The sequence below is a fragment of the Methylobacterium sp. 88A genome (assembly GCF_000376345.1).
Classification (GTDB): domain Bacteria; phylum Pseudomonadota; class Alphaproteobacteria; order Rhizobiales; family Beijerinckiaceae; genus Methylobacterium; species Methylobacterium bullatum.
Genome location: NZ_AQVT01000001.1, coordinates 4,162,672 through 4,218,920, shown reverse-complemented (window position 1 = coordinate 4,218,920; position 56,249 = coordinate 4,162,672). Strand labels below are relative to the sequence as shown.

The following is a 56,249-nucleotide window of genomic DNA, read 5'->3' as shown; positions in this document are numbered from 1 at the left end:
GACGAGCCGTGGCTTCATCCGGGCGAAGAAGGTCGCGCTCTCGGTGGCGGGCTCGACATCGCTGCTGGCCTCCATGGCCGATCTTCGCCTGCCCATCGAGAGCCACGTGCTCCAGGCCTTCGTCAGCGAGGGCGTGAAGCCTCTCATCGACACGGTGATGACCTTCGGGGCCGGCCATTTCTACGTCAGCCAGTCGGACAAGGGCGGCCTCGTTTTCGGGGGCGATATCGACGGCTACAATTCCTACGCTCAGCGCGGCAACCTCGCGACGATCGAGGACGTGATGGAGGGCGGCATGGCCCTGTGGCCGGGCCTCGGGCGCCTGCGGCTGCTGCGGCACTGGGGCGGGATCATGGACATGTCCATGGATGGCAGCCCGATCATCGACCGCACTCCGGTCGACGGTCTCTATCTCAATGCGGGCTGGTGTTACGGCGGCTTCAAGGCGACCCCGGCGGCGGGCTTCTGTTTTGCCCATCTCATCGCCCGCGACACGTCCCATGAGGACGCCGCCGCCTACCGGCTCGACCGCTTCGCCACCGGCCATCTCATCGACGAGAAGGGCATGGGCGCCCAGCCGAACCTGCATTGAGCGCGGATCTGGATTGAGGGAACGACGATCATGCGTATCCGATGCCCCCATTGCGGGCCCCGCGACAACGGCGAGTTCAGCTATCTCGGCGACGCCGCGCCGATCCGGCCCGACGGCATGGAGGTGCCGCCCGCCGCCATGCACGACTACGTCTACCTGCGCGACAACCCGGCCGGCCCCCATCGCGAGCTCTGGTATCATGGCGCCGGCTGCCGCTCCTGGCTCGTGGTTGACCGGGATACGCGCACCCATGAGATCACCGGGGTGTCCTCCGCCCGCGACGTCGCGCTGAGCCGCCGGACAGGAGAGGTCGCATGACCACGATCACCCTTCGGGACACCGCCTCCCCAAGCGGCACCTCCCCGGCAACGGCCGTTGGGCAGGGCTTTCGTACGGCGACCGGCGGCATGATCGACCGGCGCCGCCCCCTGGACTTCACCTTCGACGGCCACCGCTACAGCGGGTTCCAGGGCGATACCCTGGCCTCGGCGCTGCTGGCCAACGGCGTGCGGCTCGTCGGCCGATCGTTCAAGTACCACCGCCCGCGCGGCATCCTGACTGCCGGTTCGGAGGAGCCGAACGCCCTGGTCGAGCTGCGTTCGGGCGCGCGCCGCGAGCCGAACACCCGCGCTACCGTGGCCGAACTGTACGAGGGTCTGGAGGCGTCGAGCCAGAATCGTTGGCCGTCGCTGAAATACGACGCCCTCTCGGTCAACGCCCTGGCGGCGCCGGTCTTCGCGGCGGGGTTCTACTACAAGACCTTCATGTGGCCGGCCGCTCTGTGGGAGAAGCTTTACGAGCCGATGATCCGGCGTGCCGCCGGCCTCGGTCGGGCCGCCCATGCGCCCGATCCCGACACCTACGACAAGGCCTTCGCGTTCTGCGACGTGCTGGTGATCGGGGCCGGACCGGCCGGGCTCGCGGCGGCCTTGGCCGCCGGACGTTCGGGCGCGCGTGTCATCCTCGTCGACGAGGATCACCGGACGGGCGGGCGCCTTCTCGCCGACCGGCGCGAGATCGCCGGCCGATCCGGTGCTGATTGGGCGGCGGAGACCCTCGCCGAACTGGCGAGCATGCCGGACGTGCGCATTCTGAGCCGGACCACCCTGTTCGGGGTCTACGATCACGGCGCCTACGGTGCGGTCGAGCGCGTCGGCGATCATCTCGCCACGCCCCCCGCCCATGCGCCGCGCCAGCGCATGTGGCGGATCACGGCAAAGCAGGCCATCCTCGCCGCCGGAGCCATCGAGCGCCCGCATGTCTTCGGCGGCAACGACCGGCCCGGCGTGATGCTGGCCGGCGCGGTGCGGACCTACCTCAACCGATACGGTGTCCTGCCGGGCCGGGCCGTCGCGATCTTCACCTCGGGCGATGATGGCTGGCGCACCGTGGCCGATGTCGCCGCGGCGGGTGGACAGGTGGTGGCGGTGATCGATTCCCGCGCATCGGTGCCGGCCGAGCTGCGCCGGGCGGCCGAGGCCGTCGGCGCGCAGGTGATCTGTGACGGCTACGTCACCGGCACGAAGGGGCATCTCGGCCTCGAGGCGATCGAGGTGGTGGACACCTATGGCAGCCGCCAGACCATCGCCTGCGACTGCCTCGCCATGGCCAATGGCTGGAACCCGATCGTGCATCTCGATTCGCACCTATCGCGACGCCCGGTCTGGGACGAGGCGATCCACGCCTTCGTGCCGGGCGCGCTTCCCTCAGGCATGGTGGCCGTCGGGGCGGCGGGCGGGGCCTTCACCCTGGCCTCCTGCCTGGAGACCGGCGGCCGGGCCGGGGCGGAGGCCGCCTCCGCCTGCGGGTTCGCCGGCGCCGCGCCCGAGACTCCGAAGACCGACCCCGAGAGCATCGCCCATACGCCGCTCTGGCGCGTGCCGGTCTCGAAGGGCAAGGCCTTCGTCGATTTCCAGAACGATGTGGCGGCCTCCGATGTGGAACTCGCCCATCGCGAGGGCTTCCGCGCGGTCGAGCTCCTGAAGCGCTACACCACCCTCGGCATGGCCACCGACCAGGGCAAGACTTCGAACCTCGCCGGGCTCGGCATCATGGCGGAGCTCACCGGTCAGCCGATCGCGAGCGTCGGCACCACGATGTTCCGGCCGCCCTTCACCCCCGTCGCCATCGGCGCCTTCGCCGGGCATCACCGGGGCAAGGATTTTCGGGCGACCCGGCACGTCCCCTCGCATGCCTGGTGCGAGGAGCAGGGGGCGGTCTTCGTGGAGACCGGCCTGTGGCTCCGCCCGGCCTACTTCCCGAAGCCCGGCGAAAGCGACTGGCTGGAAACGGTCAATCGCGAGGTGAACACCGTCCGCGCCCATGTCGGCGTCTGCGACGTGACGACGTTGGGCAAGATCGACATCCAGGGCCGGGACGCCCTCGCTCTCATCGAGCGGGTCTGCGCCAATCCCTTCGGCACGCTGCCCGTGGGCAAAGCGCGCTACGCCGTGCTCCTGCGCGAGGACGGTTTCGTTCTCGACGACGGCACCATCGCGCGGCTGGGCGAGAGCCATTTCGTGATGACGGCCTCCACGGCCAACGCCGCCAAGGTCATGCAGCACCTCGAATTCTGCCACCAATGGCTGTGGCCGGAGCTCGACGTGCAGATGGTCTCGGTGAGCGAGCAATGGGCGCAATACGCCGTGGCCGGACCGCGCGCCCGCGACACGTTGCAGGACATCGTCGATCCCGGTTTCGACCTGTCGAACGAGGCCTTCCCCTTCCTGGCCTGCGCCGACATCACGGTCGGCGGGGGCATCCCCGCGCGTCTGTTCCGCATCTCGTTCTCGGGTGAACTCGCGTATGAACTCGCGGTGCCGGCCGCCTATGGCGACGCCGCCTGGCGGGCGGTCATGGCGGCCGGCTCGGCCCATGGCATCACGGCCTACGGCTCGGAGGCGCTCTCGGTGATGCGCATTGAGAAGGGCCACGCGGCCGGCGCCGAGATCAACGGCCAGACCACGGCGCGCGACATAGGCCTCGGCGGCATGCTCGCCAAAAAGAAGGACTATATCGGTCGCCTGATGAAGGAGCGCCCGGCCCTCGTCGATCCTGACCGGCCGATCCTCGTAGGATTCCGCCCAGTCGACCGCAGCCAGCGCCTGCGCGCGGGGGCACGTTTCCTAGCCATCGGTGCCGCCCCGAGCCTCGCGGCCGATGAGGGCACCATGACGTCCGTGGCCTATTCGCCGAGCCTCGGCCACTGGATCGGGCTCGGCCTGATCCGGCGCGGCCCCGAGCGCCATGGCACACGGGTTCGCGCCTACGATCCGGTGCGCGACGGCGATATCGAGGTCGAGATCTGCTCACCGGTCTTCGTCGACCCGAAAGAGGAGAAGCTGCGTGTCTGACGGCATCGAGACGACATGGCGGCCGAGAAGCGCCTGGACAGGAATCGCACCGGTTGGCCGGCACGGACGTCTGGGCGGCGAGCCCGGCCTCATTCTGACCCTGCGCGAGGACTTCGCGCTCGCCACCCTGATCGCGGTGAAGGGGCGGACCGATGCCCTCCGGCAGGTTCTGGACGAGCGTTTCGGCTGGTCGCTGCCCGATACGGGGACCACCAGCCTGACGGGAGAGCGAGGACTGGTCTGGTCCGGGCCGGATCAATGGCTCGCTCTCTTTGAGACGCGCCGGGAGATGGCGGGCCTCGTCCAGGCCTTGCAGGGGCTCGCTGCGGTCACGGATCAGAGCGACGCCCGCGCGATCGTCCGTGTGTCCGGGCCGGACGCCCGGGCATTCCTCGCCAAGGGCCTCGCCATCGACCTTCATCCCCGTGCCTTCCAGCCGGGGCAGGTCGCCGTCACCGCCCTTGCTCATATGGGCGTGCAGGTCTGGCAGCGGGACGGCTCCCCGACCTACGATCTTGCCGTGGCACGCAGCTTTGCCGGCAGCGTCTGGTCGTGGCTGACCCATGCCGCGGACGAGTTCGACTACGACGTGCGCAATGCAGCGCCGTGAGCGGACCCGGCCGGTTCCCGGCCCGGTGGTTCAGCCGCGCGGGTAGACGATGATGGACAGGTAGGTCATCGGCGTCTTGATCAGTTTGGCAGGCCCGTGGGATGCTGCCGAGTCGAACAGGAGCGAGTCTCCCGGCTGCAGCGTGTAGTCGTGCTTGTCATGGCGATAGATGACTTCGCCAGTCAGCATATAGATGAACTCGGTCCCGGCATGCCGAAACCCGGTATAGGATTCGGCATCATTCTCCAGGGTGATGAGGTAGGGCTCGACGACGATCTCACCGCGCAGGCCCGCCCCGAGAAGCTCGTAGAGATGGCCGGCCTTCGTCCCGCGCCGCTCGATGACGACACCCTGCCCGCGTCTGACGAAGGAGCAGTCGCGGCTCTCCTCGAAGGCCGAGAACAGTACGGTGATGGGCACGTTCAAGGCCTTCGCCACGGCGTTGATGGAGGATAGCGACGGCGAAATCTGCCCGTTCTCCATCTTGGAGATCATGCCGGGCGAGATTCCGGCGGCTGTCCCGAGATCCACCACCGACAGGTCCCGCTCGCGGCGCAGGTGCCGAATCTGGTGGCCCAATGCCCGCTCGAGGCTTCGTTCCTGATCGGTCGGCGCGTTGGAGGCAGTGTTCAGCATCGTATCCAAGTAATCCCATCGCAACGTAGGCCGTTCGAAAGCACGTCTCGTTCCCCGGCAGCGCCGCTGTCATCACGACAGGTCGTCGATCTCCGGCGAGGATCGATCGCCGCCGACCTTTCGCAGGCGGGTCGGCTCTCGCCAAAGAGGGCGCGAGGGCGTGCCGGCGGCGGCCATGTTCTCCGTCGATGAAGTGTAAGTGTTTCTTACAAAACTCCCGCTGCGCCGTCGTGCCGTGACCGAGAACCGACGGTGACCGGGAGTTTTGTGAGGCACTCTAAGACCTCAGGCTGTGCCTGACTATGTGGCATCACAAGCGGTCATAGCGACGCGCAGAGATGCTCATGGCGCGACGGAGCCCCGATCCGTAGCGTTCTCGACCTCCATGCGCTCCCGAACCCAGTGGCCAGCCGCCCTCCGTGTTTCTTTTGAAGAAATAATTGTTCCCAAGATTGACCCCTGCGGGTGATCCATGCGACCAGTCACTTCAAGGGATGGGTCGGCGTGGAGACCAAGTATGTGCGGTATTGTCGGGTTGTTTGTGAAGAATCCTGATCTGGAGCCCCGTCTGGGGGCTTTGCTGTCGACGATGCTCGAGACGATGACGGGGCGTGGTCCGGACAGTGCCGGTTTTGCCGTCTACGGAGCCGACGGGGCCGGGGTGAAGCTGACTCTGCGTGGAGCCGACAGGGCATCGCTCGCTGACGCGGTAGCCCGCCTCGAGAGCCGGCTGGGGCGCGGCGTCGAGGCGGTGGCGCGCGACACCCATACGGTTATCGACGTTCCGGCGGCCTTTGAGGGCGACGTGCGTGGCTTTCTCGTTGCCGAAGCGCCGGGCATCGACGTGGTCAGCGCCGGCCGGCGGATGGAGATCTACAAGGAGGTCGGGCTGCCGGCCGCCGTCGCCGCGCGGTTCGATCTTGCCGGCATGACCGGCACCCATGGCATCGGCCATACCCGCATGGCCACCGAAAGCGCGGTCACCACCAACGGCGCTCACCCGTTCTCCACCGGCATCGACGAATGCCTGGTCCATAACGGCTCGCTCTCGAACCACAACGACATGCGCCGCCGCCTCGAGCGCGAGGGGCTAACCTTCGCCACCAAGAACGACACCGAGGTCGCGGCCGGCTACCTGAGCTGGCGCATGCGCGAGGGTGCCTCTCTCAAGCAGGCCCTGGAGTCGAGCCTGTCGGATCTCGATGGCTTCTTCACCTTCGTGGTCGGCACCGAGACGGGCTTTGCCGTCGTGCGCGATCCCATCGCCTGCAAGCCTGCGGTGATGGCCGAGACCGACGATTACGTGGCGTTCGGCTCCGAGTACCGGGCCCTCGTGGGTCTGCCCGGCATCGCCTACGCCCGCGTCTTCGAACCCGAACCCGCCAAGGTCTACGCCTGGGAGCGTCACTGATGTCGTCCTACGATCTCAACCAGGCGCCCCTGCGCGACCTCAACCGGGCATTGCACGCCCTGCGCCCCGATACCAACGAGACCCACTGGACCATCACCGGTCCGGATGGCCGCCACGCCATCGCGGTGGGCCTGGATGCGCCGATCTCCGTCGAGATCGAGGGGAATGTCGGCTATTACTGTGCCGGCATGAACAAGCTCGCGAGTGTCGTGATCAACGGCAATGCGGGCGTGGGTGTCGCCGAGAACATGATGTCGGGCTTCGTCCATGTGCGCGGCGACGTCAGCCAGTCGGCCGGCGCCACGGCGCATGGCGGCCTCCTCGTGGTCGACGGCAATGCGGGCGCGCGCTGCGGCATCTCGATGAAGGGTATCGACATCGTCGTGAAGGGCTCGATCGGCCACATGTCGGCCTTCATGGCCCAGGCCGGAACTCTCACCGTGCTCGGCGATGCCGGCGAGGCTTTGGGCGATTCCCTCTATGAGGCGCGGCTCTACGTGCGCGGCTCGGTCAAGAGCCTGGGCGCCGATTGCATCGAGAAGGAGATGCGCGACGAGCACCGCGAGCAGCTCTACGCCAAGCTCCAGGCCGCCGGCCTTGCCGGCGAGGTCAGCCCGTCGGAGTTCCGGCGCTACGGCTCCGCCCGCCGCCTCTATCATTTCAACGTCGACAACGCCGGAGCCTACTGATGGCCGAGACTCCCAAGGACCCGACCCTCAAGGATGCGCGTCCCCTGCCGCGCACCAAGCCCCGCTTCTCGGCGACCTTCACCCCCGACGTGATGTCTGAGATCCGCCGCGCCGCCGCCACCGGCATCTACGATATCCGGGGCGCGGGTGCGAAGCGCAAGCTGCCGCATTTCGACGACCTCCTGTTCCTGGGCGCCTCGATCAGCCGATACCCGCTGGAGGGCTACCGTGAGCGCTGCGGCACCGAAGTTGTGCTGGGCGCACGCTTCGCCTCCAAGCCGATCCACCTCAAGACCCCGATCACCATCGCGGGGATGAGCTTCGGCTCGCTCTCGGCCCAGGCCAAGGAAGCGCTCGGGCGCGGGGCGACGCTGGCCGGCACCTCGACCACCACCGGCGACGGCGGCATGACGCAGGAGGAGCGCGGGCATTCGCAGACGCTGGTCTACCAGTACCTGCCCTCGCGCTACGGCATGAACCCCGACGACCTGCGCAAAGCGGACGCGATCGAGATCGTCATCGGCCAGGGCGCCAAGCCCGGCGGCGGCGGCATGCTGCTCGGCCAGAAGATCACCGAGCGTGTCGCCGGCATGCGCTGCCTGCCCCCGGGCGTCGACCAGCGCTCGGCCTGCCGCCATCCGGACTGGACCGGGCCGGACGACCTCGAGATCAAGATCGAGGAACTGCGCGAGATCACCGATGGCGAGAAGCCGATCTACGTGAAGGTCGGCGCCTCGCGGCCCTATTACGACACCGCGCTCGCCGCCAAGTCCGGCGCCGACGTGGTCGTGCTGGACGGCATGCAGGGCGGCACGGCAGCGACGCAGGACGTGTTCATCGAGCATGTCGGCATCCCGATCCTGGCGGCGATCCGCCCCGCGGTGCAGGCGCTGCAGGACCTCGGTCTGCACCGGAAGGTGCAGCTCGTCGTCTCGGGCGGCATCCGCTCGGGAGCCGATGTGGCCAAGGCCCTGGCGCTCGGCGCCGACGCCGTCGCCATCGGCACCGCTGCGCTCATCGCGCTGGGCGACAACGACCCGCGCTGGGAGGCCGACTATCAGGCCCTCGGTACCACCGCCGGAGCCTACGACGATTGGCACGAGGGCAAGGATCCCGCCGGCATCACCACGCAGGACCCGGAACTGGCCAAGCGCCTCGACCCCGTCCTCGCCGGCCGGCGGCTGGCCAACTACCTCGCCGTGATGACCCTGGAGGCGCAGACCATCGCGCGCGCCTGCGGCAAGAGCCACCTGCACAACCTCGAACCCGAGGACCTCGTGGCGCTCACCATCGAGGCCGCCGCCATGGCGCAGGTGCCGATGGCCGGCACGGGCTGGATTCCGGGCAAGACCGGCTTCTGAGCACAACGAAGGGCCGTCCCACGGGGGCGGCCTTTCCCTTCGACAGCACGGCCGAGCGGGCCGCCCGATTCAACGCAGGGTGACGCCATGAACACGGATCTCGAAACCGTCGCGAAAGAGCGCGGCATCAAGTACTTCCTCGTCTCCTACACGGACCTGTTCGGCACGCAGCGCGCCAAGCTCGTCCCGGCCGCCGCCATCGCCAGCACCTGTAGGAACGGCGCCGGGTTCGCAGGCTTCGCCACCTGGCTCGACATGAGCCCGGCCGATGCCGACCTCCTCGCCGTGCCCGATGCCGCCGGCCTGATCCAGCTGCCCTGGAAGCCGGAGGTCGGCTGGCTGCCCGCCGACCTCGTCATGGGCGGCAAGCCGGTGGAGCAGGGGCCGCGCAACATCCTCAAACGCCTGATCGCCGAGGCGGCCCGTGACGGTTTGCAGATGAAGACCGGCGTCGAGTGTGAGTTCTTCCTGATCACGCCGGACGGTTCCGAGCCGGCGGACATGGCCGACCGGCAAATGAAGCCGTGCTACGACCAGTCGGCCCTCATGCGCCGCTACGACGTGATCACCGAGATCTGCGACGCGATGCTGGAACTCGGCTGGAAGCCGTACCAGAACGACCACGAGGACGCGAACGGGCAGTTCGAGATGAACTGGGACTACGACGACGCCCTGATCACTGCCGACCGGCACGCCTTCTTCAAGTACATGACCCGCTCGATCGCCGAGAAGCACGGCCTGCGCGCGACCTTCATGCCCAAGCCCTTCATGGACCTGACCGGCTCTGGCTGCCACGCCCACGTCTCGCTCTGGAGGGGCGACCGCAACGTCTTCGCCGATGCGTCGGACGAGATCGGAATGTCGCGGGAGGGCTACCACTTCATCGGCGGGCTCATCCACTCCGCCGATGCGCTGGCCGCCATCACCAACCCGTGCGTGAATTCCTACAAGCGCATCAATGCCCCGCGCACCACCTCCGGCGCGACCTGGGCTCCCAACACCGTGACCTATACGGGCAACAACCGCACCCACATGATCCGCATCCCCGATGGCGGGCGCTTCGAGTTCCGCCTCGCCGACGGTGCGGCCAATCCCTATCTGCTCCAGGCGGGCCTCCTCGCCGCCGGCCTCGACGGCCTGCGCAACCGGCGCGATCCGGGCCAGCGCCTCGACATCAACATGTACACGGACGGCCATACGGTTGAGGGCGTCAAGTGTCTGCCGCTCAACATGTTGGACGCCATGCGGGCCCTCGAGAAATGCGACGTGCTCAACGAGGCCTTAGGCTCGTTCGTGCCGAGCTATCTCAAGCTCAAGACCGAGGAATGGAACGCCTATTCGCGCCACCTCACCCAGTGGGAGCGCGACACCACGCTCGACTGCTGAAGCCCGGACCACCCGCCGGTCCCGACGGGGAAAGTCGCGCGAGTTGCCCCCGCCCTCGCGCGGAAGGGGTTCCCGGCCGAAGGGATTCCGGCGGGATCATGCTTGATTAGAACCAGACTGAAGGACATATCGCTTCCGGTTGCCGGTCCCGAGATTTGGGTGCATGAACCGGCTGATCTCGGCTTTTCGGTCCGAAACAGACGACGACGGGCGGGAAGAGCTCTGTGGACCACGACGACAGCAGCGCAGGAATCGAGGCCGACCGTCGTGCGGCCCTCGTGCGCTACGGCATCCTCGATACGGAGGCCGAGGCGGATTTCGACGATATCGTGAAGGCCGCGTCGGCGGCCTGCGATATGCCGATTTCCCTGATCTCCCTGCTCGACGGGGACCGCCAATGGTTCAAGGCCGAGACGGGATTCGGTCAGCGGGAGACCCCGATCTCCTCTTCGATCTGCCGCCATGCCGTCCAGGAGCAGGACGCGGTGTTCGTGATCCCCGACACGACCCGCGACGAACGAACCTCCGCGAACCCGTTGGTCACCGGCGACTCGCATGTGCGCTTCTATGCCGGTGTGCCTCTGCAGACGTCGAAAGGCGTCACCCTCGGCACGCTCTGCGTCCTCGACACCAAACCGAACAGCCTGACCGCGGCGCAGAAGCTGATCCTGCAGACGCTGGCTAAGCAGGTGATGGCCCTGCTCGAACTGCGCCGTGCCCTGCAGGACCGGCGCGAGAGCGACCGGCTCAACAAGGCGATCCTGGAGAGCGCCGTCGATTACGGCATCATCTCCATGGATCTGTCCGGCCGGGTGACGAGCTGGAACACCGGCGCGGAACGCGTCATCGGCTGGAGCGAGGCCGAGATGCTCGGCGAGCCCGCCCATGTCTTCTTCACGCCCGAGGATGTCGAGACCGGCGCTCCCGAGCAGGAGATGGGTGCCGCACTGCTGCACGGGCGGGCTAGCGACGAGCGCTGGCACCGGCGCAAGGACGGAACCCTGTTCTGGGGCCTCGGCGAGATGATGCCGCTCAGGAACGAGGACGGACATCCGGAGGGATTCATCAAGATCCTGCGCGACCGCACGGAACAGCGCCTCGCGAACCAGAAGCAGCGCGACGACGCGGAATTCATGCGCAGCGTCCTCGCCTCGTCGGCCGATTGCATCAAGGTGATCGACCTCGACAACCGCCTGACCTTCATGAGTGAGGGCGGGATGCGGGTGATGGAGGTGAGCGACTTCAACGCGATCCAGAACTGTCCCTGGCCGGATTTCTGGCAGAACCAGGGCAATGACGACGCCTATGCGGCCCTTGCTGCCGCCAAGGCCGGGGGAACGGGCCATTTCCAGGGTCAGGCCAACACCATGGCGGGCAATCCCCGCTGGTGGGACGTGCAAGTCACCCCGATCCTCGATGCCGAAGGACGCCCCGAGCGGCTGCTCTCGGTCTCCCGCGACATCACCGTCCAGAAGACCGCCGAGCAGCGGATCAGCGCCAGCGAGGCGCGCTGGCGGGGCCTGTTCACCAGCATGCAGGAAGGGTTCTTCCTCGGCGAACTCGTTCGCGACGGGGCCGGGCGGGCCTGCGATTACCGCTTCCTGGAGATCAACCCGGCCTTCGCCCGGCAATCGGGCCTGTCGGAGCAAAGCGTCGGCCGTACCGTTCGAGAGCTCGTTCCCGAGATCGACCAAGGGCTGATCGACCGTTATGCGAGCGTGGTCGATACCGGCGAACCGAGCCTGTTCGAGATCACCGTGCCCGGCCTCGGCCGGACCTTCGAGGTCCGCGCCGGACACGAAAGCGGCCAGCGGTTCAGCTGCCTCTTCCTCGACGTCACCGAACGCAAGCAGGGCGAGACCCGCCGGCTCGCCATCGCGGAACTCGGCGACCGCCTGCGCGACCTGAGCGACCCGGAAGCGATCGCGTTCGTCGCGGCAGAGATCACGGGCCGGACCCTGGGACTGTCCCATTCCGGTTATGGAGCCGTGGACCAGGAGCGCGAGACCATCGTCGTCGGTCGAGGGTGGTCGGCGCCCGGCCTCCCCGGCATCGACGGAGCCCGCGAGTTTCGGGAATACGGCTCGTGTATCGACGCGCTGAAGGCTGGAACGGCGGTTCTGATCGAGGATGCCGCCGCGGATCCGCGCACCGCATCGGATGCGGTTTCGCTGAACGACATCCGCATCCGTTCGTTCGTCGACCTGCCGGTCATGGAGCACGGACGATTCGTCGCCGTATTCTACGCAGCCAAGGACGTCCCGCACGCCTGGAACACCGAAGAGATCGGTTTCATCCGCAACATCGCCGACCGGACACGTGCCGCCATCGCGCGGATCGAAGCCGAGGCGCAGCAACGCGTCCTGAATCTCGAACTCAGCCACCGCATGAAGAACATGTTGGCGATGGTGCAATCCATCGCCACCCAAACCATGCGGAACGCCACCGATGTCGTGAGCGCCAAGGAGGTGCTGGCAGGGCGTCTGATCGCGCTGGGCAAGTCCCACGACCTGCTACTGGGCGGGTCGCTCGGCGATACGCCCCTGAAGACGCTGATCGAAAGTGCCCTGGAGCCTCACAAGGACAAGCCAGACCGTTTCTCCCTTCGCGGGCCGGCCCTGAATGTGGGTGCCAAGGCCGCGATGTCGCTGGCCCTCATCCTCCATGAGCTCGCGACCAATGCCGCCAAGTACGGCGCCCTCTCCACTGCCAAAGGCAGCGTCTCCATCGTCTGGGAGATCTGTCGGAGCAAGGGCGAGGGCGGCGATCAGGTGCTGCTGCGCTGGATCGAGGCCGGAGGGCCGCCGGTCAGTCCGCCCACCCGCACGGGGTTCGGCACGCGCTTGATCGGGCGGGGACTTGCCGGCAATTTCGGCGGCGAGGTCTCCCTCGATTACCGCACGGCCGGTGTGGTCTGTACACTCGAAGCGTCGCTGAAAGGTCTGCAGGCCGTGGATACGCCGCCCGACTTCCGTTGAGGCGATAGCAGGGAAGCGGATGCCGCTCTCCCGAAAAGCGGATGCCTGGCAGGGCCGGCCTCAGTCTGCGCGGATCTGGGCCGCGCCGGGATCCTTGGAGTTGAGCGCGCAGCCGCAGGTGAACACCCTGGCGCCGCTGTCGGCTCCCCGCGAGACCGCCTCGCAGGTGAGAAGATGCCGGAGCTGCGCCTCCAGCTGATCCTTCTGATACGGCTTCTGCATCACAGGCACGGTCTGATAAGCCGGCTCCAGTCCGGCCGAGCCGTAACCTGTTGCGAACAGGAACGGGATGCAGCGCTCGAAGAGCTGATCGGCCACGGGATAGCTGCGCGTCTCGCCGAGATTCACATCGAGGACGGCCGCATCGAAATCGCCGGCCTGAAGCCGCCGCAGCGCCTGGTCGAGGCGCATGGCGACAACGACCTCGCAGCCGAGATCGAGAAGCATGTCCTCGGCGAGCATCGCGACAAGGCTTTCGTCTTCCACCAGCAGGACCCGGCGTCCTTCCAGGATACTCATGAGACCGGACGCCCCGTCACGACATCCTGTCCATGCCATCCCAGCGCGGTCAGTGGGATGTCGAGGCGGCACACGAGTCCGGCCGGTGCGAAATCGATCTCGGCGCTGCCGTCGAATTCCAGCGGCAATTGCCGCTCGATCAGCCTCGAGCCGAAACCCCTGCGGGTCGGAGGGACCACTTCCGGGCCGCCCGTCTCCGTCCAGGTGAGGGACAGGCGTTCGCGCCCGCCATCGGACGTCAGCGTCCATGTCACTGCGACGCGGCCTTCGGGAACCGAGAGGGCGCCGTATTTGGCGGCGTTAGTCATCAATTCGTGCAACGCCATCGCCAGCGTCACGGCGACCTTGGGGTGGAGGCGGGTATCTGGGCCGGTGATGTTGAACCGCGTCCCGTCGGTCTCCGCGACCGCATGGGGTGCGATCGCCCGCTCGACGACACCGATGAGGCTGGCGCTCTCCCAATTGGATTCCGTCAGGACGTTGTGGGCGTCCGAGAGCGCCGCGACGCGGGCATCGAACACGGCGCGGGCCGGCTGGTCGGCGACGTTGCGGAAGGTCTGCGCCGCGATGGACTGGACGGTGGCCAGGGTGTTCTTCACCCGGTGGTTCAACTCGTTCGTCAGCAATTTCTGCCGCTCGGCCGCCGCCTTCTCCTCCGTGATGTCGCGGACTTCGATGATCGTACCGATGATCTTGGCCGCATCGTCGCGGATCGGGCTCGCGGTGAAGCCGACTGGGTAGAAATGCCCGTCCTTGTGGACGAACACCTCTTCGCCGCGTTCCTGGTTGTTCTCGGGGAAGGCACGGTCGATGGCGCATTCCTCTAACGGGAACGGACGGCCATCGGGGTAGGTGTGGTGGACGATGTCGTGCAGCGGACAGTCGCGCGCGAGCACCTCTCCGACGCTGAATCCGGTGAGCAATTCGGCGGCGCGGTTCATGTAGACGCAGTGCTGCCGGTCATCCATCAGGAAGATCGCCACCGACGCGTTGTTGAGCACGGCGTTCAGGCGGCGCTCGGTCTCGTGGAGCTGTGACCCGCGGCGCAGGGTCGGCAGGGACATCGAGGCTTCGGCGGAGGAAACGAGTGGCGGCCGGGTCGGCACGAGGCAGGCTCTCTGCAAGGTTGGGTGGGCACCCGATGGCGCACCGCAATATCCTAACGGCTTCGATAGGGTTCGGCGAGGAAAGATCGGCCGATCCCCGATATCCCCGCGCACCGACATGCGAAAGCGTGAGGGGCGGCGGTTTGTTCCGCGCCACGGGCTTCGGCAAGCGATCCGGTGTCGAAACGCAGGGGGCAGCGAGAATTCTCTGGGATGGCACACCGCCGTCGTGCCGGACGATCGCATCGCGTCGGTCCTACTCTCCTGACTGAGGAGGGGGTTGATGGACGGATCGGCCCCGTAAGGCAGGTCGGGTGGGGATCGTATGGGAACGGTCGGACGCCATGCCGCAAGCCGGGATGGGGATTAGACTCTTGATCGGCATGGGATCCGCCCGAGTTCCCGGCGCATGCCAAACTCTCCCGTCCCCCACACCACCATCCCCGGCCCATGCACGGTGGTCTGCCTGCATTTCCTTGGGGGAAGCGCGCGGGAATGGGAGCCGGTCGCGGCTCTTCTCGATGGCGTCGCTCGCGTTGTGGCGCTTGATCTGCCCGGTTTCGGCGATGCCGCCGCCGTGTCCGGCTACTCGGTGGAAGCGATGGCGGATCATGTGGCGGCGGGGATCGCCGCCGCCGATCCCGGGGATCGATGGTATCTCGCAGGGCATAGCATGGGCGCGAAGGTCGCCTTGGCCCTCGCCCGGCGCGCCGAGGATGGTGCACCGGATCTGGCGGGGCTCGCCGGGCTGGTGCTGCTGGGCGGTTCACCGCCGAGCCCCGAGCCGATGTCCGACGACAAGCGGCGGGAGATGATGGAATGGATCTCCGCGGATGCGGAGACCCGTCGCCGTAAGGCCGGAGAGTTCGTCGATCAGAACACCGGCGCTCCCCTCGGCGAGCCGCTTCGGACCCGCGCGGTCGAGGATGTTCTGCGCGCCTCTCCCGCCGCCTGGACGGCGTGGCTGCGCGACGGCTCCCGCGAGGATTGGAGCCGCCGGATCGGCATCCTGCGCATGCCGGCCGTGGTCGTCGGCGGAACCGAGGACGCCGATCTCGGCGCCGCCGCGCAGAAGGCCCTGACCCTTCCCCACTTGGCCCATGGCCGGCTGGTGGCTCTCGATGGCGCAGGGCACCTTCTGCCGCTGGAGCGGCCGGAGGCCGTGGCCAGCCTCATCGCGGGTCTCGCCTCCGAGGAACCGCTTCTGAAGTCCGAGGCACTGGCGGTGCCGGAGCCCTATCGCGCGCTGATCGAATCCGACCGGGTGAACACGCGCCTGCGCGCGGCGCTCCTGGCTCGGGCCGAACCCGACGGCTCGGCTGATCGGCCCGCGTACCTCGACCCGGTCGAGCTCACGCAGCTTCGTGCCGTCGTGGACAGGGTTTTGCCGCAGGACGGCACGGGCCGGATCGACATCGCAGCGCAGATCGAGGCTCGGCTCGCTGCCGGAACCGGGGATGGATGGCGTTTTGCCAAGCTGCCGGCGGACGGAGCGGCCTACCGCGCCGCCCTGCGAACCCTGGATGCCGCCGCCCGGTCCGTCCACGCGACGGGCTTCCTGTGCCTCGACGGCGGTGAGCAGGACGCCTTCCTGCGGGCCGCTGCCGCCGGCGAGCCGCTGTCGCATGATGTGCCGGAGGATGGGCTCGATGCCGAAGAGATGACCTTGTGGTTCGAGGATCTGCGCAGCGACGCGGTGCGGATCTATCTCGCCCACCCCGCCAGCCTCGCCCGGATCGGCTTTTCCGGGATTGGCGCGGGCGGCGACGATGCGGAAACCCTGCCGGGCTTCGTGCGCGTCGGCATCGGTGACCCGGAACCCTGGGAGCCCTCCGCTCTGCAAAAGTCCTCTACCCTCGGGGAGACCGGACGATGAAGCTCGATGCGATGCGTCGCTACGCAACCACCGACATCGTCGATGTCGTCGTCATCGGTACGGGCGCGGGTGGCGCGCCGGTGCTCGCCCGCCTCGCGGCGGCCGGGCTCAAGGTCGTCGCCCTGGAGGCGGGGCCGAACTTCGACCCCGCGCGCTTTGCCTTCGACGAGACGCTCGCCGACGAGATCTACTGGACCGAGGAGCGCCTCAGCGGCGGTTCGACGCCGGAGGCCTTCGGCGCCAACAACAGCGGCACCGGGGTGGGCGGCTCCACCCTGCATTGGGGCGCCTTCACGCCTCGCGCCGACGAGCGCGACCTGCGTCTTCACTCAGAGACCGGGATGGGGGTGGATTGGCCCCTCGGTTACGATGACCTGCGGCCGTTCTACGAGCGCGTCGAGGCGTTTATCGGCGTGTCCGGCCCCTCCCAGTACCCCTGGGATCCCGGCCGGCGCTATCCTCTCTCGCCGGTCCCGCGCAACGCGCCGGCGCAGGTTATGGGCCAAGCCTGCGACCGGCTCGGCATTCGAACCGCCGACTCGCCTGCAGCCGTTGTCTCGCGCGACTTCTCCCAGGAGGGCGGTGCCCTGCGCCGGGGCTGCATCAATTGCGGATACTGCCACCAGGGTTGTCGCAATGGTGCCAAGACCAGCATGGACGTCACCTACCTGCCGCATGCCGTCTCCAACGGCGCGGAAATCCGTCCCGATTGTCGCGTGCACGGACTCGAGCGCGACCGCGAGGGCCGGATAACGTCGGTGATCTACCGGCACGACGGCATCGATCACCGGCAGCGTTGCGCGGCGGTCTATCTCTGCGCCGGCGCCGTGGAGACGCCCCGGCTCCTCCTGCATCTCGGACTTGCCAATGGGAGCGGTCAAGTCGGGCGCAACTATATGGGCCATGTGGCGACCCAGGTCTGGGGGACGTTCGAGGCCGAGATGCGGATGAACCGGGGCTATCCCTCCTCGCTCATCAGCGAGGACATGGTCCGCCCCGCTGATGCGGATTTCGCCGGCGGCTACCTGATGCAGAGCCTCGGCGTCCTGCCCGTCACCTGGGGCAACTCGGTGGCGCGGGGGCGCGGCCTGTGGGGGCGGGAGCTGACCGAACATCTCAATCGTTACAACCACATGGCGGGCATCGGGATCAACGGCGAGACCCTGCCCTGCGACGCCAACGTGCTGGTGCTCGCCGACGAGGTGGACGCGTTCGGGATGCGCAAGGCGCAGATCGATTTCGGCTATTCCTCGAACGAGGACCGGCTGAACGCCCATGCGACGCGGACCATGAAGGCGATCTGGGAAGCTGCCGGCGCCACCGACATCTGGGTGCTGGAGCGCGTCGCGCACACGATCGGGACGTGCCGGATGGGCCGGAGCGGCGACAGCGCCGTGGTCGATCCCCAGGGCCGGAGTTTCGAAATCCCGAACCTCTGGATCAGCGACGGATCGACCTTCCCGAGTTCGCTGGCCGCCAACCCGGCGCTGACCATCATGGCCCTGGCCCTGCGCTCGGCCGAGGCGTTCCTGGGCCATCCCTCCTGACGATTCCTGAGGAACGCCACCGCCATTCCCCGGTTGGATTCACCGCAACGCGACGAGGTTTCAAGCGCCATGACCACGAAGATTTCCACGACGAATGCCCGCGCGGGTGCGCATGGCGAAATCGGCCTCGCCAAGGGTGAGCGGGTCGCCATGCGGATGTGGCGCCACGAGCCGCCGACAGACGACAAGCCGAGCGCCAGCCGACCCTACGAGACGGTGGGCTACGTCATTTCCGGCCGGGCCGAACTCACGGTCGGCGGCGAGACCGTGACCCTGGAGCCCGGCGATTCCTGGCTCGTCCCGGCCGGGGCCGAGCACACCTACACAATCCTCGAAGAGTTCACGGCCGTCGAGGCCACCGCCCCGCCGGCCGCGTAGCCTTTCATACCTGCCGCACCCAAGGCGGCGGCGTGAGACCAGACATGAGAAGGGCCGGATCGATCACGATCCGGCCCTTTTCGCTATCCGTTCCCGAAGGAAGACCCGTCCTACGCGCCGCCCCATTGCATGGTCAGGCCACCATCCACCACGAGGGTATGGCCGGTGACGTAATCGGCATCGTCCGAGGCGAGGTAGAGGATCGCCTTGGCGATCTCGTCGGGCTGGCCGGCGCGGTGCCACGGGATGCGTTCCAGGGAAGCTTCGAGCTTCTCGGGATTCTCGAACCGGTCGCTGGTCATCGGCGTCTCGATCAGGCCGGGGGCGACGTTGTTGACGTTGATCTTGTCCTCGGCGAGCTCACGCGACAGGCTCCGGCAGAGGGAGCCGACACCGGCCTTCGACATGCCGTAGGGTGCGCTTTCCGGCGTCGGCAGGTGCTGGGCCACCGAGGAGACGATGACGATCTTCCCCCGCCCGCCATTGGCCCGCCGGACCTTGATGAAGGCGCGGGCGCAGAAGACCGGCCCCATCAGATTGACCCGCAGGATCTGCTCGAGCTTGCCGTCATCCATCTCGGCCACCGGCATGCCGCTCATGGCCTGACCGGCATTGTTGACGAGGATGTCGAGGACGCCGAACTCGGCGGCCACCTTGGCGAAGGTCGCCTCGACGGAGGCCGGGTCGCCGACATCGTCCTGGATCACCAGGCATGTGCGCCCGGCGGCCTCGACCCGGCGCGCGGTCTCCCGCGCGCCGTCCGCGTCGGTGTTGTAGGTGATCGCCACGTCCGCGCCTTCACGCGCGAACAGCTCGGCCGCAGCCTGTCCGATACCGGAATCCGCCCCGGTGATCAGAGCGCGTTTGCCCTGCAACTTCATGTCTGTCCCATCCGTGCGAGAAGGGGTGCGCGGGCATCACGTGGCCGGCGATCACCCGTGATCTTCAGGACAATGGGCACGGTAAAACCCGGTTCCCGGGGTGCGGCATCGGCGGGGAGGGACGTCCCTCCCCGGGCTCAGGTGATGACGCTCGGCTCGCTGCGCCCCGTGATGCCGGCGATGTCGGCGATGTCGCGCGCCGCCTGGACGACCGGGGCGAGGACGACATCCGGTGCAAGGTCGAGCCGGTCCGGGGCGTTCTCGTAGCGCTCGATATAGACCCTCAGGGTTGCCCCCGCCGTGCCGGTGCCGGAGAGCCGGTAGACCACACGGGCATCCTCGGCGAAGCTGATGCGGATGCCCTGCTGCGCCGTCACGGAGCCGTCGACCGGGTCGACATAGCGGAAATCGTCCGCCGTGGAGACGGTGAGGTCGCCGATCCGGCGGCCGGGCAGGCTCGCGAGCTGCGCGCGCAACCCCTCCATGAGGCGGTTGGCGCTCTCGGACTCGATCTCCTCGTAATCGTGGCGGGTGTAGTAATCGCGGCCGAACGAGGCCCAATGCTCGCGTACGATGGCATCGGCGCGCTTGCCCGTCGCCGCCAGGATGTTCAGCCACAGCAGCACGGCCCAGAGCCCGTCCTTCTCGCGGACGTGGTTCGAGCCGGTGCCGGCGCTCTCCTCGCCGCAGAGGGTGATGAGCCCGGCATCGAGCAGGGTGCCGAAGAACTTCCAGCCCGTCGGCGTCTCGTAGGCGGGAATGCCGAGCGAGGCGGCGACCCGGTCGGCGGCGCGGCTCGTGGGCATCGAACGGGCGATGCCCGAAAGGCCGGAGGCGTAGCCCGGCGCGCGATGGGCATGGGCGGCGAGGATCGCCAGGCTGTCGCTCGGGGTGACGAAGAGGCCGGGCGCCACGATCATGTTGCGGTCGCCGTCCCCGTCCGAGGCCGCGCCGAAATCCGGCGCGTCCGCGCTCAGCATCAGCTCGTAGAGTTCGTGGGCGTGGACCGGGTTGGGGTCGGGATGATGGCCGCCGAAATCCTCCTCCGGCGTGCCGTTCACCACCGTGCCGGAAGGGGCACCCAGCGCCCCTTCCAGGATGGCGGTGGCGTAGGGACCGGTCACCGCGCTCATGGCGTCGAACCGCATCCGGAAGCCGGAGGCGAACAGGCGGCGGATCGCATCGAAATCGACGAGTTCCTGCATCAGGGCCGCGTAATCGGCCACCGGGTCGATGATGGACACGACCATGCCGTCGATCCGAGCCTCGCCCACGGTGTCGAGGTCGAGATCGGCCGCGTCGGCGATGCGATACTCGGTGATCGCCTTCGTGCGCTCATAGATGGCGGCGGTGACGGATTCCGGCGCCGGTCCGCCATTGGCGGCGTTGAACTTGATTCCGAAATCCCCGTCCGGTCCGCCGGGATTGTGGCTCGCCGACAGGACGATCCCGCCGATCGCGCCATGCTTGCGGATGACGCAGGAGGCCGCCGGTGTGGAGAGGAGCCCTGCTTTGCCCACGAGAACCCGGCCGAAGCCGTTGGCGGCGGCGAGCTTGAGCGTCGTCTGCACCACCTCGCGGTTGAAGAAGCGGCCATCGCCGCCCACCACCAGGGTCGCACCCTCGCGGTCGGGGATGATGTCGAAGATGGACTGGACGAAATTCTCGACGTAGCGGGGCTGCCGGAAGACGGGGACCTTCTTGCGAAGGCCCGACGTCCCCGGCTTCTGGTCGGAGAATGGCGAAGTCGGCACGTGCCTCGAAGTCATCCGCGAAAGCCCCTCGTTGTCGGCCTGCGATGTTCACACCTCTCGCGGGTACGACGGGGTCCCTCTCCTTCCAAGAGAAGTTGCCTGCCGCGCCTCATATCGATGCCGTCGGCTCGAGAAAGCAGCCGTCGAGGAGATGTGTGAACCCAGTTGCGTTGTCGGCGGGGACAACACAACGGCTGGTGTCCACCGGTCAACCACCCAAAGCACGGTGGCGGCGAAAGATTCTCAGGCGCCGTTCCACCGCGACCCGGCCACGCGTGACCCGTCCCTCCTTCAGGGCGTGGAGCGGGATGCGACGCCTTCGGCGAACGAGATCGTCAGGACGGTCATGCCCGTCTCGTCGACCACCTCGAACGAGCGGTCCAGGGCTTCGCTCAACGTCGCGCCGCTGCCGAGCGCATCGGCGACGATCTGCTTGATGCCGATCACGGCGTCGTTGCGCACCTCGTCCATGGAGTCGAACACGTCCCCGTCGAAGTCGCGATGAAACCCGTCGCGATCGCGCAGGTTCAGAAAGTAACGCGGCATACCGACCTCCTTGCCGTGACGGCCCGACGGGCGCTCAGCTCACGGCTTGCCCTTCCACGCGAAGATAGCCGGCCTTGAACTCGGCGAGGGATTTCAGCCTGGGCCAGTCCAGGATCTTGAGACTCTTGCCCTTGAGTTCGATCAATCCCCTGCGCCGCAGCTCCTGCAGCGACCGGTTCACGTGCACGGTCGTCATCCCCGTCGTATCGGCGAGCTCGTGCTGGGTCATGGGGAGATCGCAGCTGTCTTCCGTGGCGAGGCCCACGGCCCGCAGCCTCACGAGGAGTTCGCAGAAGAGATGCGCGATCCGTTCGAGGGCCGAACGGCAGCCGATATTCACCAGCCATTCGCGCAGCGTCGCCTCGTCGATCAGGGCGGAGATGCGCAGCGCCCGGGCGATCGCCGGATGGTTCTCCATGATCTCCCGGAGGGCCGGGGCGGGAATGCGCGCGACCTTGCAGGCGGAGAGAGTCGCGATCGTATGATCGAGGCGGTTCAACAGGGTGATGTCGAGATTGCAGGTGTCCCCCGGCACGAGGTAGGCCGTGATCTGGCGGGCGCCGTTGGCCCGCTGCTTGAACCGGCACCCGATCCCCTCGGTGATGAGGACGATGTCGTTGTGCGGCTCGCCTTCACGGGCGAGGTTGGTGCGGGCGGGGACGTCGCGGGCGATGGATGTGATCCGATGAAGCACGTCCCTGTCGGCTTCGTCGAGCGCAACGAAGCCTTCGAGCTTCTGGACGAGCGGATTGAACACGCTCTCCATCGTATTCGAGATTCTATTCCTCGACAATGTTCAATATCTCTATCGATAAGCATCGAAATCTGCTCAGAAGTAACATCTTTCTTGATGCGACTTCAACGAGCCATGATGGCATGAACGTGCAAAAGATCATTATCTTAAAGCAATCGACCATGTACCAAAGTCGTAGTCCAGCCTCGGATTCCGTCTTCCGGCTCGGTCGTAATGGTCTGCGAATGTCCCGAGGTATGTATGGACCTGTTCGCGCATCTGCCCGATCCGAACACATAAAGTCGTGTCGACATTTCGCCGCACCTTCGCCCTCGACAGACAACAAGACGAATTTAAGCGTGACCTTGTCGAATGGGTGCGCCCCCGTGGACGCATGAATTCAGTATTCAGCCGGCCGTGCAATCACTCTTGAGAGGGATGGATCGGATTGAATTTTGCGTCGAAGGCGATCTTCCGGCTGTACTGCGTCATGGCAAATAAATAACGGGGTAATGAGGGTCGTTTATTGTCTTGGCGCGGAACATCGCCTTCGCTGCGGACGAACGCGACGCTCTCCGGCGTCTCGCCCTGCCTGGATGAAAGCTCTTATAGAATGGGGATCCGTGCGGTCCGCCATCGGTCGGGCCTCAAGGCGCCCACTATTCATTACCCTAGTGCGACGTCATCCGTGATGAGGCGACGATACTCGGCCTCCGGTATGCCGTAGCTGTCGCCCGCGATGAGTTCGAGTTTCGGCCGATCGACGATCTCGATATGGGACCTGCGCGCCCGAATGGTGCCGGCCCCCTCGAGAATATGGATCGTCGTCGTCACGCCCGGGCGATGGACACCGAGCATGACGGACAGGAATTCGTGGGTGATGGGAAATTCATCCTTCTCGACCCGGTCGTGGCACATCAGCAACCAGCGGGCCAGCCGCTCTTCCAAAGTATAGCTGCCGTGCGACAGGGCCGTCTGTGCCGTGAAGAGCTGAAAGATGTGGGCGTAGCGCATCATCAGTCTGCGGAAAGCGAGTCTTTGTTCGATCAGGCCGATGAATGCGTCCTTGCTCATCCGCAAGGCTTCGCCTTCGATCTGGATGAAGGTTTCGTGGGGCGTGGAATCCACATCGAACAGCAGCGGCAGGCCGGTCGCGCCTTCGGAGCCGATGATGCCGACCTCGATCCGCCGGCGGTCCCGCGTGCCGACGACGACCGAGGCGACCCCGGTCTCCAGGAAATGGACATGGGTCAGCGGTTCGTTCGGCTGGGCAAGGACGTCCTTCCGCTTGAGCTCGACCCGATCGAGAGCAGCCAGGATGGCCGCTCGATCGTCCGCTCGCAGCCGGGAGAGGAGGTTGTTGCGGATCGTGTGCTGGGAGGAAATGGCCATGCATGCGCCCTGAGGAGACGACGTCGCAGTTATGAGCCGCTCATCAACGCCGGAGGTTGATCATGACATAGCAACGCAGCTGCAAATTCAACAAATGAAGCATATTCATTTGATGAAATTCGTCGTCCCTGAAACTTTACGTGCGTAATCGTACATCTGACTTGTATGCAGCGCTCCGTCAAGTCCTCCATGCCGGACCGTGCGGGGTCGTTCATATTCTTGCCGGTTCGCTTCAATTTTTCAATTCAACCGGTTCGGCCTGGTTCTCCCGATGGCCGAATCCATCGTGCGGCAAGGATGCACGGCCGGCCTGCGAGCGCGGTCGCGGGCCGGCGCGTCGATGACCGCCGCATCGGCGCGGGAATTGCCTGTTCCCGCCGGTGCGGATGGCGGGTGGGCGAACGCCGTCCATCGGGATCCATCGGGCCCGCTGCCGCGCATGGGCGGTCTGTTCGGCAAGGGGTGGTCCCGGCCCTCCCTTCCCTGCAGGAAGCGAGGCACCGGCGGGTCGTCGGGCGGGGAATGTCGTCGCGTCCTGCCTCCTGGGGGAAGGGATGCGTCAACTGTCACCGTTCCGGCATAAGTCCCTCGGAGGGGAACCTCCGGGGTCGGATCGACCGAGGAGACTTCGAGCGATCGGACCCTCGGCGTCAGTGGCTTCACGGAACGGAGAGATGCGTGCCTAACTTCCTCAAAGCGATCATCATGTCGGTCATCGCATTCGCCTCGGTCTATTACCTGACGGGTAATCCGACCATGGCGATGGCGCTGTCGCTCATTCCGCTCCTCCTCGGCCTGATGAGGGTGATGCACGGGTTCGCCTACAGCCTCGCCGCACTGTGCCTGATCGGTGCGGTGGCCTGGTCCGTGGCTCCCGTCGAGACGAAGACGATGGTCCGGGCCGAGGTGGAGAAGACCGGCGTCAAGATCACGGCGCCGTGACGGTGCCGGGGCCCTCGGGGTCCGGCCCTCCCACCGCTTTGGCGTGCCCGGCGGGGATCTGATAGGATCGCCGAGGGCGTGCGGGGGATCTGCGATGGAAGAGGGCAGCGGCGGAGCGGCCATGCATCTTTTGATCGTCGACGACCACCCGCTCTTTCGCGACGCGCTGGCGAGCGCGGTCAAGCTCGCCTTTCCCGAAGCGGTCATCGACGAGGCCGAGGGGATCGCCGCCGCCATGGCGGTCCTGGCGGCAGCCGGCACCATCGATCTCGTCCTGCTCGATCTCTCGATGCAGGGCGTCCTGGGTTTCGAGGGGCTCGTCTCGATCCGCTCCCGCTTCCCGCGTGTGCCGATCCTCGTCGTGTCCGGCCTCGACGACCCGCGCATCATGCGCGAGGCGCTGCAGCACGGCGCGGCCGGGTTCGTACCGAAGGCGGTGGACAAGGCGACGCTGACACGGGCCATCGCCGACGTGCTCGGCGGAGGTCTGTCGATCCCCGCCGCCCTGTCGGATGAAGCGGCCGGCTCGGCCCCTCCGACCCAGCTCGCGGAGCGGATCGCCCGCCTGACGCCCCAGCAGCTGCGCGTCCTTCTGATGATCCGGCAGGGGAAGCTCAACAAGCAGATCGCGCACGAGCTCCAGGTCGGCGATTCCACCGTCAAGGCCCATGTCTCCGAGATCCTGCGCAAGCTCGACGTCATCAGCCGGACGCAGATCGTGATCGAGACGGCCCTGCTCGATTTCGACCAGATCCGTATGCCTCAGGCCGGATGAGCCGAAGGCGCCCCCTCGTCGCGGATCTCCCTCACGGCAATGTGCCCGCGCGGGGGACGGACCGGAGGGGGCTTGGGCGTTGCATCCATGGCGGGCATGGCCGAAGACGGAGCCGCGCCGCGGCGCTTTGAGCGATGACACGAGGCGGGGCTGCCCATCGATCACGGCCTGCCGCTGCCTGGACCCACCCCTCCATCCGATGAAGCGAGTGCGATCATGATGAGTTCGACGTTGAAGTCCGTCCTGGTTGTCGGGATGCTCGCCGGATTGCCGGTGACGGAAGCCTCCGCCGCCGTCGGCGGCAAGATCGGGGCCTGCAAGCAGGAGATGAAGGCCAAGGGCCTGAAGGGCGACGAAGCCAAGACGTTCATGAAGTCCTGCAAGGTCGATGCGCGCAAGGCGTGCAAGGAGGAGGCGAAATCCGCCGGTTCCGACAAGGCCGACCGGCATGCCTTGATCAAATCCTGCCTGAAGGGCGGCGACGCCCCCGGAGCGACCACCGCCCCGGCCGCGCCGATGGCACCCGGCTCCACCGTACCCCCCGGCCCCGGCATGACACCGGAGGCGACGCCCCCGGCTCCTAAGCCCTGAAGCGCCAGACGCTGCTGCGCTTGATCTCCGCATCCTCCAGGGAGCGGCTCACCGGCACCTCGTAGGTCGCGAGGATGTCGAGCCGGTCCTTCGGCAGGTAGGAACGGCCGGGATCTCCGATGAGGATGGTGGCGCCCTGCTCGTGCAGGGCCGCCAGCCAGTCGGTGACGCGGCCGGCAATGTCCCGCTCGTAGAAGATGTCCGCCACCAGGATCGTCGTGATGCCGAGATCGGCGGGCCGCGAACCGATGAGGTCGTCGAGGACGGGCGCGATCCTGTCGCCGACGCCGTTGGCCCCGGCATTGAGGCCGATGGCGGCGATGGCGAAGGCGTCGAGGTCGCTCGCCGTCGCATGGGTGGCGCCGGAGAGCGTCGCCGCGATCGCCACCAGCCCCGAGCCGGAGGCGAAATCGAGGACGCGCTGCCCGGCGACGAGCTCCGGTCGGTCGAGGACATGCCGGGCCAGGGCTTGGCCCCCCGCCCAGGCGAAGGCCCAGAACGGCGGCGGCAGGCCGATGGAATCGAGCTCGTCCTCCGTCTTCTGCCACAGCTCCGTGGCTTCGTCGGCCACATGCAGCACGATCTCCGGCGCGTGGGGCACGGGCAGGAGCCGCGTATTGGCGCGGATGAAGCGAAGAGGATCGACCGAGGGCGTCATGGGCGCAGCAGATCCGCGTAGAGTCCGGACACCGCCCGCATCACCGCATCCTCGGTGAACCCCCCTTCCACCACGCGTCGCCGCGCGGCCTCGCCCATCCGTGCCACGAGGAGCGGATCGGCGGCGAGCCGGACCAGCGCGGCGGCGAGGCTCCGCGCGTCGTCGGGCGGGACCAGCATGCCCTCGATCCCGTCGCGGACCAGCGTCCGGCAGCCGGGCACGTCGGTGGTGAGGAGGGCACGCCCGCAGGACGCCGCCTCCAGCAATGCGCGCGGCAGGCCCTCGCCGCCCCGCGAGGGCAGGCACCCGACATGGTGCTTCGCCCACACCCCGGCCACGTCGCGGGTCGGGCCGTGCCAGGTGACGCCGTCCCGGCTCCACGAATGCAGGGTCTCCTCGGGGATCGCCCTCCGGTTCGAGGCATCCGGCGCCCCGTAGAGGGAGAGCTCCACCGCCGCGCCCTCCGCGCGTGCGAGGCGCGTCGCCTCCACGGCCGTGTCGATGCCCTTCGACCACAACATCCGCGCCACGATGGCGACGCGCAGGGGCGGGTAGGGCGGTTGCGGCGTCTGCGCGAGCAAAGCGGGATCGATGCCGGCCCCGCCGACGATGGTGACCGCCGTGTCTGCCGGATCGAGGCCGAGGGCAATCGCGTCGTCCGGGTTCTCGAACAGGAACCGGGTCTGTTTCGAGGCGAGGGGGCCGCGGATCAGCTGGCGCAGGGCGAGGCGGCCCATGCGTCCCGCCACGTCGCCACGCGCGCCCATCAGGCCGAGCCCGGTCAGGGCGTAGACCCGCGCGGGGATGCCCGCCATCGCCGCCGCCGTCCCGCCCACGAGGATCGAGCGCAGCGCGATGCAATGGACGATGTCGGCCTTCAGCCCTTTCAGGATCGCCGCGAGCTGGCCCGCCGCATAGCCTGCCGCCATGGGGTTGAGGCTGGAGCGCTCGGCCTCCAGCTCGACCACGCGCGCGCCCGTCGCCTCGATCACGGCCCGGTGGGCGCGCACGCGGGTCACCACCGCCACGGACAGGCCCATCGCCACGGCGGCCCGCGCCATGGGCAGGAAGTGCGAGGCGAAGAACCAGTCCTCGGTGACGACGAAGACGAGCCGCTTCTTCGGCGCGGAGGAGGGTGAGGGGGACGTGGCCATGACAGGCGCTGTAGCACGCCGCCGCCTCGTGCGAAGCCGGACGGGAGGCCGGGGGCGATGAAGCGGCCGGGCGAGACATCGCGCCGCCGGCCCGGCTCGGAACGCCGCCCGTGCCCCGCCGGTTGATCGTGCCTGGCAACCGACGGGAGGCGGAGGATGGCGGCGGATCGCGAAGAGGACGGTGTCGTCGCCGATCCGCGGGATGCGGCCATCGAGGCGGGCCTGACCTATGTGGACGCCGACCGTCCGGGGCTCACGCGGCGGAAGAGCGGAACGGGGTTCTCCTATCGCGACGCCAAGGGGAAGCCCGTTCGCGATCCGAAGATCCTGAAGCGGATCCGGTCCCTGGCGATCCCGCCGGCCTATACCGACGTCTGGATCTGCCCCCGCGCCAACGGCCACATCCAGGCCACGGGCCGGGACGCCAAGGGGCGCAAGCAGTACCGCTACCACCCCGATTTCCGGCAGGCGCGCGACTCGACGAAGTTCGAGCACATCATGGCCTTCGCCGACGCCCTGCCCGCCATCCGCGCAAGGGTGGACGAGGATATGGGCCGTCGTGGCCTCTCCCGTGAGAAGGTGCTGGCCACGATCGTCCACCTGCTCGAAGCGACCCTGATCCGTGTGGGCAACGACGATTACGCCCGCACCAACAAGAGCTACGGGCTCACCACCCTGCGCGATCCCCATGTGACCGTCGCGGGGGCGGAGCTGACGTTCCGCTTCAAGGGCAAGAGCGGCAAGATGTGGAACCTGTCGGTGAAGGACCGGCGCGTGGCCCGCATCGTGAAATCCTGCCAGGACCTGCCGGGCCAGGAGCTGTTCCAGTATATCGACGATGCCGGCGAGACGCGGGACGTCACCTCGGCTGACGTGAACGCGTATCTGCGCGAGATCACCGGGCAGGAGATCACCGCCAAGGATTTCCGGACCTGGGCCGGCACCGTGCTCGCCGCCCTCGCCCTGCAGGAGTTCGAGGCGTTCGACAGCGAGGCCAAGGCCAAGAAGAATCTGCGCGCCGCCATCGAAAGCGTCGCGTCACGGCTCGGCAACACGCCGACCATCTGCCGCAAATGCTACATCCACCCCGAAATCCTCGACGGCTACCTGGAAGGCGCGCTGCTGCTCCAGGTGGCGGATGCGGTGGAGGACGAGTTGCGGACGGACATCGCCCGGCTGAAGCCGGAGGAGGCGGCGGTCCTCGGCTTGCTGCGGGCGCGTCTCGACGCGGCGAAGGGCAGGGTCTCGGTCAAGGCCAAGGTGTCGGCCAAGAAGGGGAAGGGGGCGCCGCGAAAGGCGAGGCCCCGTCCGGCGGAGTCCGGGGCTCGGGCCGCGGCATAGGTCGAGCTTCTCAGCGCCGCGCCGGCGGAAGGGGCGAAGACCTTGCCCTCGGCTCGCCTACTCGGTTCACGCATCTGCCCTTATGGGCAGAGCGCGTTTCTCTCCCCCTCGTGGGGAGAGGTTAGGTGTGGGGGTGGTTCCGCCAGCCTCCGTAAGCTGAGGGGCGCCCAACCACCCCCACCTCCAACTCCTCCTCACAAGGGGGAGGAGGGCAGGGTGGCGCATCCCGCGAACGATCTGGATCCAGATACCCCTCTCATAGGACGTCGCCCTGCCCCTTGTGGCGGCCGGCCCGTCGCCTCGCGTTCCCTCAGTGCCGCGCCATCGTCTCGATGACGGCCTTGTGGCCATGGTGGCCGGATTCGCTCTTGCCCTGGCGTGGCGTCTCGCTCTCCACCACGGGGGCCAGACCCAATTGCCGGGCGAGGCAGACGAGGTCCTTCAGCCGGCCCGTCTGGGTCTTGCGGCGCAGGTTGAGCCGATGCGTCTCCACGGTGCGCACGCTGAGGCTGAGGCGGCGCGCCACCTCCTTGTTGCTGAAGCCGGCGCTGAGGAACCGGAGGATCTCCGCTTCTCGCGGGGTCAGCCCATCGCTGGCTTCCGCCGGGCCGGCGGCCTGCGTGTCCGCGTCGCCCGCATGGGCCAGCCGCACGATCGTCGCGCTGATCTCCCGCGGGGTCGCCGATTGCGCCACCACCGCATCGGCCCCCGCCTCGAGCAGGCTCCGCAGGGTCTCGGCGGGGAGGCTCTGGAAGGCCACCAGCACGCGCAGGTTCGGGTGACGCTTGAGCGCGGCGATCCGGGCGAGGGCGCTCTTCGACGCGGTCTCGGGCAGGAACACCAGGGCGACGACGCTCCCGGTGCCCGGACCGCCCAGCGGCAGATCGGCCTCGCCCAGCGTATGCAGGCTGGGCTCATGCTCCAGGAAGGCCCGCAGGACAGGCCCGAGCCCCGCTGGCTCGTCGACGATCAAAACCCCCACGGCCTGGTTCATGCCGCTTCCCCCTCTGTCCCATCGCGACACATCGCGATCGGGCTGGTGGGGAGCAGTTCAATTCCCGTTCCATCGGATTCTTCATCGAATCCGGGCCATGGCCTATGAATACACGGGGGTATTTTACGAAAACAGGTCCGAAAACCGCGTCATCTCGGTTAACGCGGACGGATGCGCGCCCATGGCGCGAGGGTGCCTGTCCCTATCAGGAACAGCCCGGTTCGAAATGGGATTGGCTCATCCCGCCCGGGCGAGGACGAGGTCGGCGGCGGCCGACATCACCCGGTTGCGCCCCGTGGTCTTGGCCTCGTAGAGGGCGATATCGGCCCGCTTGATCATGGCCTCGATCGTATCGCCCTCGCTCCACTGGCTCACGCCGAAGCTGCAGGTGAGGCGGATCGGGGTGCGGGCGCCGCGGATGCGCAGGGCCTCCACGAGGCGGCGCAGTCGTGACGCGAGCGCCTCGGCATCGGTCACAGGCCGGTGCGGAAGAACGATGCCGAACTCTTCGCCTCCGAGCCGCCCGACGATGCCCTCCTCCGCAATGGTCTTGCAGACGCTCTGGATCGCCGCATCGCCGACATCGTGGCCGTATTCGTCGTTGATGCGCTTGAAATGGTCGATATCCACCAGGATCGCCGACATGTCGCCGTGGTTGCCCACACGATCGGCGGCGTCCCGCACCCGTTGCAGGAAGGCGCGCCGGTTGAGGAGGCCGGTGAGCGGGTCGGTCTCGGCGAGGCGAATCAGCTCGCTCTGCATGGTCGTCAGGCGGTCCGCCGCCCGCATGCGGGCATGCAGCTCCTCGGCGCCGGGGGGCTTTTCGATGAAATCGTCCGCCCCGCTGTCGAGCGCCTCGGCGAGATTGCGGGAATTGCGGGCCGAGGACATGGTGATGACGTAGAGCGGCCGGTTGGTTTCGGCGATGAGACGCGCCGACCAGCACAGTTCGAGGCCGCTCAAGGGGCGGACTTCGAGGCTCGTGATCAGGACTCGCACGGTCGGCGTGTAGGTGACGAAGTCGAGGGCGGCCTGCGAGTCGGTGAAGACATCGACGTTATGGCCCTGCGGCTCGAGCAGGCCGGCAACGACCTTCAGGACAACGCGGCTGGTATCGACGATGACGATATGCATGTCCTTGGTCGCCCGCCCCGAAATGTCATGTTGTTCGTCAGCATGGCGGCGACAGATTAACATGTTGCCAAGACGACCCGCCCACATGAGTCGATCCGGGGCCGGGCCGGAGGAGAGGAACGCCGGGCGGCCGGCCTCGTCGGACGACAGGGCGCCGACACCCCGTTCATCGACGGTTGAACGGCGCGCCCGCGGCTGGTAGCTAGCGCATCGGGCCGGATTAGCTCAGCGGTAGAGCAGCGGTTTTGTAAACCGAAGGTCGGGGGTTCAATCCCCTCATCCGGCACCATCCCCCCAATGGCGGAAGCCGGTCGGATCGGGGCCCGCGCCGACGGGCGGATTTCGTTAACGATAACGCGCCATGAAGAGGCCGTCGGGAGATTTCGGTCGTCCGGCCTTGTCGGCACGTCGGGAACGAGGGCGGAAAACCCATGCGGTTAGGTGTTGCGGCGGGTGTGCTCGCGGCGTTGAGCGTCGGGATGGCGGCTCATGCACAAGGTTACGCCCGCGGCACCGAGGACGGTGCCGAGCGCGGCGGCAACATCGCCGGCCCCCTCGGCGCGGCCGTCGGCAGCGTGATCGGAGGCGCGGTCGGGACCGCCAACGAGATCCTCGGCATCGATCGCCGGGAACGGTTCAGGATCTACACGCGGGGCGAGCGTCGCCCGTCCTTCGCCTATCGGGGCAAGGTGCATGTCGGCGCCGTGCTGCCCGAGGGCGGTGTCGTCTATTACGACGTGCCTCCCGAATTCGCCCTGAAAGGCTACAACTACACCGTCGTGAACGATATCCCGGTGCTGGTCGAGCCGGGCACCCGCCGGATCGTCGAGGTGATCGACTGAGGACGGAGCGCGTCCGCCACGGCCCTGCGCCTGCATCCCCATGACGACCCGCTTCACCATCGCCGCCGATGGCGACGGCCGTTCCGGCACAGGGCCTCCGCTGACCGGCTCCAAGGCCCCGCGCGACGGCGCTTGGGCGCCAGAACTTATCAATTGACAGTCACCCCGCATTGAAGCGGGAATGGAAATCCAGTCATCCTGTTGTGACAGGCGTGAGACTGTCTCCGACGTCCGGTCGAGGTATGGTCATGGAGCGTTGGGGCACCAGTCATCGGGTGGGTCAGCGAAGCGTCCGAAAGGCGACGCAGCCGACATCGTGTTGGGTATCGAGTAGGGTGGACCCATGGCTGACGATGTCTCCAATCGAGAACCCACCATCGGTCACGCCATGACGGCGGCGGATGCGGTCGAAGCCCTGGTCGTCGACGACGAGCGGTACCGCCTGCTGGTGGAGAGCATCGTCGATTACGCCATCTACATGCTCGATCCGCAGGGTCGCGTGGCGAGCTGGAACCGCGGCGCCCAGCGCTTCAAGGGCTATACCGACGCGGAGATCATCGGCGAGCACTTCTCGCGCTTCTACACCGACGACGACCGGGCCATCGGTCTGCCCGGCCGGGCCTTGAGGATCGCCGAGACCGAAGGGCGGTTCGAGCAGGAGGGATGGCGCGTCCGCAAGGACGGCAGCCTGATGTGGGCGCACGTGCTCATCGATCCGATCCGTGGCGAGGACGGTACCCTCGTCGGCTACGCCAAGGTCACCCGCGACCTCACCGAGCGACGGGCCGCCCTGGCCGCCCTCGAACGGAGCGAGCAGCAGTTCCGCCTGCTCGTCCAGGGCGTGCGGGACTACGCCATCTACATGCTCGACCCTCAGGGAAAGGTCACGAGCTGGAATCGCGGCGCCCAGCGCTTCAAGGGCTACACGGACGACGAGATCATCGGCGAGCATTTCTCGCGCTTCTACACCGACGCGGACCGCGCCTCGGGCCTGCCCGCCCAGGCGCTCCGGACGGCGGCCACCGAAGGCCGTTTCGAAGCCGAAGGCCGGCGCGTCCGCAAGGACGGGACGTGTTTCTGGGCGCATGTCGTCATTGATCCGATCCGGGGCGAGCATGGCGAGCTGATCGGTTTCGCCAAGATCACGCGGGACGTCACGGAGCGGCGGAACGCCGAGCGGGCTCTGGAGGACGCGCGCGCACGCTTCGTCCAGTCGCAGAAGATGGAGGCGATCGGTCAGCTCACCGGGGGTGTCGCCCACGATTTCAACAACCTCCTCGCCGTCGTGCTCGGCAATCTGCATCTCGCCCGCAAGCGCCTCCCGCCGGATCGCAAGCTGCTGCAGCTGGTGGAGAACTCCATTCAGGCGGCCGAGCGGGGCGCCACGCTGACCAAGCGCATGCTCGCCTTCGCCCGCCAGCAGAAGCTGGAAACCGGCCCCGTGGACGTGCCGGAGCTCGTGCGGGGCATGACCGAGCTGCTGCAGGGCTCCATCGGTGCGGGCATCCCGGTCGCCACGCGGTTCCCCCCGGAGCTGCCGCTCGCCAACGTCGATGCCAACCAGCTCGAACTGGCCCTGCTCAATCTCGCCGTCAACGCCCGCGATGCCATGCCGGAGGGCGGCAGGATCACCATCGCGGCGCGCGACGCGGTGGTCGCCCCCGACGAAATTCCCGGCCTCGCTCCGGGTCGCTACGTCTGCCTGTCGGTCACCGATACGGGGGACGGCATGGACGAGCAGACGCTGGCCCGCGCCACCGAGCCGTTCTTCACGACCAAGGGTGTCGGCAAGGGCACCGGGCTGGGGCTTTCCATGATCCACGGTTTCGCCGAGCAGTCGGGCGGCCGGCTGCGTCTCAGGAGCGTTCCGGGCCAGGGCACGACGGCCGAGCTGTGGCTGCCCGAGGCCGAGGCCGGCGACCGGGGAAAGGCGGTGCCGGAAACGGCCCTCTGCCCGTCGGCGACGAGGCCGTTGAGGGTGCTGGTGGTCGATGACGACCCGCTGGTCCTGATGAACACGGCGGCCATGCTGGAGGATCTCGGTCACGTGGTGAAGGAGGCGGCGTCGGGCGCGCAGGCCCTGCACGTCCTGCGCTGCGCCGAACCGTTCGATCTCGTGATCACGGACCAGTTGATGCCGGGCATGAACGGCACGCAGCTCATCGCGGCGATCGGCCGGGACCATCCCGGATTGCCGGCCATCCTCGCGACCGGCTACGCCGACCCGGCGGAGGGCGAGCACGCCGATGACGTGCGCCTGACCAAGCCGTTCGGTCAGGAGGAGCTGTCCCGCGCCATCCAGACGAGATTTCAGGTCGAACGCCGGATCCTGGCGTTCCGGCCGGCGGCGAACGAGACCGGCGGCTCCCCCGGCGCGATGACGGAAGTGGCCGGCTCCTGGCTCGGCTGATCGGACGGGCGCACCGGTTCGCCATCGACCAATCCGGGATCTGCAGAGCCGCAATCGCCGTGACGGTGCGCGAAAAGGCCCCGATGAGGCGAACTCATCGAGGCCTGGCACGACATCTCGTATCGAAGGGGTCTCAGAACCCCATGGCGACCTTCAGCGAGCCGACGATCGTCGCGATGAGGCCGACGGCGAACACGCCGATCATCGCGTAGTTGAACGGTTTCAGCTTCATCGGCGAACCCTCGTCGACCGATCAGCAGCGGTTCCCGCCCGAGGTCTGGCCGTATTGCTGGACCGGGAAGTTCTGCTGGTTGGCGTTGCCTTCGGCGGCCGAACTCATCGGGCAGGTGGACGGGTTGCGCGAGACATCATCACCACGGGACTGGAGCGAACCCGTCGTCTCGACATCGTAAGGCGAGGACCCCGTGTAACGGGCGGGACGATCGTAAGCCATCGCCGAAGAAATCGAAGACACACCAAGAACGAGGGCAGTGGCGATGGCGGCAATACGGGTCTTCATGGGGGTGACGTGGCTCCTATAAGCTGCAGATCTGGAATGAGGTCTGCTTGTTGCTGTTGGAAATGAATATGGGGCGCCATCTCCATTCTTGGCGTGCTCGCGCGCACGCGGTGTCACGGATTATATCGCGCGCCCGGATCCCGCCCGACCCGCTCAGACGACGAGGCGCGCCTCCACCAGATCGATCTCCCGGACGAGCCGCCGCAGCACCACGTCGTCGATCGCCTCCGAGCGGCGCAGGCGATAGAGGGCCTGGCGCTCGGCCTCGATGCCGGCGAGGCGCAGGCGCTTCTCGGTGAGGGCGAGTTGCTTGATGCGGCTGACATCCTTTCGCGGCTCCGCCGTCGCCGCTTCCAGCCCCTCGTAGCGGTCCATGGCGCGGGCGCTGGCTTCCACCGCGATGGAGGCATCCTCCTGCTCCTCCACGAGCCGGTGCTGCAGGGCCTCGATGGCCTTCACGGCGTCGTCGCGCGCGGCGGCGCGGGCCGCGTCCTCCTCGGCATCGTGGCTGGGCTCGGGGGGAAGGCGCAGGCCCCGCAGCAGCGGGGGCAGGACCGTGCTCGCCAGGAGGAGCGAGGTGAGGATCACCCCCATCGCCAGCAGGATGGAGAGGTCGCGCGCGGGGAACGGCGTGCCGTCCGCCAGGGTGAGCGGCAGGGTCAGGATCCCCGCGAGGGTGATCGCGCCCTTCACGCCCGCGAGGGTGGTCGCGGCCACGAGGCGCAGGGTCGGCGTCTCCCGGCGATCGCCGCTCCGGCGTGCCTTCATCAGCACGAACTGGAGCGAGATCCAGACCCAGACGAAGCGGATCGCCATCAAGCCGGCGGTGATGGCCAGGATCCAGGCGACGAGCCGGCCGGCCCCCTGGACGTCGGCCTGTTTGACGGCTTGCCGCAAAACCTCCGGCAGCTGCTCGCCGAGGAGAACGAAGATCGAGCCGTTGGCGGCCAGAGCCACCGTGTCCCAGACGGCGGTGCGCCGGACGCGCGTGGCGCCCAGGCTGCGGCCCTGGATCTCCACATAGGTCATGGCGATGCCGGCCGCGACGGCGGCGAGGATGCCGGAGGCGTGGACATGCTCGGCGGCGAGATAGGCGCCGAACGGCGTGAGCAGGCTGAACAGGATCTGTAGGCCGGGATCCTCCCCCGTGCGCCGGCGCAGGAGGTCCTGCGCGCCCATGAGGAGGAAGGTGGTCGCGGCGCCGATGCCGATGCCGCCCAGCGCGAGCCAGACGAAGGTGGTCGCGGCCTGGGGCAGCGAGAAGGTGCCCGTGAGGGCGGAGGCGATGGCGAAGCGCAGGCAGACGAGGCCGGTGGCGTCGTTGAGGAGGGCCTCGCCTTCGAGGATGTGCATGAGGCGCCGCGGGACCGGAGCCTGCGCCGCCACGGACGAGACCGCGATGGGATCGGTCGGCGAGAGGACGGCCGCGAGGGCGAAGGCCACGGCGAGCGGCATCCCCGGGATCATGCCGTGGATCAGCGTTCCGATGCCGAGCACGGTCAGGACCACGAGGCCCAGCGCCAGGGCCAGCACGGTCTTGCCGTCACGGAACAGGTCGCGCTTCGGAATACGCCAGCCGTCCAGGAACAGGAGCGGCGGCAGGAAGACGAGGAAGAAGATTTCGGGGTCGAGGGACGTGCTCGGCAACGGACCCAGGGCCAGGGCCACGCCGATGGCGATCTGGATCAGCGGCAACGGCAGCGGAAGCAGGCGGCCGAGGGCGCCACTGACGAGGACGGACAGCAGCAGGGCCAGGACGACGGTAACGCTTTCCATGCGCCTCTTTCATGGTGGGGCCGGTGGCGGTGTCGATGCCTCGGCGGTGTGGCGTCTTAGGGGCGCGATGGCCACAACTGCCATCGCCGTCCGAGCGAGCCGCAGGTCCGGAGAGGACCGCAGCGCGAGCGCCCTCGGATGACCCGCATCATCGATCACAGGACAGTGATCGGCAGGCAGGGCTTCACACCCGCATACTCGGCGGCGGCCAAAATTGTGAGCGATCGGAACGCGAAAGCGTCGTGCGACCATATCGGACGCCCGGATTGCCTCACCAAAAGGCAAAATGCCTATCGAGATTGCAAATCTCGACGCGGCCTGTAAAACTCTTACTGGTATACCAGACTCGTGAGCCAGCGATGGCGGCGATGAGCGGCCGAGTGCGCGGTCGAACGGGGGAGGGGTAGGAGAGGATGTCCAACATCGCCGGTCCTGGACGTCGTCTCGGCGACCTGCTCGGATCTCGCCTGTTTCGGCCGATCCTGGCGGGTGCGACGCTGCGCGAGCGTCTCATCGCCTGCCTCGGTGCTCTCCTGGGCATCGCGCTGACCGGCCTCGTCAGCGGCTGGATCGTCGGAGAGGGGCCGCACATTCCCCTGATCGTCGCCCCGATGGGAGCGACCGCGGTGCTCCTCTTCGCCGTGCCGGCGAGCCCGCTCGCCCAGCCCTGGCCGATCATCGGCGGCAACACGATCTCGGCCCTGATCGGCGTCACGGCGGCCTATTTCATCCCCAACCCCGTGCTGGCCATCGGTGTCGGCGTCTCGCTCGCCATCGCGGCGATGTCGTTCACGCGCTGCCTGCATCCGCCGGGCGGTGCCGCCGCCCTGACGGCGCTCATCGGCGGGCCGGCCATCGCGTCCTCCGGCTTCCTGTTTCCCTTCGTCCCCGTCTGCCTGAACTCCCTCATCCTGGTCGGCCTCGGCATCGCCTTCCATCGGCTGTCGGGGCGTCACTATCCGCATGTTCCGCAGGCGGCGCCCGTCAACGTCCATGGGACGGCCGACCTGCCCGCTCCGCTCCGCGTCGGCTTCAATGCCCGCGACGTCGACGCGGCGCTCCAGTCCTTGAACGAAACCCTCGACATCGACCGGACCGACCTGGATCGGTTGCTCCGCGAAGTCGAGAGCCAGGCTATGTCCCGCGCCCATGGGGAGCTCGACTGCGGCACGGTCATGTCGCGGGACGTGGTCACGATCGGCGTGAACGACTCCGTCGCGAAGGCGCGCGACCTGCTGCTCAAGCACAACATCCGGACCCTGCCCGTGATCGACGGCGCGGGGCGGCTCGCCGGCACGCTGGGCCTGCGCGAACTGGCCTTGCGGGGCGACGGGGCCATCGCGCAGGTGATGTCGACGGCCAGGACCGCCATGGCGGGCGAGCCCGTGCTTTCCCTGGTCGAGACGCTGAGCGACGGATACACGCATGCGGTGGTGGTCACGGCCGAGGATCGCAGCGTCCTCGGGATCGTCACCCAGACCGACCTGCTGGCGGTCCTGATGCGCATGGTCTCCGCCAAGGCCCTCGAACCCGCCGGCCCGCAGACGTCGTGAACGGCCCGTCGGCGGGGAGGGCATGGCCCGGTTGTTGCCTGGGAGGTGCTTTCCTCCCACCGTACCAGCACGGGTTCGGGCCGATGCACGACACGCCGCTTCTTCTCAACCTTCTCTACGCGATCCTGATGGCGTCGAGCATGATGATCACGTGGCAGGTCCACCGACTTCTCGGCCGCGCCTGAAGGAGACGCGGCCAGCGTTGCGATCAGAGGTTCTTTTCCAGAACCTTCACCACGGCATCGACCCGGTCCTTGAAGTCGGCGACGTTGGAGAAGGGCCGCCAGTTCACGTCGAGGGTGCCGCCCTCGAAGGTCAGCCCGTTGGGGTAGTTCGAGGCCGGCGCGGTCTTCTCGTCGAACCGGATGCGGATCGCCTTGAGCTTCTGGGCAAGGGCGTCCCGGCCCATCTTGTCCTTGCCGACCTCCTTCAGCCCGGCGGCGATGGGCTCGAAGATCGTCTTCCCGAAATAGCCTTCGTCCGCATAGTACTTGGCATCGCCGGGGATCGTCAGCTGGTCCCAGGCGACCTCCACCGGCACGGGCATGCCCGCCGCGTCCTGGATCGCCTTCTCGTAGGCGGGATAGCGGTCCTGGCGGTAGGCGGCGATCGCCCGGCGCTCGGCGAGGCCCACCGTCGGCTCGGCCCATGCCGCCGATGCGGAGAGCAGAACGAGGGCGGTGGCTTCGAGAACGTGGCGGCGTGACATCATGCGGCGGTTCCTTCGTCGTGCGGCGGCCCCGGATCACGGGCCTGGGGTGACGGTTCGACGGCCGGAGCGAGGCGCCTTCAGGAGGCCGCGCGCCGGTTGCGGATCATCCCGGCGATGCCCAGCACGATGATTGCGGCCAGCGCCCCGGTGATCGCCAGGAAGGTGAGGGTGCGGTTCCACAGCCGGTCGAGGCCGAGATCGGTGGTGACGAGGTCGGGACGGCCCGCATCGGCCATCACCCGGATGCTGTAATCGCCCACATGTAGGCCGGTGAACACGTAGTTCACCCGGCGCGCCACGGTGCCGGTGGGCGTGCGCAGGTTCAGCGTCGCGTCGCAGATGTGAATCACGATCTTGGCGCTGCACTTGCCGTCCGTCACCCGCGCGTCGGCGACGGGATGGGCCGTGTCGCGGACCTGCCAATCCGAGAGCAGCGGCGGCGCCGTGTAGACGAGGCAGGCGCCGAGGAGTCCCGCGAGCGCCGCGAGGCCGAACAGCGTCCAGAAGATGTTGCCCCAGCCCTGGCGGGGAGGGGGGAGGCGCAAGGTGTCCGGGCTTTTCGCGGAAGCGGTCATGGGTGCGGGCCTCACGTGGCTCTGGCGTCGGGGGTGGAGCGGGCCGGGGATGAGCCGGCCTCGGCGAGGACGCGGCGCGCTTCCGCCGCGTGGCGGTAGCGGCCGATCAGGTCGGCGAAGTCCTGCAGCGTCATCTTCCGCGGCAGGCCGGCCCTGATCGTGACGATGCGGCGCTTGGGGTCGAGGCGGATCTTCCGGCCTCCCGGCACGAGCCGCGGGAACGGCGCTTCCGGCGGCAGGAGCAGGCGCGTGACGATTCCGGTCTGCTGCAGCGTCATGTCGAGATCGGCCATGTCGTCCCAGGGGATGGGCCGGTCGAGGCCGGGGATCGCCAGGGCTTCGGGCCGCAGGATCATCGTGGTCCGCTCACCCCGCCACAGCCTGAACAGGCCGAAACCCGCAAGCGCGGCCCCGCAGGCAAGGGCCACCCATGCCACGAGGCGTGCTTCCCAGGCCGACAATCCCGGAAAGCCGAGGGTCACCAGGCCGAGGGCGAAAGAGGCGAAGAGCAGTCCGGTGACCGCGAGGACGATGGCGCCGGGCCGGCTGTTCTCGCGCAGCACCCGCTCCTCGGTGCCGATTGCCGCCGCCGTCGCTTCGAGATGCGCCCGTACGGCCGCGTCATGCTCCTCCACGGCCCCCCGGAAATCCGCCGTGGCCGTCCGGCACAATCCGGCGGGGTCCGCGAAATAGGCGGCGAGCTGGCCCAGCGCGTGGGGCGGCGGCACGATGGCCGCGGCGGCCAGGAGTTCGGCGTCGAGGGTTCTGCCGAGGGCGGCGATGCGCTCGCGGGTCGGCGGATGGGTGTCGGTGGGGTGGGGCTGCTCGGCCTCCAGATGCGCGGCCGGGTCGTCGAGGCCGCGCGCGATCACGTGATCGAGGATGGCGGCGACGAGATCGGCGGGGGCCGATCCGGGCTTTTCGGCGGCGGCATCGAGCACCTCGGCGATGCGGGGCTGAACCGCGCCGGTGCGCAGCAGCGCCCGCGCGGCGGCATCCGCCGAGGTCGGTCCGGCGCCCGCGGCGTCGGCGGCGAATTCCCGCGCCCGGCTCCAGTGCCGCACGGCGAGGTGGAACCGCTCCATCACGAAGGCGCCGAGGCGCAAGGACGGGGTGAGCAGCCCGAAGGATCCGGCATGCCCTTCCGCCACCGCGTCGAGGGAGCGCCCGACCCCGGCATAGATCGGCAGGAAGCGCTGGCTGTAGGCGGTGTCGCCCCCGGCGTAATGGGCGAGTTCGTGGCCGATGATCGCCGCCACCTCGTCGCCGCGCATCAGGGCGAGGTAGGGCAGCGGGAGATAGAGGATGCGGCCCGTCAGCCGCTCGCCCCCCGGCTCCACAACGGCCGGCCCGGCGCTGACGAAGAAGCCTCCGGTGAGGCCCACCACCACGGCCTCGGGCTTGAGCGCTCCCAGCCGTTCGGCGAGCCCCTCGGTGAGACGCCACAGGCCGGGCGCTTCCGCCGGCGAGACGGTCCGGCCGAGGATCGGCAGCGGGTCGGGCTCGAACGCGGCCAGCGCGCGGCGCAGGCCGAGGACGGTGGCGCCCGCCGTGACGAGGACGGCCCCGACGGCCACGGCGGCGATCATGAGCAGCTTGATCTCTCCGCTGCCGAGACCGGGCCTGGCGAGGATGCCGGCCTCGAAGATCACGGCGGCGACGAACCCTCCGGCGGTGAGGAGGACCTGGATGGCGAGGATGGGAGGCAGCAGCCGTCGCACCAGGGAGAAGCCGCCCACCAGCACGTCCCGCGAGGCCCGTCCCATCCATCCCAGGACGGCGCCGGCCAGGAGGACGAGGACGGACAGGGCCGCCGCGATGCCCCCGGCCGCGATGACGACGGGCGGCAGCGTCCGGCGCCAGTCCATCAGCAGGGTCAGGGTCGCGGTCTCGTCGCGCGCCGCCCGGGCCTGGACCAGGGCGAGGGGGCCGCCATAGCTTTGCCCGTTGCGGCGGAACTGCATGCGGTAATCGATGCGGCCGTCCCGTGGCTCCCGCGCCTCGAGATCCTGGACGATCCGCGTCAGGTGCAGGCGTTCCGCATCGAGATCGGCCCAGTCGGCGGCGGCGCGCTCCTGCTCCCAGACCCCGAGCAGCATGACGGCCAGGGGCAGCAGGACGGTGGCGGCCACGAGGCCGACCAGCGAGCGCAGACGCGATGGTGCGCGCGTAATCGTAGCGTCGGCGATGCCTGCCTCCCGAGATGTGTCTTCGCACAAACGGGCATGGGCATAGGCGACTTCCTAGGAAAAATCACCCTTCGAGGCGCACGCCCGATCCAGACGGCCTTCTGGAAACTCTCCCCATGGCGAGGTGGAGGGCGACGCCAGACCGCCCGCTGGCCAGAATGCCCCCTGGAATGAGGCATGAAACTTTTTTGTATGAAGCTCCGTAGGCGCGCGGATGAATCTCAATCTCTTTCCGGGTTTCTCCACCCCCGTGCTCGCCTCGACGGAGGCCGCCCTGATCGCCGCCGACGCGGCGTGGATCGCGGAATTGGCGAGCGTGTTCGGATCCGAGAGGATCGACGAGATGGCGGCGCAGCGCGCGGGCCGGGGCGAGGAGGGAAGTCGCCTCCGATCTCTCTACGATGCGCGCGAGCGTGCGTTGGCGGCATGGCGCGCCGCGCGCGGCATGGATTAGCCGCGCTGGCCGGTCCTATTAGGTTCAGAGACCATAGCTCCCCGTCATCCCCGATCCCGCAAGGCTGACGCCCTTCTTCGACGCGCGGTGTCCGTCGCCATAGGTGGGGGGCGCGTAGCCCTGTCGCGACTGCCGATGGATCGCGTCGCCGAGATCGCCTGCGACCTGCCGCAGGGTGGTCGCGTGGCACGAGGCGGCGACCCGCGTGGCGAGTTCGCGGGTATGGCTCCGGCCATAGAGGAAGGCGGCGAGGCGGGCGCGGGTTCGCTCGGGGATGGTGGCCATCAGCGCGGGGATGGCGTCGGCGTGGGCGCGGTAGATCTGTCCGAGCTCGTCGCCGGAAACAGGGCAGTCGTCGTTGAAGTCTTCGATGCCGATCGAACGGGCCTGGAACACTCGGATACCTGCAAGTTGGGTTGCCCCATCAGTGCGGCGCCGTGGTTAACGAATGGTGTCCATCCCCGCCGATCGGTGGGAAGTCGTTAACAGACGGTCGGTCGGCAGACCTTCACCGGCCCGGTGTCGATCGATCCCGTCGTGTCGGGGTCGCGGCTGAGCGAGGCGTGAGGACCGGGCTGAGGGGCGGTCTTGGGGATCTTCATCAGCTGGAAAGCGCACACGCAACAGAGGGCCAGCGAGGCCAGCCAGAGGGCACAGCGTGCGGTTTTGACGGTTCGTTTCGACATGCTTTGTTTCGACATGGCCGCCAGGGTGGGCCCGATTGGTTAGCCAATGTTGAACGCCGGTCGGCGACCGACCGAGGCGTCATTCCCGCCGCAATGCGGCGGCCAGACGCTCCGCGTCGCTGCGCATCAGGGCCAGGAAGTTCTGCGCCATCGGTCCCGAGCGCAGGTGATAGAGGGCGTGGACATCCGCCGACAGGATCGGCGAGACGACGGGCCTGTAGGTGACGTTCGCATGGGCGAGCTTCGCCACGAATTCCGGGATCAGGGCAACACCGAATCCTGCCGCCACGAGGCTGGTGAGCGAGGCGGCCTCCACCGCCTGCTGCGAGATGGTCGGATAGAAGCCGGCGCCGATGCAGCATTGCAGGATGTGCCTGGCAAACAGCGAATCGCGCAGACGGAGGAAGACGAATTTCTCGTCCTTGAGGCGGCCCAGGGTCACCGACTCGCTCACGATCCCGTGGCCCTTGGGCAGGACCACGGCGATCCCCTCGCTCCAGGCCAGTTCGCTCAGGAGGTCCGGGTCCTGCGGCGGCGTGCGCAGGAAACTGATGTCCGTCTGCCCCGATTTCAGCGCGGCGATCTGCTTGTCCGGCGACATCTCGTGGATCTGGATGTCGACGCCGGCGAAGGTCTCCTGGAATTTATGGATCAGTCCGCCGAGCGGTCCGGCGAGCATCGAGCCCGTCAGGCCGACATTGAGTACGCCGACGCTGCCGCAGCCGATGGCATGCGCCCGCTCGGTGGCGTCCTGCGCGCTGTGGAGGATGGCCTTCGCCCGGACCAGGAAATCCTGGCCCGCCTGGGTGAGCGAGACGCGGCGGGTCGTCCGCTCCAGCAGGCAGGTTCCGATCTCCGTCTCCAGATCGCGGATCTGCTGGCTCAACGGCGGCTGCGCCACGCCGAGGGCCTCCGCGGCCGCCGTGAAACTCAGCTTTTCTGCGACGGCGACGAAGTAGCGGAGGTGGCGCAATTCCATGGCCGCCATTCATATGTGGAAGCTCTTAATGGCGACGAAAGAGATATTTGACGGCCGGCGCGGGTCGAACAATGCTGCACTCGGCGATTGGCGACGGCATGCCGCACCCGGGTGAGTCCGCCCGACGTGGCGCGGTCGCATCGACGACCCTTCCGATGCACCGGGGCCGGGCACGCGGAGCGACGAACGGCCTGAAGCAACGGTTGGAGGTTCGCATGCAGCGCTTCTTTGCGTCCCTGTTCGGTCAGGTGGTCGCGGCCCTCGTCCTCGGGATCGTTCTCGGCATCGTATGGCCGGATTTCGCCGTCGCCCTGAAGCCCCTCGGCGACGGGTTCATCAAGCTGATCAAGATGGCGATCGCGCCCCTGGTCTTCGGTGTCGTCGTGCACGGCATCGTCGGGGCGGGGGACCTGCGCAAGGTCGGCCGGGTCGGTCTCAAGGCGCTGATCTATTTCGAGGCGGTCACGACCGTGGCCCTCGTCCTCGGCATCGTCCTCGCCTACGCGTTCGCGCCGGGGGCCGGCATGAACATCGATCCCTCCACCCTCGATGCCAAGGCCATCGCCAGCTACACCGACCGGGTCGGGCAGGTGACGGGCACCGTCGATTTCCTGATGAAGATCATCCCGACCACGATCGTCGACGCCTTCGCCAAGGGCGACATCCTCCAGGTCCTCATCATCGCGATCCTGTTCGGTTCGGGACTGGCGCTGCTCGGCGAGCACGGGCAGCCCCTGGCGCAGAGCATCGAGCGGATCACCGCGGTCCTGTTCAAGATCATCGGCTTCATCGTGCGGCTGGCCCCCCTCGGCGTCCTCGGCGCCGTCGCCTTCACCGTCGGCAAGTACGGCATCGGCTCCCTGCAGCAGCTCGGGATGCTGGTGGCCCTGTTCTATGTGGGCGTCGCCTTCTTCGTCTTCGTCGTGCTCGGCGCGATCCTGCGCGCGGCCGGCTTCAGCATCCTGAAGCTCCTGGCCTATCTGCGCGAGGAACTCATGGTGGTGGCGGGCACGGCCTCCTCCGACAGCGTGCTGCCGCAGATCATGCGCAAGCTCGAACGGCTCGGCATCCGCGATTCCACCGTCGGCCTCGTGATCCCCACGGGCTACTCGTTCAACCTCGACGCCTTCTCCCTCTACCTCACCCTCGCCACCGTCTTCATCGCGCAGGCCACCAACACGCCCCTGTCCTTCGGGCACCTGATGCTGATCCTCGGCATCGCCCTCCTGACCTCCAAGGGCGCACACGGCGTCCCCGGATCGGCCATCGTCGTCCTGGCGGCGACCCTGTCGGCGGTGCCGGAAATCCCGGTGATCGGGCTGGTGCTGGTTCTGTCCATCGACTGGTTCGTCGGCATCGCCCGGGCCCTCGGCAACCTCATCGGCAATTGCGTGGCGACGGTGGTCATCGCCGCCTGGGAGGGCGATATCGACCGGGCGCAGGCCCACCGCGTCCTGAACGGAGAGGTCGCCACCGACACGGCGGCGGTGCTCGATAGCCCCCTCGCCAAGGCGTAGGCTCAGGGGGGCGCATCCGGCGCTGCGCCCGCGACGACGATGGTCCGGCCGGGCCGCATGACCTGTTGGAGACGAGCCCATGACCGCCTCTTCCTACAACCCGCCCTGCGGGGGCCTTCCTCCCCAGACCGCGCTGATGACCGGCCGGGCCGTGTTCACGGAAGCCTATGCGGTCATTCCGAAGGGCGTGATGAGTGACATCGTCACCAGCGTGCTGCCGTTCTGGGACGACACCCGCGCGTGGATCCTGTCCCGGCCGCTCTCCGGCTTCTCCGAGACCTTCGCCCAGTACCTGATGGAGGTCGCCCCCGGCGGCGGCAGCGAGCGCCCGGAACTCGATGCCCGCGCCGAGGGCGTGCTGTTCCTGGTCGGCGGTCATGCCAGCCTCGTCCTCGACGGGGCAACGCATGCCCTGCGGCCGGGCAGCTACGTCTATCTGCCGCCGGGCGCCGCCTGGACGCTGCGCAATGGCGGCGACGAGCCGACCCGCTTCCACTGGATCCGCAAGGCCTACGAGCCCGTGCCGGGCATCGACGTGCCCCCCGCCTTCATCCGCCACGATTCCAAGATCGAGCCCCGGGGCATGACCGGTACGAACGGCGTCTGGGCCACGACCCGCTTCGTCTCCCCCGACGACGTGCGCCACGACATGCACGTGAACATCGTGACGCTCCAGCCCGGCGCCTCGATCCCCTTCGAGGAGACCCATGTGATGGAGCACGGGCTCTTCGTGCTCGAAGGCAAGGCGGTCTACCGGCTCAACCGCGACTGGGTCGAAGTGGAGGCCGGCGATTTCATGTGGCTGCGCGCCTTCTGCCCCCAGGCCTGCTACGCGGGCGGCCCCGGCCCCTTCCGCTACCTGCTCTACAAGGACGTCAACCGCCACCCGGCCCTGACGCCGCGCAGGATCGGGTGATGGGCGCCCGCCACATCGTCGCCCGCCCGCTCACGCCCGAGGCCTTCGCCCCGTTCGGGACGGTCATCGACAAGGCGGCCGTCGATCCGCGCCCCATGAATGCGGGCATGGCCCGCCGCTTCCACGATCTGGCGGAGGTCCGCGCCATCGGCGAGGGCGCGCGGGTGGTGATCGGCCTCGTGGAGGCCCAACCCTATCCCCTGCCGCTGAGCGTCGGCCTCGTCGAGCGCCATCCCCTCGGCGCGCAGGCCTTCGTGCCGCTGAATGCCGCGCCGTTCCTCGTCGTGGTCTGCCCCGACGAGGACGGGCGGCCCGGCCCGCCGCAGGCCTTCGTCACGGCGCCGGGCCAGGGGATCTGCTACGACGTCGGCACCTGGCACGGCGTGCTGACCCCCTTCGGCGCCCCTCAGGAGTTCCTGGTGGTCGATCGCGGCGGGACGGGCATCAATCTCGAAGAGGTCCGGCTCGACGAGCCCTGGACGGTCGCTCTGCCGACAGCGTCGGAAGGATAAGCCGCCGCGATGTCCCTGAGGGCATCGCGAGCCGGACTTCCCGAGACCTCAGGAGCCGAACTTGTAGTTCAGCCCGACCCGGACGACGCTTCCCTCCGACCGGAAGCGTGAGGTGGCCTCCACGAGGGACTGGCCGAGTCCGCTGGAGCCTATCAGCGGGACGCTGCGCTTGCCGAGATCGTAATGCAGGTATTCCACCTTCAGCGTCACCGCGGAGGAGCGGAAGACATTGAGGAAACTCTCGGTCGGCAGGGCGTATTCGATGCCCCCGCCATAGGCGAAGCCGGTCTCGAGACGGTCGATCCCGCCGGCGAAGAGGTCGAGGGTCGGAACTCCCGCCAATCGAAAGCTCGTCGCGCTCTGGTATTTCACGTTGCCGTAGGCGAGACCGCCGGTGCCGTAGACCAGGACGCGGTTGAACGCGTAACCGAGCCGGCCGCGCACGGTGCCGAGGAAATCGAGGCTTTGCCGCGTGGTGGTGACCACGGCCGAATCGCTGCCCGAACCGAAGAGGCCACGCGACCTGCGCTTGGTCTCGTCGAGATCGGTATAGGCGATATCGGTCTCGATGCCGAGGACGAGGCCCGCTCCGGGAGTGAGCTGGTAATTGTACCCGGCCTGACCGCCGGCCACGAAGCCTTCCTGCCGAGAGGACAGCGAGGCGATGCCGGCGCGCTCGATGAAGAAATCGGTGCCGCTGCCATTCACCGAGCTCGCCGCCGTGCGGACGGTCTGCCGGTCGGTGAAGCCGTATCCGGCCTGCACGCCCGCATAGAAGCCGGTCCAGCTGAAAGCCGGGACAGGCACGAAGACGGGCGGCGGTGCGGAACGACGGGGCAGGTCCGCCGCAGCCACGGTTCCGGTCATCAGCCCGATCATCGCGCCGACACCCAACACAATCTTCGCCATCGTCCCCTCACCGCCTCCACTGAGGCAGCGACGTGAATCATAGGCGTGATCCTGGGATAGTGCCGGGAAGACACAATTTCGGAACGACCGTCCGAAATTCTTAACCAAGACGCGACGTGGCTGACTCTCCCTCGTGACGGTGCAAAAATGCCACTGTCATGTGCCCGCCGCCCGGTTTCCACAGTCCGTTAGAGCCGCTCCTCCACGAAGGCGCGCATGAGCAGATGCGCGATCGCCATGGGTGGCGGCACGGTCAAACCCTCGCCATGGGTGCCGGCGATCATCGCGGAGACTTCGTCGCGGGTGAACCAGCGGGCATCCGCGAGCTCGGCCGGATCGATGGTGATCGCCTCGTCCAGGGCTTCCGCCGCGCAACCGATCATCAGCGACGACGGGAACGGCCAGGGCTGCGAGGCGTGGTAGGTCACCGCGCCGATCCTCAGCCCCGCCTCTTCGAAGGTCTCGCGGCGGACGGCGTCCTCGATGGTCTCGCCGGGCTCAAGGAAGCCGGCGAGGCAGGAATACATGCCCTCCTTAAAGCGCGGCGAGCGCCCGAGCAGGCAGGAGTCTCCCCGGCGGATCAGCATGATCACCACGGGATCGACGCGGGGGAAGTGATGGGTCTCGCAAATCGGGCATTCGCGGCGGAAACCACCGGCGGCAAAACGGGTGGCGGTTCCGCAATTGGCGCAGAAGCCGTGGCGGGCATGCCAGGCCAGGATCGATTTCGCCGTGGCGAGGAGGCCGAGTTCGTGCGGCGCTACCACGTTCTCGGCGGCGAGGCTGCGCAGGTCGGTGGTGCGGAATCCGGGATCGGACTCGTACTCGTCGGCGGCCTCCGGGGAGACCGCGCAGGCGAAGACCGGAGCCCCGTCGAGGCGGCCCAGGAACAGCGTGAGATCGGCGTGGCAGGCGCTCCCGGCCCGCGCGGTCGCCAGGAGCGCCGTGTCGCCGGAAAGGACGACGCGGTCCCCCGCCACGAGCACGATCCGCGCATCCGGGGCGTCCGGTGTCGGCACGGTGTCGCTGCTCTCGGCCGAATGGCGGACGAGCCGGCTCTCCGCATAGCCGAGTTGGTCGAGGCGCGCGGTCATCAGGCGGCCGCGAACAGGGCGCCGATGCGCTCGATCATCTGGGCGCGGGCGTGGTGCGGATAGGGCTGGCCCGTGCCGACGCCCCAGACCGGCGAGGGCCAGGCCGGATCGGACAGGAAGCGCCCGATCACGTGGACATGGAGCTGCGACACGACGTTGCCCAAGGCGGCGACGTTGACCTTGTCGGGCTTGGCGAGGGTCAGCATCACGCCGGTGGCGATCCGGATCTCGTCCATGAGGTCGCGCGCATCCTCCGCCGACAGGTCGGTGAGTTCGCTGGCACCCGTCCGGCGCGGCACCAGGATCAGCCAGGGAAACCGGGCATCGTCCATCAGCAGGACGCTGCATAAGGCGAGGTCGCCCACCGGCACGGTGTCGGCGACGAGGCGCGGGTCGAGGGTGAATTCGTCTGTCATCGCCGCTCAAGCTGGGATGCGTCGGGAATGCGGAGTTCTCGCCGGTTCGGCGTCGTAAGTCACGCGGGCGCGGGCCGCTCGGTGTCGAGGAAGCGGAACAGGGCCGGCGCGTTGGCATGCGCCACGTTGAAGCGCAGCCACGGGGTCGGCTCCTGATCGGCGCGGAACAGGTGTCCGGGAGCGAGCATGATGCCCTTGGCGGCGGCCCTCTGCGCCAGGCCGGCCGTGTCCGGATCGCCGCCGAAGCCGGCCCAGAGGAAGAGCCCGTTGGCGGGGCGGTGGAACAGCGACAGGCCCACCGAGAGCAGGGCGTCGGCCACAATCTTCTGCTCGGCGGCGAGCTTTTCGCGGAGCCGCGCGATGTGGAGGCGATACTGGCCTTCCGTCAGGATCGAGTGGACGATGCTCTCGGAGATCTCCGAGCTCGTCAGGCTCGCCGCCATCTTCATGCGCAGGAGCCGCTGCGCATTCTCGGGGTTGCAGGCGAGATAGCCGACCCGCAGGGCGGGCGAGATGGTCTTCGAGAAGCTGCTGATGTGGATGACGCGCGCGAGCTGGTCGAGGCTGGCGATGCTGGGCGCCGTCTCCTCGACGAAGCTCGCGTAGATGTCGTCCTCGACGATCTGGAAGTCGTGTTTCTCGGCGATGCGGAGGATCTGGTAGGCGGTGGCCGGCGAGCAGGACGTGCCGGTGGGGTTGTGGAAGCTCGTATTGGTGAAGAACAGCTTCGGCTTGTGCCGCTCAGCCAGTGCCTGGAGCGCGGGGATCGACGGTCCCTGGAGGGTCCGCTCGACGCCGACGATGGTCACCCCCATGGCGTGGAGCGAGGGGTAGAGGTTGCAATAGCCGGGATCGTCCACGAAGGCGACGTCGCCCGGCTGCAGGAAGGTCCGCATGGTCAGGTCGAGGGCCTGGCTCGCCCCATGCGTCAGCAGGATCTGGTCCGGCTCGCACTCGATGTTGCGCTGGGCGAGAAGCAGCTGGATCGCCCGGCGCAAGGGCGCGTGGCCGAGGGGATGCCCATAGCGCGACACCAGCCGGTCGGGCCGCCGCGCCAGGGCGGCGAGGGCCTGCTTGATCCCGTCGGCGAACAGGTGGCTGTCGGGCAGCCAGCCGCAGCCGGCTTTGACGGTGAAGGCGTCCTCCTCGTAGACCCGCTGGAGCAGCCACCCGGAATCCACCGAGATCTGTATGGGTTTCCGCCGGGGGACGCTGGCCATGCGGTCGAGCAGCCGGGCCGAGACGAAGTATCCGCTCGCGCGCCGGGCCTCGAGCAGGCCGTCCGCCACCAACCGGTTATAGGCGTTCGACACGGTCAGCGTGCTCACGCCGCACTGAACGGCCAGCTTGCGCACCGAGGGCAGGCGGGCGCCCGGCGCCACGCTCCCGCTGCGGATGCGCTCGGAGACGGCCTCCACCAGCTGAGCGACGAGGGGGGCGGTGCTGGCGGGGTCGAGGCTGATCATGGGCCGTCTTTTCAGGGCTGGACCGGTCTCGGCGATCCGACTGTATGGGCGGGTGAACAGATACAGCTGCGCGTGCCAACCCGCCAACTGTCTATAGTCGGTGAGCTTGGGCCGGGCGATAACGCAGTGCGGCGAGGGTCGGGTTCTTGCATCGCGGATCGGCGGAGAGACACATGGATCATGCGATCATCGACCAGGCGGCGGACCGGCAGCTCAATGTCGAGCCCTACTGGATGCCGTTCACGCCCAATCGCCACGTGAAGGCCGACCCGACGCCGCGCATCGTCACCTCGGCCAAGGGCGCCTATTACCGCACCGCCGACGGGCGCGAACTGTTCGACAGCCTGTCGGGCCTGTGGTGCTGCCCCCTCGGCCATGCCCAGCCGCGGATCGTCGAGGCCCTGCGCCGGCAGGCCGAGACGCTCGATTACTGTCCCGCCTTCCAGATGACCAACCCGGTGACGCTGCGGCTGGCCGAGCGCATCGCCGACATGGCGCCGGACGGGCTGGACCGAGTGTTCTTCACCAATTCCGGCTCGGAGGCCGTCGATACCGCCCTCAAGATCGCGCTTGGTTATCACCGCCTGCGCGGCGAGGCCGGCCGCTTCCGCATGATCGGCCGTGAGAAGGGCTATCACGGCGTCGGCTTCGGCGGCATGTCGGTGGGCGGCATGGTGGCCAACCGCAAGATGTTCGCCACCGCCATGATCCAGGGCGTCGACCACCTGCGCCATACCCACGATTACGCCGAGATGGCCTTCTCCAAGGGCCAGCCCGCCTGGGGCGCGCATCTCGCCGACGACCTCGAGCGGATGGTGGCGCTGCACGATGCGGGCACCATCGCCTGCGTCATCGTCGAGCCGCTGCAGGGCTCGGCGGGGGTCATCGTGCCGCCGCTGGGCTATCTCCAGCGCCTGCGCGAAATCTGTACGCGGCATGGCATCCTGCTGATCTTCGACGAGGTGATCACCGGCTTCGGGCGGCTCGGCGCGCCCTTCGGCGCTGACCGCCTCGGCGTGATCCCCGACATGATCACCTTCGCCAAGGGCATCACCAACGGCATCGTTCCGATGGGCGGCGTGATCGTGCGGAAGGAGATCTACGACACGTTCATGACCGGGCCGGCCGCGGCGGTGGAGCTGTTCCACGGCTACACCTATTCGGGCCATCCCCTGGCGGCGGCCGTCGCTCATGCCTCCCTCGACCTCATGGAGGAGGGCGACCTCTTCGCCCGCGTGCGCGAGTTGGAGCCGATCCTCGAGGGGGCCGTCCACACGCTGCGCGACGAGCCGGGCATCAAGGACATCCGCAATTTCGGCCTGACGGCGGCGGTGGACCTCGAACCGACACCGGGCCAGCCCGGCGCGCGCGCGCTGCGGATCTTCGAGCGCGGCCTGCGCGAGGGCATCCTCCTGCGCTTCACCGGCGACACCATCGCCATGGGGCCGCCCTTCATCTCGACCCAAGCCCAGATCACCGGCATGATCGAGATGCTGCGCGGCCTCATCCGCGCCGAAGCCTAATCGGCGGCGGCGCTCACCCGATAGACGGCCCGTGACCCGTTCCATTCTCTTCGAAGGTTGAACCGACATGCCCCTGATGCGCTTCGATATCCTGGAAGGCCGCACCGATTCCGAACTGAAGACGCTCCTCGACGCCGCGCACGAGGCGATGCTGGAGGCGTTCAACGTCCCGCCGGGCGACCGCTACCAGATCGTCACCGAGCACAAGCCCTCGCGGATGATCGTCGAGGATACCGGGCTCGACATCCCGCGCACCAAGGACGTGGTGGTGGTCCAGATGATCACCCGGCCGCGCGGCAATGAGAAGAAGCAGCTGTTCTACAAGCTGCTGACCGAGAAGCTCGAAGCCGCCTGCGGCATCGCCCCGGCCGACGTCATGGTCTCGACGGTGGAGAACACCGACGAGGATTGGTCCTTCGGTCACGGCCGGGCGCAGTTCCTCACCGGCGAGCTCTGACCACCGTTCGATCGGATTTCGCAGCGGTTGCTCAAACCAAAGTCGATCATCCTATCCGACCCCCCCATCCTGAGGTGCCCTTTGCGCGAGCAAAGGGCTTTGAGGGAGCCCTCCAGTCATCACGCGATCCCTGGAGGGCTCCTTCGAGACCGCTACGCGGCACCTCAGGATGAGGTAAAGCCTTGGAAAAACAACTCAAACAGGCCCTGGGCGGGGCTCGCGACGAGGGGCGCCGCTTCTGCGGCCTGAAACCTGCGACACGCCGTAAGGACTGAGCAAGGTGAAGCGGCGGCTTGCCGATGCGAACCCGCTCGGGGCGTCGAGCCCAGTCCGGACCCTACCCCGACCCTCTACGGAACGCCGGCCATGCATGTCCTGATCCTCGGTGGCGGTGTCGTCGGCGTCACCTCGGCCTATTACCTGGCCAAAGCCGGCCACCGGGTCACCGTGCTGGAGCGCCAGCCGGCGGCGGGGCTCGAGACGAGTTTCGCCAATGCCGGCCAGGTCTCGCCGGGATATTCGGCGCCCTGGGCCGCTCCGGGCATCCCGCTGAAAGCCATGAAGTGGCTGATGATGCGCCACCGGCCCCTCGTGGTCTGGCCGAGTTTCGAGCCGCGTTTCTACGGCTGGCTCGCCCGCATGCTGGCGAATTGCACGGAGGAGGCCTACCAGCGCAACAAGGGCCGGATGGTGCGCCTGGCCGAGTACAGCCGCGACGTGCTGCGCGACCTGCGCGCCGAGACCGGCATCAGTTACGACCATCGCGAGCAGGGTACGCTCCAGCTGTTCCGGACACAGAAGCAGCTCGACCATGTCGGGGACGACACGCGCGTCCTCGACGCCTATGGCGTTCCCTACGCGGTGCTCGACCCCGCCGGCTGCATCATGGCCGAGCCGGCCCTGGCGCGGGTGGCCGGAACCTTCGTCGGCGGTCTGCGGCTCCCCGGCGACGAGACCGGCGATGCGCATCTGTTCACCCAGCGCCTCGCCGCACTCTGCGAAGACCTCGGCGTGGTCTTCCGCTACGGCACGGCCATCACCGGTCTGCGCAGCGAAGGCGACCGGATCGGCGGCGTGGCGACGGCAGGCGGCGAAATCCTGACAGCCGACGCCTATGTGGCGGCCATGGGCAGCTACACCCCGGCTCTGCTCCGGCCCCTCGGCATCGACCTGCCGATCTATCCGGTGAAGGGCTATTCCCTCACCCTGCCGGTCACCGATGCGGAGGCGGCGCCGGTCTCGACGGTGATGGACGAGACCTACAAGGTCGCGATCACCCGGCTCGGCGACCGCATCCGGGTCGGCGGCACCGCCGAGCTCGCCGGTTTCAGCGCGGTCCTGCGCGGACCGCGCCGGGAGACCCTGGTCCGCTCCGTGGGCGACCTGTTCCCGGCCGGTGGCGACCTTGCTCAGGCCAAGTTCTGGACCGGCCTGCGGCCGATGACGCCGGATGGCACGCCCATCGTAGGCGGAACGCGCCTGTCGAACCTCTATACCAATACCGGCCATGGCACCCTGGGCTGGACCATGGCCTGCGGCTCGGGCCGGGTGCTGGCCGACCTCATCTCCGGCCGCACGCCGGATATCGCCACGCCGGACCTAGCCGTCAGCCGCTACGCAAGCGGTGCCTGACGATGGGGCGATGCCCCCTCGCGCCGGGGCGCGAGGGGGTGGGGCGAGGCGGCCTATTCGGCCGCGTCGACGTAGAGCTTGCCGCCCTCGGCCTGGAACTCGGCGGATTTCGCCGCCATTCCCGCCTCGCGCTCGGCCTGGCTCATGGGGGTCGCCTCGCCCAGCACCTGTCCGGCCGCCTCCATGGCGAGCACCTCGGCGCGCAGATCCTGCGTGATCTTCATCGAGCAGAATTTCGGGCCGCACATGGAGCAGAAATGCGCGACCTTATGGGCGTCCTTCGGCAGGGTCTCGTCGTGATAAGCGCGCGCCGTGTCGGGATCGAGGGACAGGTTGAACTGGTCCTCCCAGCGGAAGTCGAACCGGGCGCGTGACAGGGCGTCGTCGCGCAGCTGCGCCGCCGGATGGCCCTTGGCGAGATCGGCGGCATGGGCCGCGATCTTGTAGGTGATCACGCCTTCCTTCACGTCGTCGCGGTTGGGCAGGCCGAGATGCTCCTTCGGGGTGACGTAGCAGAGCATGGCGCAGCCGAACCAGCCGATCATGGCGGCGCCGATGCCCGAGGTGATGTGGTCGTAGCCCGGTGCGATGTCGGTGGTCAGCGGGCCGAGGGTGTAGAACGGCGCCTCGCCGCACTCTTCCAGCTGCTTTTCCATGTTCACCTTGATCTTGTGCATCGGCACGTGGCCGGGGCCCTCGATCATGGTCTGGCAGCCCTTGTCCCAAGCGATCTTGGTGAGTTCGCCGAGGGTCTCGAGTTCCGCGAACTGGGCCGCGTCGTTGGCATCCGCGATGGAGCCGGGGCGCAGGCCGTCGCCCAGCGAGAACGAGACGTCGTAGGCCCGCATGATGTCGCAGATCTCGTCGAACCGCTCGTAGAGGAACGATTCCCGGTGACCGGCGAGGCACCAACGCGCCATGATCGAGCCGCCTCGGCTGACGATGCCGGTGACGCGGCGAGCGGTGAGCGGCACATGGGCGAGGCGCACGCCCGCATGGATGGTGAAATAGTCGATGCCCTGCTCGGCCTGCTCGATGAGGGTGTCCTTGAAGACCTCCCAGTCGAGCTTCAGCGGATCGCCGCCGACTTTCTCGAGCGCCTGATAGATCGGCACGGTGCCGATCGGGACGGGCGAGTTGCGCACGATCCACGAGCGGATGTTGTGGATGTTGCGGCCGGTGGAGAGGTCCATCACCGTGTCGGCGCCCCAGCGGGTCGCCCAGACCAGTTTCTCCACCTCTTCGGCGGCGGACGACGTCACGGCCGAATTGCCGATATTGGCGTTGATCTTGACGAGGAAGTTGCGGCCGATCGCCATCGGCTCCACCTCGGGGTGGTTGATGTTGGCCGGGATGATGGCGCGGCCGCGCGCCACCTCGTCGCGCACGAATTCCGGGGTGATGAAGGCGGGGAGCGACGCGCCGAAGCTGTTGCCGTCGGCCAGTGCGGTCTGCGCGCCTTCCAGCATCGTCTCGCGGGCGAGGTTCTCGCGGTGGGCGACGTAGATCATCTCCTCGGTGATGATCCCGGCTTTGGCGAACTCGTACTGCGTCACCATCTGGCCGGGGCCGGCCTTGCGGATCTGGCGCGTCGCCGGACAGGGGGCGACGAGCTTGTCCTCCGGCACGAAGCCGTTATCCTCGGGCTTGACCGCGCGCGGCGTGATCGTGGCGTAGCCGCGCTTGGCGATCCACGGGTCGCGCAGCAGGGGCAGGCCGGCATTCAGGTCGATCCGGGCATCGGTCTCGGTATAGGGACCCGACGGATCGTAGA

50 protein-coding genes and 1 tRNA gene (2 of these 51 only partly in view) are annotated in these 56,249 nt (G+C 68.0%); 27 read left to right on the top strand and 24 right to left on the bottom strand.

What is annotated here, in order from left to right; all coding sequences use genetic code 11:
• The 4 genes in view from A3OM_RS0120155 to A3OM_RS0120140 are tightly spaced (at most 30 nt apart) and all read left to right on the top strand, a layout consistent with a single transcriptional unit that may run on beyond the window.
• On the top strand, positions 1-592 hold the final stretch of the coding sequence (locus A3OM_RS0120155; protein WP_018045591.1) for a sarcosine oxidase subunit beta family protein. Its footprint begins 659 nt before the window's first position; 592 of the gene's 1,251 nt are visible here — the last part of the coding sequence; its start codon lies off the left edge, out of view; the stop codon is at positions 590-592.
• 30 nt (positions 593-622) lie between these two features.
• Complete coding sequence (locus A3OM_RS0120150) at positions 623-910, top strand: sarcosine oxidase subunit delta (RefSeq protein ID WP_018045590.1); 288 nt, start codon at positions 623-625, stop codon at positions 908-910.
• Complete coding sequence (locus A3OM_RS0120145) at positions 907-3,945, top strand: sarcosine oxidase subunit alpha family protein (RefSeq protein ID WP_018045589.1); 3,039 nt, start codon at positions 907-909, stop codon at positions 3,943-3,945. Before A3OM_RS0120150 ends, A3OM_RS0120145 begins: the two co-directional genes overlap by 4 nt.
• On the top strand, positions 3,938-4,555 hold the full coding sequence (locus tag A3OM_RS0120140; protein WP_018045588.1) for a sarcosine oxidase subunit gamma family protein: 618 nt from the start codon (positions 3,938-3,940) through the stop codon (positions 4,553-4,555). Before A3OM_RS0120145 ends, A3OM_RS0120140 begins: the two co-directional genes overlap by 8 nt.
• Before the next feature lie 30 nt (positions 4,556-4,585).
• Here A3OM_RS0120140 and A3OM_RS0120135 read toward each other — a convergent pair whose 3' ends face one another.
• Entirely contained in the window at positions 4,586-5,191 is a 606-nt protein-coding gene (locus A3OM_RS0120135) for an XRE family transcriptional regulator (protein ID WP_018045587.1), read from the bottom strand.
• Between the two features lie 517 nt (positions 5,192-5,708).
• On the opposite strand from A3OM_RS0120135, the gene A3OM_RS0120125 reads away from it, so the two are divergent.
• The 5 genes from A3OM_RS0120125 (at position 5,709) to A3OM_RS0120105 (ending at position 13,016) form a co-directional block, all read left to right on the top strand.
• A complete protein-coding gene (locus A3OM_RS0120125; protein WP_026176246.1) occupies positions 5,709-6,602 on the top strand; it encodes a glutamine amidotransferase family protein in 894 nt (297 codons plus the stop codon).
• A complete protein-coding gene (locus A3OM_RS0120120; protein WP_018045584.1) occupies positions 6,602-7,291 on the top strand; it encodes a protein glxC in 690 nt (229 codons plus the stop codon). Before A3OM_RS0120125 ends, A3OM_RS0120120 begins: the two co-directional genes overlap by 1 nt.
• The gene (locus tag A3OM_RS0120115; protein ID WP_018045583.1) at positions 7,291-8,652 is read left to right on the top strand and encodes an FMN-binding glutamate synthase family protein; all 1,362 of its coding nucleotides are present in this window, start codon (positions 7,291-7,293) and stop codon (positions 8,650-8,652) included. The genes A3OM_RS0120120 and A3OM_RS0120115 overlap by 1 nt, the downstream gene beginning before the upstream one ends.
• Before the next feature lie 87 nt (positions 8,653-8,739).
• Positions 8,740-10,038, top strand: coding sequence for a type III glutamate--ammonia ligase (gene glnT, locus A3OM_RS0120110; RefSeq protein WP_018045582.1), 1,299 nt, complete (start codon positions 8,740-8,742; stop codon positions 10,036-10,038).
• A gap of 224 nt (positions 10,039-10,262) precedes the next feature.
• The gene (locus A3OM_RS0120105) at positions 10,263-13,016 is read left to right on the top strand and encodes a PAS domain-containing protein (RefSeq protein WP_018045581.1); all 2,754 of its coding nucleotides are present in this window, start codon (positions 10,263-10,265) and stop codon (positions 13,014-13,016) included.
• A gap of 60 nt (positions 13,017-13,076) precedes the next feature.
• Here the strand turns inward: A3OM_RS0120105 and A3OM_RS0120100 are convergent, their stop codons facing one another.
• Entirely contained in the window at positions 13,077-13,535 is a 459-nt protein-coding gene (locus A3OM_RS0120100) for a response regulator (protein ID WP_018045580.1), read from the bottom strand.
• Positions 13,532-14,599, bottom strand: coding sequence for an HWE histidine kinase domain-containing protein (locus A3OM_RS0120095; protein ID WP_018045579.1), 1,068 nt, complete (start codon positions 14,597-14,599; stop codon positions 13,532-13,534). Before A3OM_RS0120095 ends, A3OM_RS0120100 begins: the two co-directional genes overlap by 4 nt.
• A 451-nt stretch (positions 14,600-15,050) precedes the next feature.
• On the opposite strand from A3OM_RS0120095, the gene A3OM_RS0120090 reads away from it, so the two are divergent.
• From A3OM_RS0120090 to A3OM_RS0120080, 3 genes are all read left to right on the top strand, one after another.
• Positions 15,051-16,517 carry an alpha/beta hydrolase gene (locus A3OM_RS0120090; protein ID WP_051074343.1) on the top strand — a complete coding sequence of 489 codons (1,467 nt, stop codon included), beginning with the start codon at positions 15,051-15,053 and terminating at the stop codon, positions 16,515-16,517.
• Positions 16,514-18,064, top strand: a complete 1,551-nt coding sequence (locus tag A3OM_RS0120085) for a GMC family oxidoreductase (protein ID WP_018045577.1) — start codon at positions 16,514-16,516, stop codon at positions 18,062-18,064. Before A3OM_RS0120090 ends, A3OM_RS0120085 begins: the two co-directional genes overlap by 4 nt.
• 69 nt (positions 18,065-18,133) lie before the next feature.
• Positions 18,134-18,442 carry a cupin domain-containing protein gene (locus A3OM_RS0120080; RefSeq protein ID WP_018045576.1) on the top strand — a complete coding sequence of 103 codons (309 nt, stop codon included), beginning with the start codon at positions 18,134-18,136 and terminating at the stop codon, positions 18,440-18,442.
• A gap of 110 nt (positions 18,443-18,552) precedes the next feature.
• On the opposite strand, the gene A3OM_RS0120075 is transcribed toward A3OM_RS0120080, so the two are convergent.
• The 5 genes from A3OM_RS0120075 to A3OM_RS0120055 all read right to left on the bottom strand — a co-directional run bounded on the left by A3OM_RS0120075 (position 18,553) and on the right by A3OM_RS0120055 (position 23,748).
• Positions 18,553-19,323, bottom strand: coding sequence for a glucose 1-dehydrogenase (locus tag A3OM_RS0120075; protein WP_018045575.1), 771 nt, complete (start codon positions 19,321-19,323; stop codon positions 18,553-18,555).
• A gap of 137 nt (positions 19,324-19,460) precedes the next feature.
• Positions 19,461-21,092 carry an alpha-D-glucose phosphate-specific phosphoglucomutase gene (locus A3OM_RS0120070; protein WP_018045574.1) on the bottom strand — a complete coding sequence of 544 codons (1,632 nt, stop codon included), beginning with the start codon at positions 21,090-21,092 and terminating at the stop codon, positions 19,461-19,463.
• Positions 21,093-21,368: 276 nt separating this feature from the next.
• Positions 21,369-21,623 (bottom strand): hypothetical protein, encoded by a 255-nt coding sequence (locus tag A3OM_RS0120065; RefSeq protein WP_018045573.1) that lies wholly within the window; start codon positions 21,621-21,623, stop codon positions 21,369-21,371.
• A 34-nt stretch (positions 21,624-21,657) separates the two neighbouring features.
• Entirely contained in the window at positions 21,658-22,389 is a 732-nt protein-coding gene (locus A3OM_RS0120060; RefSeq protein WP_018045572.1) for a Crp/Fnr family transcriptional regulator, read from the bottom strand.
• Positions 22,390-23,022: 633 nt separating this feature from the next.
• On the bottom strand, positions 23,023-23,748 hold the full coding sequence (locus A3OM_RS0120055) for a Crp/Fnr family transcriptional regulator (RefSeq protein WP_018045571.1): 726 nt from the start codon (positions 23,746-23,748) through the stop codon (positions 23,023-23,025).
• 678 nt (positions 23,749-24,426) lie between these two features.
• Between A3OM_RS0120055 and A3OM_RS0120050 the strand changes: the two genes are divergently transcribed.
• The 3 genes from A3OM_RS0120050 to A3OM_RS0120040 all read left to right on the top strand — a co-directional run bounded on the left by A3OM_RS0120050 (position 24,427) and on the right by A3OM_RS0120040 (position 26,056).
• Positions 24,427-24,690, top strand: a complete 264-nt coding sequence (locus A3OM_RS0120050) for a hypothetical protein (RefSeq protein ID WP_018045570.1) — start codon at positions 24,427-24,429, stop codon at positions 24,688-24,690.
• A gap of 94 nt (positions 24,691-24,784) precedes the next feature.
• Positions 24,785-25,465 carry a response regulator transcription factor gene (locus A3OM_RS0120045; RefSeq protein ID WP_018045569.1) on the top strand — a complete coding sequence of 227 codons (681 nt, stop codon included), beginning with the start codon at positions 24,785-24,787 and terminating at the stop codon, positions 25,463-25,465.
• A 216-nt stretch (positions 25,466-25,681) separates the two neighbouring features.
• A complete protein-coding gene (locus A3OM_RS0120040) occupies positions 25,682-26,056 on the top strand; it encodes a PsiF family protein (protein ID WP_018045568.1) in 375 nt (124 codons plus the stop codon).
• On the opposite strand, the gene A3OM_RS0120035 is transcribed toward A3OM_RS0120040, so the two are convergent.
• Together A3OM_RS0120035 and A3OM_RS0120030 are read right to left on the bottom strand one after the other, a co-directional pair.
• Complete coding sequence (locus tag A3OM_RS0120035; protein ID WP_018045567.1) at positions 26,046-26,714, bottom strand: methyltransferase; 669 nt, start codon at positions 26,712-26,714, stop codon at positions 26,046-26,048. The two genes, A3OM_RS0120040 and A3OM_RS0120035, sit on opposite strands and share 11 nt — an antisense overlap.
• Positions 26,711-27,868: a glycosyltransferase family 4 protein gene (locus A3OM_RS0120030; RefSeq protein WP_018045566.1), complete on the bottom strand. Its 1,158-nt coding sequence runs from the start codon at positions 27,866-27,868 to the stop codon at positions 26,711-26,713. Before A3OM_RS0120030 ends, A3OM_RS0120035 begins: the two co-directional genes overlap by 4 nt.
• A gap of 156 nt (positions 27,869-28,024) precedes the next feature.
• Here A3OM_RS0120030 and A3OM_RS0120025 point away from each other — a divergent pair, with 156 nt between their 5' ends.
• Positions 28,025-29,209, top strand: coding sequence for a DNA topoisomerase IB (locus tag A3OM_RS0120025; RefSeq protein WP_018045565.1), 1,185 nt, complete (start codon positions 28,025-28,027; stop codon positions 29,207-29,209).
• Between the two features lie 310 nt (positions 29,210-29,519).
• Here the strand turns inward: A3OM_RS0120025 and A3OM_RS0120020 are convergent, their stop codons facing one another.
• Together A3OM_RS0120020 and A3OM_RS0120015 are read right to left on the bottom strand one after the other, a co-directional pair.
• Entirely contained in the window at positions 29,520-30,203 is a 684-nt protein-coding gene (locus A3OM_RS0120020) for a response regulator transcription factor (protein ID WP_018045564.1), read from the bottom strand.
• 237 nt (positions 30,204-30,440) lie between these two features.
• Positions 30,441-31,337 (bottom strand): diguanylate cyclase, encoded by an 897-nt coding sequence (locus A3OM_RS0120015; protein WP_018045563.1) that lies wholly within the window; start codon positions 31,335-31,337, stop codon positions 30,441-30,443.
• 214 nt (positions 31,338-31,551) lie between these two features.
• Between A3OM_RS0120015 and A3OM_RS0120010 the strand changes: the two genes are divergently transcribed.
• The 3 genes from A3OM_RS0120010 to A3OM_RS0120000 all read left to right on the top strand — a co-directional run bounded on the left by A3OM_RS0120010 (position 31,552) and on the right by A3OM_RS0120000 (position 34,589).
• Positions 31,552-31,626: transfer RNA gene (locus A3OM_RS0120010), tRNA-Thr, on the top strand.
• Between the two features lie 142 nt (positions 31,627-31,768).
• Complete coding sequence (locus A3OM_RS0120005) at positions 31,769-32,179, top strand: DUF1236 domain-containing protein (RefSeq protein ID WP_026176243.1); 411 nt, start codon at positions 31,769-31,771, stop codon at positions 32,177-32,179.
• 388 nt (positions 32,180-32,567) lie between these two features.
• Complete coding sequence (locus A3OM_RS0120000; RefSeq protein ID WP_018045560.1) at positions 32,568-34,589, top strand: PAS domain-containing sensor histidine kinase; 2,022 nt, start codon at positions 32,568-32,570, stop codon at positions 34,587-34,589.
• Positions 34,590-34,842: 253 nt separating this feature from the next.
• On the opposite strand, the gene A3OM_RS0119990 is transcribed toward A3OM_RS0120000, so the two are convergent.
• A complete protein-coding gene (locus tag A3OM_RS0119990; RefSeq protein ID WP_026176242.1) occupies positions 34,843-35,109 on the bottom strand; it encodes a hypothetical protein in 267 nt (88 codons plus the stop codon).
• 153 nt (positions 35,110-35,262) lie between these two features.
• The gene (locus tag A3OM_RS0119985; protein WP_018045557.1) at positions 35,263-36,885 is read right to left on the bottom strand and encodes a Na+/H+ antiporter; all 1,623 of its coding nucleotides are present in this window, start codon (positions 36,883-36,885) and stop codon (positions 35,263-35,265) included.
• Between the two features lie 413 nt (positions 36,886-37,298).
• Between A3OM_RS0119985 and A3OM_RS0119980 the strand changes: the two genes are divergently transcribed.
• Positions 37,299-38,438, top strand: coding sequence for an HPP family protein (locus tag A3OM_RS0119980; RefSeq protein ID WP_018045556.1), 1,140 nt, complete (start codon positions 37,299-37,301; stop codon positions 38,436-38,438).
• Between the two features lie 208 nt (positions 38,439-38,646).
• On the opposite strand, the gene A3OM_RS0119970 is transcribed toward A3OM_RS0119980, so the two are convergent.
• The 3 genes from A3OM_RS0119970 to A3OM_RS0119960 all read right to left on the bottom strand — a co-directional run bounded on the left by A3OM_RS0119970 (position 38,647) and on the right by A3OM_RS0119960 (position 41,824).
• Entirely contained in the window at positions 38,647-39,150 is a 504-nt protein-coding gene (locus A3OM_RS0119970; RefSeq protein ID WP_018045554.1) for a hypothetical protein, read from the bottom strand.
• 77 nt (positions 39,151-39,227) lie between these two features.
• A complete protein-coding gene (locus tag A3OM_RS0119965) occupies positions 39,228-39,725 on the bottom strand; it encodes a hypothetical protein (RefSeq protein ID WP_018045553.1) in 498 nt (165 codons plus the stop codon).
• A gap of 11 nt (positions 39,726-39,736) precedes the next feature.
• Positions 39,737-41,824 carry a M48 family metalloprotease gene (locus A3OM_RS0119960; RefSeq protein WP_043764950.1) on the bottom strand — a complete coding sequence of 696 codons (2,088 nt, stop codon included), beginning with the start codon at positions 41,822-41,824 and terminating at the stop codon, positions 39,737-39,739.
• A gap of 304 nt (positions 41,825-42,128) precedes the next feature.
• Between A3OM_RS0119960 and A3OM_RS0119955 the strand changes: the two genes are divergently transcribed.
• Positions 42,129-42,368: a hypothetical protein gene (locus tag A3OM_RS0119955; protein WP_018045551.1), complete on the top strand. Its 240-nt coding sequence runs from the start codon at positions 42,129-42,131 to the stop codon at positions 42,366-42,368.
• Between the two features lie 24 nt (positions 42,369-42,392).
• Here A3OM_RS0119955 and A3OM_RS0119950 read toward each other — a convergent pair whose 3' ends face one another.
• Both A3OM_RS0119950 and A3OM_RS0119940 read right to left on the bottom strand, forming a co-directional pair.
• Positions 42,393-42,764 (bottom strand): hypothetical protein, encoded by a 372-nt coding sequence (locus tag A3OM_RS0119950; protein ID WP_018045550.1) that lies wholly within the window; start codon positions 42,762-42,764, stop codon positions 42,393-42,395.
• Between the two features lie 369 nt (positions 42,765-43,133).
• A complete protein-coding gene (locus tag A3OM_RS0119940; RefSeq protein ID WP_018045548.1) occupies positions 43,134-44,033 on the bottom strand; it encodes a LysR family transcriptional regulator in 900 nt (299 codons plus the stop codon).
• A gap of 215 nt (positions 44,034-44,248) precedes the next feature.
• Here A3OM_RS0119940 and A3OM_RS0119935 point away from each other — a divergent pair, with 215 nt between their 5' ends.
• From A3OM_RS0119935 to A3OM_RS0119925, 3 genes are all read left to right on the top strand, one after another.
• A complete protein-coding gene (locus A3OM_RS0119935) occupies positions 44,249-45,550 on the top strand; it encodes a dicarboxylate/amino acid:cation symporter (protein ID WP_026176239.1) in 1,302 nt (433 codons plus the stop codon).
• Positions 45,551-45,629: 79 nt separating this feature from the next.
• Complete coding sequence (locus A3OM_RS0119930; RefSeq protein WP_018045546.1) at positions 45,630-46,466, top strand: bifunctional allantoicase/(S)-ureidoglycine aminohydrolase; 837 nt, start codon at positions 45,630-45,632, stop codon at positions 46,464-46,466.
• On the top strand, positions 46,466-46,978 hold the full coding sequence (locus tag A3OM_RS0119925) for an ureidoglycolate lyase (RefSeq protein WP_018045545.1): 513 nt from the start codon (positions 46,466-46,468) through the stop codon (positions 46,976-46,978). Before A3OM_RS0119930 ends, A3OM_RS0119925 begins: the two co-directional genes overlap by 1 nt.
• A 48-nt stretch (positions 46,979-47,026) precedes the next feature.
• Here the strand turns inward: A3OM_RS0119925 and A3OM_RS0119920 are convergent, their stop codons facing one another.
• From A3OM_RS0119920 to A3OM_RS0119905, 4 genes are all read right to left on the bottom strand, one after another.
• Complete coding sequence (locus A3OM_RS0119920) at positions 47,027-47,887, bottom strand: outer membrane beta-barrel protein (RefSeq protein ID WP_018045544.1); 861 nt, start codon at positions 47,885-47,887, stop codon at positions 47,027-47,029.
• Between the two features lie 188 nt (positions 47,888-48,075).
• Positions 48,076-48,981, bottom strand: a complete 906-nt coding sequence (nudC, locus tag A3OM_RS0119915; RefSeq protein ID WP_018045543.1) for an NAD(+) diphosphatase — start codon at positions 48,979-48,981, stop codon at positions 48,076-48,078.
• Positions 48,981-49,397: an HIT domain-containing protein gene (locus A3OM_RS0119910; RefSeq protein WP_018045542.1), complete on the bottom strand. Its 417-nt coding sequence runs from the start codon at positions 49,395-49,397 to the stop codon at positions 48,981-48,983. The genes nudC and A3OM_RS0119910 overlap by 1 nt, the downstream gene beginning before the upstream one ends.
• A 59-nt stretch (positions 49,398-49,456) precedes the next feature.
• Positions 49,457-50,863 (bottom strand): PLP-dependent aminotransferase family protein, encoded by a 1,407-nt coding sequence (locus tag A3OM_RS0119905; protein WP_018045541.1) that lies wholly within the window; start codon positions 50,861-50,863, stop codon positions 49,457-49,459.
• A gap of 173 nt (positions 50,864-51,036) precedes the next feature.
• Between A3OM_RS0119905 and A3OM_RS0119900 the strand changes: the two genes are divergently transcribed.
• The 3 genes from A3OM_RS0119900 to A3OM_RS0119890 all read left to right on the top strand — a co-directional run bounded on the left by A3OM_RS0119900 (position 51,037) and on the right by A3OM_RS0119890 (position 54,475).
• Positions 51,037-52,386 carry an aspartate aminotransferase family protein gene (locus A3OM_RS0119900; protein WP_018045540.1) on the top strand — a complete coding sequence of 450 codons (1,350 nt, stop codon included), beginning with the start codon at positions 51,037-51,039 and terminating at the stop codon, positions 52,384-52,386.
• A gap of 67 nt (positions 52,387-52,453) precedes the next feature.
• Positions 52,454-52,843, top strand: a complete 390-nt coding sequence (locus tag A3OM_RS0119895; protein WP_018045539.1) for a tautomerase family protein — start codon at positions 52,454-52,456, stop codon at positions 52,841-52,843.
• 366 nt (positions 52,844-53,209) lie between these two features.
• The gene (locus A3OM_RS0119890) at positions 53,210-54,475 is read left to right on the top strand and encodes a D-amino acid dehydrogenase (protein WP_018045538.1); all 1,266 of its coding nucleotides are present in this window, start codon (positions 53,210-53,212) and stop codon (positions 54,473-54,475) included.
• A 53-nt stretch (positions 54,476-54,528) separates the two neighbouring features.
• On the opposite strand, the gene thiC is transcribed toward A3OM_RS0119890, so the two are convergent.
• Positions 54,529-56,249, bottom strand: partial view of a phosphomethylpyrimidine synthase ThiC gene (gene thiC / locus A3OM_RS0119885; RefSeq protein WP_018045537.1) — the 3' portion only. 187 nt of this gene lie beyond the right edge of the window; the window shows 1,721 of its 1,908 coding nt (coding positions 188-1,908); the start codon falls outside the window, past its right edge — the gene reads right to left on this strand; its stop codon occupies positions 54,529-54,531.

Bases quoted from the DNA above. Each gene is read 5' to 3' on its own strand.
- A3OM_RS0120150 (WP_018045590.1), top strand. From the start codon at position 623: ATGCGTATCCGATGCCCCCATTGCGGGCCCCGCGACAACGGCGAGTTC.
- A3OM_RS0120145 (WP_018045589.1), top strand. From the start codon at position 907: ATGACCACGATCACCCTTCGGGACACCGCCTCCCCAAGCGGCACCTCC.
- A3OM_RS0120135 (WP_018045587.1), bottom strand. From the start codon at position 5,191: ATGCTGAACACTGCCTCCAACGCGCCGACCGATCAGGAACGAAGCCTC.
- A3OM_RS0120125 (WP_026176246.1), top strand. From the start codon at position 5,709: ATGTGCGGTATTGTCGGGTTGTTTGTGAAGAATCCTGATCTGGAGCCC.
- A3OM_RS0120120 (WP_018045584.1), top strand. From the start codon at position 6,602: ATGTCGTCCTACGATCTCAACCAGGCGCCCCTGCGCGACCTCAACCGG.
- A3OM_RS0120115 (WP_018045583.1), top strand. From the start codon at position 7,291: ATGGCCGAGACTCCCAAGGACCCGACCCTCAAGGATGCGCGTCCCCTG.
- glnT (WP_018045582.1), top strand. From the start codon at position 8,740: ATGAACACGGATCTCGAAACCGTCGCGAAAGAGCGCGGCATCAAGTAC.
- A3OM_RS0120100 (WP_018045580.1), bottom strand. From the start codon at position 13,535: ATGAGTATCCTGGAAGGACGCCGGGTCCTGCTGGTGGAAGACGAAAGC.
- A3OM_RS0120095 (WP_018045579.1), bottom strand. From the start codon at position 14,599: ATGTCCCTGCCGACCCTGCGCCGCGGGTCACAGCTCCACGAGACCGAG.
- A3OM_RS0120090 (WP_051074343.1), top strand. From the start codon at position 15,051: ATGCCAAACTCTCCCGTCCCCCACACCACCATCCCCGGCCCATGCACG.
- A3OM_RS0120085 (WP_018045577.1), top strand. From the start codon at position 16,514: ATGAAGCTCGATGCGATGCGTCGCTACGCAACCACCGACATCGTCGAT.
- A3OM_RS0120080 (WP_018045576.1), top strand. From the start codon at position 18,134: ATGACCACGAAGATTTCCACGACGAATGCCCGCGCGGGTGCGCATGGC.
- A3OM_RS0120075 (WP_018045575.1), bottom strand. From the start codon at position 19,323: ATGAAGTTGCAGGGCAAACGCGCTCTGATCACCGGGGCGGATTCCGGT.
- A3OM_RS0120070 (WP_018045574.1), bottom strand. From the start codon at position 21,092: ATGACTTCGAGGCACGTGCCGACTTCGCCATTCTCCGACCAGAAGCCG.
- A3OM_RS0120065 (WP_018045573.1), bottom strand. From the start codon at position 21,623: ATGCCGCGTTACTTTCTGAACCTGCGCGATCGCGACGGGTTTCATCGC.
- A3OM_RS0120060 (WP_018045572.1), bottom strand. From the start codon at position 22,389: ATGGAGAGCGTGTTCAATCCGCTCGTCCAGAAGCTCGAAGGCTTCGTT.
- A3OM_RS0120055 (WP_018045571.1), bottom strand. From the start codon at position 23,748: ATGGCCATTTCCTCCCAGCACACGATCCGCAACAACCTCCTCTCCCGG.
- A3OM_RS0120045 (WP_018045569.1), top strand. From the start codon at position 24,785: ATGGAAGAGGGCAGCGGCGGAGCGGCCATGCATCTTTTGATCGTCGAC.
- A3OM_RS0120040 (WP_018045568.1), top strand. From the start codon at position 25,682: ATGATGAGTTCGACGTTGAAGTCCGTCCTGGTTGTCGGGATGCTCGCC.
- A3OM_RS0120035 (WP_018045567.1), bottom strand. From the start codon at position 26,714: ATGACGCCCTCGGTCGATCCTCTTCGCTTCATCCGCGCCAATACGCGG.
- A3OM_RS0120030 (WP_018045566.1), bottom strand. From the start codon at position 27,868: ATGGCCACGTCCCCCTCACCCTCCTCCGCGCCGAAGAAGCGGCTCGTC.
- A3OM_RS0120025 (WP_018045565.1), top strand. From the start codon at position 28,025: ATGGCGGCGGATCGCGAAGAGGACGGTGTCGTCGCCGATCCGCGGGAT.
- A3OM_RS0120020 (WP_018045564.1), bottom strand. From the start codon at position 30,203: ATGAACCAGGCCGTGGGGGTTTTGATCGTCGACGAGCCAGCGGGGCTC.
- A3OM_RS0120015 (WP_018045563.1), bottom strand. From the start codon at position 31,337: ATGCATATCGTCATCGTCGATACCAGCCGCGTTGTCCTGAAGGTCGTT.
- A3OM_RS0120005 (WP_026176243.1), top strand. From the start codon at position 31,769: ATGCGGTTAGGTGTTGCGGCGGGTGTGCTCGCGGCGTTGAGCGTCGGG.
- A3OM_RS0120000 (WP_018045560.1), top strand. From the start codon at position 32,568: ATGACGGCGGCGGATGCGGTCGAAGCCCTGGTCGTCGACGACGAGCGG.
- A3OM_RS0119990 (WP_026176242.1), bottom strand. From the start codon at position 35,109: ATGAAGACCCGTATTGCCGCCATCGCCACTGCCCTCGTTCTTGGTGTG.
- A3OM_RS0119985 (WP_018045557.1), bottom strand. From the start codon at position 36,885: ATGGAAAGCGTTACCGTCGTCCTGGCCCTGCTGCTGTCCGTCCTCGTC.
- A3OM_RS0119980 (WP_018045556.1), top strand. From the start codon at position 37,299: ATGTCCAACATCGCCGGTCCTGGACGTCGTCTCGGCGACCTGCTCGGA.
- A3OM_RS0119970 (WP_018045554.1), bottom strand. From the start codon at position 39,150: ATGATGTCACGCCGCCACGTTCTCGAAGCCACCGCCCTCGTTCTGCTC.
- A3OM_RS0119965 (WP_018045553.1), bottom strand. From the start codon at position 39,725: ATGACCGCTTCCGCGAAAAGCCCGGACACCTTGCGCCTCCCCCCTCCC.
- A3OM_RS0119960 (WP_043764950.1), bottom strand. From the start codon at position 41,824: ATGCTGCTCGGGGTCTGGGAGCAGGAGCGCGCCGCCGCCGACTGGGCC.
- A3OM_RS0119955 (WP_018045551.1), top strand. From the start codon at position 42,129: ATGAATCTCAATCTCTTTCCGGGTTTCTCCACCCCCGTGCTCGCCTCG.
- A3OM_RS0119940 (WP_018045548.1), bottom strand. From the start codon at position 44,033: ATGGAATTGCGCCACCTCCGCTACTTCGTCGCCGTCGCAGAAAAGCTG.
- A3OM_RS0119935 (WP_026176239.1), top strand. From the start codon at position 44,249: ATGCAGCGCTTCTTTGCGTCCCTGTTCGGTCAGGTGGTCGCGGCCCTC.
- A3OM_RS0119930 (WP_018045546.1), top strand. From the start codon at position 45,630: ATGACCGCCTCTTCCTACAACCCGCCCTGCGGGGGCCTTCCTCCCCAG.
- A3OM_RS0119925 (WP_018045545.1), top strand. From the start codon at position 46,466: ATGGGCGCCCGCCACATCGTCGCCCGCCCGCTCACGCCCGAGGCCTTC.
- A3OM_RS0119920 (WP_018045544.1), bottom strand. From the start codon at position 47,887: ATGGCGAAGATTGTGTTGGGTGTCGGCGCGATGATCGGGCTGATGACC.
- nudC (WP_018045543.1), bottom strand. From the start codon at position 48,981: ATGACCGCGCGCCTCGACCAACTCGGCTATGCGGAGAGCCGGCTCGTC.
- A3OM_RS0119910 (WP_018045542.1), bottom strand. From the start codon at position 49,397: ATGACAGACGAATTCACCCTCGACCCGCGCCTCGTCGCCGACACCGTG.
- A3OM_RS0119905 (WP_018045541.1), bottom strand. From the start codon at position 50,863: ATGATCAGCCTCGACCCCGCCAGCACCGCCCCCCTCGTCGCTCAGCTG.
- A3OM_RS0119900 (WP_018045540.1), top strand. From the start codon at position 51,037: ATGGATCATGCGATCATCGACCAGGCGGCGGACCGGCAGCTCAATGTC.
- A3OM_RS0119895 (WP_018045539.1), top strand. From the start codon at position 52,454: ATGCCCCTGATGCGCTTCGATATCCTGGAAGGCCGCACCGATTCCGAA.
- A3OM_RS0119890 (WP_018045538.1), top strand. From the start codon at position 53,210: ATGCATGTCCTGATCCTCGGTGGCGGTGTCGTCGGCGTCACCTCGGCC.